This window comes from Aquibium oceanicum (assembly GCF_001889605.1).
Taxonomy (GTDB): domain Bacteria; phylum Pseudomonadota; class Alphaproteobacteria; order Rhizobiales; family Rhizobiaceae; genus Aquibium; species Aquibium oceanicum.
Genome location: NZ_CP018171.1, coordinates 2,589,756 through 2,644,770 on the forward strand (window position 1 = coordinate 2,589,756; position 55,015 = coordinate 2,644,770).

Annotated in this window: 56 protein-coding genes (2 of these 56 only partly in view); 38 read left to right on the forward strand and 18 right to left on the reverse strand. The window is 65.4% G+C overall.

The features are described 5' to 3' along the window. The 3 genes in view from folP to folK are tightly spaced (at most 12 nt apart) and all read left to right on the forward strand, a layout consistent with a single transcriptional unit that may run on beyond the window. On the forward strand, positions 1–570 hold the 3' portion of the coding sequence (folP, locus tag BSQ44_RS12730) for a dihydropteroate synthase (RefSeq protein WP_072604685.1). 285 nt of this gene lie to the left of the window's left edge; 570 of the gene's 855 nt are visible here — the last part of the coding sequence; its start codon lies off the left edge, out of view; its stop codon occupies positions 568–570. A 12-nt stretch (positions 571–582) separates the two neighbouring features. Then, positions 583–942, forward strand: coding sequence for a dihydroneopterin aldolase (folB, locus tag BSQ44_RS12735; protein ID WP_072604688.1), 360 nt, complete (start codon positions 583–585; stop codon positions 940–942). Then, positions 926–1,447 carry a 2-amino-4-hydroxy-6-hydroxymethyldihydropteridine diphosphokinase gene (folK, locus tag BSQ44_RS12740; protein WP_072604690.1) on the forward strand — a complete coding sequence of 174 codons (522 nt, stop codon included), beginning with the start codon at positions 926–928 and terminating at the stop codon, positions 1,445–1,447. Before folB ends, folK begins: the two co-directional genes overlap by 17 nt. A gap of 21 nt (positions 1,448–1,468) precedes the next feature. Here folK and BSQ44_RS12745 read toward each other — a convergent pair whose 3' ends face one another. From BSQ44_RS12745 to BSQ44_RS12760, 4 genes are all read right to left on the reverse strand, one after another. After that, entirely contained in the window at positions 1,469–2,014 is a 546-nt protein-coding gene (locus BSQ44_RS12745; RefSeq protein WP_072604692.1) for a hypothetical protein, read from the reverse strand. Between the two features lie 140 nt (positions 2,015–2,154). Continuing rightward, positions 2,155–3,210: a YcjF family protein gene (locus tag BSQ44_RS12750; protein WP_072604695.1), complete on the reverse strand. Its 1,056-nt coding sequence runs from the start codon at positions 3,208–3,210 to the stop codon at positions 2,155–2,157. Further along, positions 3,207–4,670: a YcjX family GTP-binding protein gene (locus BSQ44_RS12755; protein WP_072604697.1), complete on the reverse strand. Its 1,464-nt coding sequence runs from the start codon at positions 4,668–4,670 to the stop codon at positions 3,207–3,209. Before BSQ44_RS12755 ends, BSQ44_RS12750 begins: the two co-directional genes overlap by 4 nt. A gap of 71 nt (positions 4,671–4,741) precedes the next feature. Beyond that, positions 4,742–5,251: a SixA phosphatase family protein gene (locus BSQ44_RS12760; RefSeq protein ID WP_072604699.1), complete on the reverse strand. Its 510-nt coding sequence runs from the start codon at positions 5,249–5,251 to the stop codon at positions 4,742–4,744. Positions 5,252–5,522: 271 nt separating this feature from the next. Here BSQ44_RS12760 and dksA point away from each other — a divergent pair, with 271 nt between their 5' ends. After that, positions 5,523–5,936 (forward strand): RNA polymerase-binding protein DksA, encoded by a 414-nt coding sequence (gene dksA, locus BSQ44_RS12765; protein ID WP_072604702.1) that lies wholly within the window; start codon positions 5,523–5,525, stop codon positions 5,934–5,936. Between the two features lie 105 nt (positions 5,937–6,041). On the opposite strand, the gene BSQ44_RS26325 is transcribed toward dksA, so the two are convergent. Continuing rightward, positions 6,042–7,016, reverse strand: a complete 975-nt coding sequence (locus BSQ44_RS26325; RefSeq protein WP_083534723.1) for a flagellar biosynthetic protein FliO — start codon at positions 7,014–7,016, stop codon at positions 6,042–6,044. A 245-nt stretch (positions 7,017–7,261) separates the two neighbouring features. Between BSQ44_RS26325 and cckA the strand changes: the two genes are divergently transcribed. The 8 genes from cckA to BSQ44_RS12810 all read left to right on the forward strand — a co-directional run bounded on the left by cckA (position 7,262) and on the right by BSQ44_RS12810 (position 16,954). After that, on the forward strand, positions 7,262–9,844 hold the full coding sequence (gene cckA / locus BSQ44_RS12775; RefSeq protein WP_072604705.1) for a cell cycle histidine kinase CckA: 2,583 nt from the start codon (positions 7,262–7,264) through the stop codon (positions 9,842–9,844). Positions 9,845–9,917: 73 nt separating this feature from the next. Next, a complete protein-coding gene (deoD, locus tag BSQ44_RS12780; RefSeq protein WP_072604707.1) occupies positions 9,918–10,631 on the forward strand; it encodes a purine-nucleoside phosphorylase in 714 nt (237 codons plus the stop codon). Between the two features lie 294 nt (positions 10,632–10,925). Further along, positions 10,926–12,224, forward strand: coding sequence for an urea ABC transporter substrate-binding protein (gene urtA, locus BSQ44_RS12785; protein ID WP_072604710.1), 1,299 nt, complete (start codon positions 10,926–10,928; stop codon positions 12,222–12,224). Positions 12,225–12,347: 123 nt separating this feature from the next. Continuing rightward, positions 12,348–13,964, forward strand: coding sequence for an urea ABC transporter permease subunit UrtB (gene urtB, locus BSQ44_RS12790; RefSeq protein ID WP_072604712.1), 1,617 nt, complete (start codon positions 12,348–12,350; stop codon positions 13,962–13,964). Beyond that, positions 13,961–15,208: an urea ABC transporter permease subunit UrtC gene (gene urtC / locus BSQ44_RS12795; protein WP_072604714.1), complete on the forward strand. Its 1,248-nt coding sequence runs from the start codon at positions 13,961–13,963 to the stop codon at positions 15,206–15,208. Before urtB ends, urtC begins: the two co-directional genes overlap by 4 nt. A gap of 2 nt (positions 15,209–15,210) precedes the next feature. Further along, a complete protein-coding gene (urtD, locus tag BSQ44_RS12800; protein ID WP_072604717.1) occupies positions 15,211–15,957 on the forward strand; it encodes an urea ABC transporter ATP-binding protein UrtD in 747 nt (248 codons plus the stop codon). Positions 15,958–15,961: 4 nt separating this feature from the next. Next, positions 15,962–16,657, forward strand: coding sequence for an urea ABC transporter ATP-binding subunit UrtE (gene urtE / locus BSQ44_RS12805; protein WP_072604720.1), 696 nt, complete (start codon positions 15,962–15,964; stop codon positions 16,655–16,657). A gap of 78 nt (positions 16,658–16,735) precedes the next feature. After that, positions 16,736–16,954 carry a hypothetical protein gene (locus BSQ44_RS12810; RefSeq protein ID WP_072604722.1) on the forward strand — a complete coding sequence of 73 codons (219 nt, stop codon included), beginning with the start codon at positions 16,736–16,738 and terminating at the stop codon, positions 16,952–16,954. A gap of 21 nt (positions 16,955–16,975) precedes the next feature. On the opposite strand, the gene BSQ44_RS12815 is transcribed toward BSQ44_RS12810, so the two are convergent. The 5 genes from BSQ44_RS12815 to BSQ44_RS12835 form a co-directional block, all read right to left on the reverse strand. Further along, on the reverse strand, positions 16,976–17,218 hold the full coding sequence (locus tag BSQ44_RS12815) for a hypothetical protein (protein ID WP_157894592.1): 243 nt from the start codon (positions 17,216–17,218) through the stop codon (positions 16,976–16,978). A 127-nt stretch (positions 17,219–17,345) separates the two neighbouring features. Further along, complete coding sequence (locus BSQ44_RS12820) at positions 17,346–18,194, reverse strand: metal ABC transporter permease (protein WP_072604726.1); 849 nt, start codon at positions 18,192–18,194, stop codon at positions 17,346–17,348. Then, positions 18,194–19,051, reverse strand: a complete 858-nt coding sequence (locus tag BSQ44_RS12825; protein ID WP_072604728.1) for a metal ABC transporter permease — start codon at positions 19,049–19,051, stop codon at positions 18,194–18,196. Before BSQ44_RS12825 ends, BSQ44_RS12820 begins: the two co-directional genes overlap by 1 nt. Before the next feature lie 3 nt (positions 19,052–19,054). Continuing rightward, positions 19,055–20,005 (reverse strand): manganese/iron ABC transporter ATP-binding protein, encoded by a 951-nt coding sequence (locus BSQ44_RS12830; protein ID WP_083534724.1) that lies wholly within the window; start codon positions 20,003–20,005, stop codon positions 19,055–19,057. A 2-nt stretch (positions 20,006–20,007) separates the two neighbouring features. Beyond that, positions 20,008–20,865, reverse strand: a complete 858-nt coding sequence (locus BSQ44_RS12835) for a metal ABC transporter substrate-binding protein (RefSeq protein WP_235633426.1) — start codon at positions 20,863–20,865, stop codon at positions 20,008–20,010. A 182-nt stretch (positions 20,866–21,047) separates the two neighbouring features. Between BSQ44_RS12835 and BSQ44_RS12840 the strand changes: the two genes are divergently transcribed. From BSQ44_RS12840 to BSQ44_RS12865, 6 genes are all read left to right on the forward strand, one after another. Continuing rightward, entirely contained in the window at positions 21,048–21,479 is a 432-nt protein-coding gene (locus tag BSQ44_RS12840) for a Fur family transcriptional regulator (protein WP_072604733.1), read from the forward strand. A gap of 123 nt (positions 21,480–21,602) precedes the next feature. Continuing rightward, positions 21,603–22,253 (forward strand): YiaD family glycine zipper/OmpA-like lipoprotein, encoded by a 651-nt coding sequence (locus BSQ44_RS12845; protein ID WP_072604735.1) that lies wholly within the window; start codon positions 21,603–21,605, stop codon positions 22,251–22,253. Between the two features lie 683 nt (positions 22,254–22,936). Beyond that, positions 22,937–26,335: a S8 family serine peptidase gene (locus BSQ44_RS12850; RefSeq protein WP_072604737.1), complete on the forward strand. Its 3,399-nt coding sequence runs from the start codon at positions 22,937–22,939 to the stop codon at positions 26,333–26,335. Between the two features lie 215 nt (positions 26,336–26,550). Then, the gene (locus tag BSQ44_RS12855) at positions 26,551–26,919 is read left to right on the forward strand and encodes a hypothetical protein (RefSeq protein WP_072604739.1); all 369 of its coding nucleotides are present in this window, start codon (positions 26,551–26,553) and stop codon (positions 26,917–26,919) included. After that, positions 26,916–29,309 (forward strand): pyrroloquinoline quinone-dependent dehydrogenase, encoded by a 2,394-nt coding sequence (locus BSQ44_RS12860; protein ID WP_235633233.1) that lies wholly within the window; start codon positions 26,916–26,918, stop codon positions 29,307–29,309. The genes BSQ44_RS12855 and BSQ44_RS12860 overlap by 4 nt, the downstream gene beginning before the upstream one ends. A 113-nt stretch (positions 29,310–29,422) precedes the next feature. Then, positions 29,423–30,373, forward strand: a complete 951-nt coding sequence (locus BSQ44_RS12865; protein WP_072604741.1) for an AEC family transporter — start codon at positions 29,423–29,425, stop codon at positions 30,371–30,373. Positions 30,374–30,431: 58 nt separating this feature from the next. Here BSQ44_RS12865 and BSQ44_RS12870 read toward each other — a convergent pair whose 3' ends face one another. Then, positions 30,432–31,166 carry a GntR family transcriptional regulator gene (locus tag BSQ44_RS12870; RefSeq protein WP_072604743.1) on the reverse strand — a complete coding sequence of 245 codons (735 nt, stop codon included), beginning with the start codon at positions 31,164–31,166 and terminating at the stop codon, positions 30,432–30,434. Positions 31,167–31,275: 109 nt separating this feature from the next. On the opposite strand from BSQ44_RS12870, the gene BSQ44_RS12875 reads away from it, so the two are divergent. Both BSQ44_RS12875 and BSQ44_RS12880 read left to right on the forward strand, forming a co-directional pair. Further along, on the forward strand, positions 31,276–31,563 hold the full coding sequence (locus BSQ44_RS12875) for a UxaA family hydrolase (protein WP_072604746.1): 288 nt from the start codon (positions 31,276–31,278) through the stop codon (positions 31,561–31,563). A gap of 67 nt (positions 31,564–31,630) precedes the next feature. Beyond that, positions 31,631–32,812 carry a UxaA family hydrolase gene (locus tag BSQ44_RS12880; RefSeq protein ID WP_072604748.1) on the forward strand — a complete coding sequence of 394 codons (1,182 nt, stop codon included), beginning with the start codon at positions 31,631–31,633 and terminating at the stop codon, positions 32,810–32,812. A gap of 3 nt (positions 32,813–32,815) precedes the next feature. Here the strand turns inward: BSQ44_RS12880 and BSQ44_RS12885 are convergent, their stop codons facing one another. Then, positions 32,816–33,169, reverse strand: a complete 354-nt coding sequence (locus BSQ44_RS12885) for a HepT-like ribonuclease domain-containing protein (protein WP_072604750.1) — start codon at positions 33,167–33,169, stop codon at positions 32,816–32,818. Further along, positions 33,169–33,468 carry a nucleotidyltransferase family protein gene (locus BSQ44_RS12890; RefSeq protein WP_072604753.1) on the reverse strand — a complete coding sequence of 100 codons (300 nt, stop codon included), beginning with the start codon at positions 33,466–33,468 and terminating at the stop codon, positions 33,169–33,171. Before BSQ44_RS12890 ends, BSQ44_RS12885 begins: the two co-directional genes overlap by 1 nt. 135 nt (positions 33,469–33,603) lie before the next feature. Between BSQ44_RS12890 and BSQ44_RS12895 the strand changes: the two genes are divergently transcribed. From BSQ44_RS12895 to BSQ44_RS12910, 4 genes are all read left to right on the forward strand, one after another. Beyond that, complete coding sequence (locus BSQ44_RS12895; RefSeq protein WP_072604755.1) at positions 33,604–34,533, forward strand: hydroxyacid dehydrogenase; 930 nt, start codon at positions 33,604–33,606, stop codon at positions 34,531–34,533. Beyond that, positions 34,534–35,538, forward strand: a complete 1,005-nt coding sequence (locus BSQ44_RS12900; protein ID WP_072604758.1) for an Ldh family oxidoreductase — start codon at positions 34,534–34,536, stop codon at positions 35,536–35,538. A 23-nt stretch (positions 35,539–35,561) separates the two neighbouring features. Then, positions 35,562–37,019 carry an NAD-dependent succinate-semialdehyde dehydrogenase gene (locus BSQ44_RS12905; protein WP_072604760.1) on the forward strand — a complete coding sequence of 486 codons (1,458 nt, stop codon included), beginning with the start codon at positions 35,562–35,564 and terminating at the stop codon, positions 37,017–37,019. A gap of 64 nt (positions 37,020–37,083) precedes the next feature. Next, positions 37,084–38,103 (forward strand): aldose epimerase family protein, encoded by a 1,020-nt coding sequence (locus BSQ44_RS12910; protein ID WP_072604762.1) that lies wholly within the window; start codon positions 37,084–37,086, stop codon positions 38,101–38,103. On the opposite strand, the gene BSQ44_RS12915 is transcribed toward BSQ44_RS12910, so the two are convergent. Then, a complete protein-coding gene (locus tag BSQ44_RS12915) occupies positions 38,090–39,031 on the reverse strand; it encodes a sugar kinase (protein ID WP_072604764.1) in 942 nt (313 codons plus the stop codon). The genes BSQ44_RS12910 and BSQ44_RS12915 overlap by 14 nt on opposite strands. Positions 39,032–39,205: 174 nt before the next feature. On the opposite strand from BSQ44_RS12915, the gene BSQ44_RS12920 reads away from it, so the two are divergent. From BSQ44_RS12920 to BSQ44_RS12930, 3 genes are read left to right on the forward strand one after another with little or no spacing between them, the layout of a single operon-like run. Beyond that, positions 39,206–39,637, forward strand: coding sequence for a FixH family protein (locus BSQ44_RS12920; protein WP_083534726.1), 432 nt, complete (start codon positions 39,206–39,208; stop codon positions 39,635–39,637). Then, positions 39,609–40,907: a cytochrome-c peroxidase gene (locus BSQ44_RS12925; protein WP_072604768.1), complete on the forward strand. Its 1,299-nt coding sequence runs from the start codon at positions 39,609–39,611 to the stop codon at positions 40,905–40,907. The genes BSQ44_RS12920 and BSQ44_RS12925 overlap by 29 nt, the downstream gene beginning before the upstream one ends. A 43-nt stretch (positions 40,908–40,950) precedes the next feature. After that, positions 40,951–41,382, forward strand: coding sequence for a potassium channel family protein (locus tag BSQ44_RS12930; protein ID WP_072604771.1), 432 nt, complete (start codon positions 40,951–40,953; stop codon positions 41,380–41,382). A gap of 7 nt (positions 41,383–41,389) precedes the next feature. On the opposite strand, the gene BSQ44_RS12935 is transcribed toward BSQ44_RS12930, so the two are convergent. Further along, entirely contained in the window at positions 41,390–41,863 is a 474-nt protein-coding gene (locus BSQ44_RS12935) for an Lrp/AsnC family transcriptional regulator (RefSeq protein WP_072604773.1), read from the reverse strand. Between the two features lie 178 nt (positions 41,864–42,041). Between BSQ44_RS12935 and putA the strand changes: the two genes are divergently transcribed. Continuing rightward, positions 42,042–45,650 (forward strand): bifunctional proline dehydrogenase/L-glutamate gamma-semialdehyde dehydrogenase PutA, encoded by a 3,609-nt coding sequence (putA, locus tag BSQ44_RS12940; protein ID WP_072604775.1) that lies wholly within the window; start codon positions 42,042–42,044, stop codon positions 45,648–45,650. 164 nt (positions 45,651–45,814) lie between these two features. Next, complete coding sequence (locus BSQ44_RS12945; protein WP_235633234.1) at positions 45,815–46,021, forward strand: replication protein; 207 nt, start codon at positions 45,815–45,817, stop codon at positions 46,019–46,021. Here BSQ44_RS12945 and BSQ44_RS12950 read toward each other — a convergent pair. From BSQ44_RS12950 to rirA, 3 genes are all read right to left on the reverse strand, one after another. Further along, positions 46,018–46,473 (reverse strand): contact-dependent growth inhibition system immunity protein, encoded by a 456-nt coding sequence (locus tag BSQ44_RS12950; RefSeq protein ID WP_072604778.1) that lies wholly within the window; start codon positions 46,471–46,473, stop codon positions 46,018–46,020. The genes BSQ44_RS12945 and BSQ44_RS12950 overlap by 4 nt on opposite strands. Positions 46,474–46,578: 105 nt before the next feature. Next, entirely contained in the window at positions 46,579–46,893 is a 315-nt protein-coding gene (hmuQ, locus tag BSQ44_RS12955) for a heme-degrading protein HmuQ (RefSeq protein ID WP_072604780.1), read from the reverse strand. Positions 46,894–46,976: 83 nt separating this feature from the next. Then, positions 46,977–47,438, reverse strand: a complete 462-nt coding sequence (gene rirA / locus BSQ44_RS12960; RefSeq protein ID WP_072604782.1) for an iron-responsive transcriptional regulator RirA — start codon at positions 47,436–47,438, stop codon at positions 46,977–46,979. 202 nt (positions 47,439–47,640) lie between these two features. Between rirA and BSQ44_RS12965 the strand changes: the two genes are divergently transcribed. From BSQ44_RS12965 to BSQ44_RS13005, 9 genes are all read left to right on the forward strand, one after another. Then, positions 47,641–48,069, forward strand: a complete 429-nt coding sequence (locus tag BSQ44_RS12965; RefSeq protein WP_072604785.1) for an acyl-CoA thioesterase — start codon at positions 47,641–47,643, stop codon at positions 48,067–48,069. Next, the gene (locus BSQ44_RS12970; protein WP_072604787.1) at positions 48,066–48,959 is read left to right on the forward strand and encodes an alpha/beta hydrolase family protein; all 894 of its coding nucleotides are present in this window, start codon (positions 48,066–48,068) and stop codon (positions 48,957–48,959) included. The genes BSQ44_RS12965 and BSQ44_RS12970 overlap by 4 nt, the downstream gene beginning before the upstream one ends. 84 nt (positions 48,960–49,043) lie before the next feature. Beyond that, complete coding sequence (locus BSQ44_RS26330) at positions 49,044–49,376, forward strand: excalibur calcium-binding domain-containing protein (RefSeq protein WP_083534729.1); 333 nt, start codon at positions 49,044–49,046, stop codon at positions 49,374–49,376. A 121-nt stretch (positions 49,377–49,497) separates the two neighbouring features. Next, the gene (locus tag BSQ44_RS12980) at positions 49,498–50,181 is read left to right on the forward strand and encodes a TetR/AcrR family transcriptional regulator (RefSeq protein ID WP_072604789.1); all 684 of its coding nucleotides are present in this window, start codon (positions 49,498–49,500) and stop codon (positions 50,179–50,181) included. 23 nt (positions 50,182–50,204) lie between these two features. Continuing rightward, a complete protein-coding gene (locus BSQ44_RS12985; protein ID WP_072604791.1) occupies positions 50,205–51,137 on the forward strand; it encodes a TAXI family TRAP transporter solute-binding subunit in 933 nt (310 codons plus the stop codon). A gap of 21 nt (positions 51,138–51,158) precedes the next feature. Beyond that, positions 51,159–53,105: a TRAP transporter permease gene (locus tag BSQ44_RS12990; protein WP_083534730.1), complete on the forward strand. Its 1,947-nt coding sequence runs from the start codon at positions 51,159–51,161 to the stop codon at positions 53,103–53,105. After that, positions 53,102–53,980 (forward strand): amidohydrolase family protein, encoded by an 879-nt coding sequence (locus tag BSQ44_RS12995; RefSeq protein ID WP_083534731.1) that lies wholly within the window; start codon positions 53,102–53,104, stop codon positions 53,978–53,980. Before BSQ44_RS12990 ends, BSQ44_RS12995 begins: the two co-directional genes overlap by 4 nt. Beyond that, a complete protein-coding gene (locus tag BSQ44_RS13000) occupies positions 53,977–54,960 on the forward strand; it encodes a catechol 2,3-dioxygenase (protein ID WP_072604792.1) in 984 nt (327 codons plus the stop codon). Before BSQ44_RS12995 ends, BSQ44_RS13000 begins: the two co-directional genes overlap by 4 nt. Further along, positions 54,957–55,015: the start of a PIG-L deacetylase family protein gene (locus BSQ44_RS13005; RefSeq protein WP_072604794.1), read on the forward strand. The gene runs 679 nt beyond the window's last position; 59 of the gene's 738 nt are visible here — the first part of the coding sequence; the start codon lies at positions 54,957–54,959; its stop codon lies beyond the right edge, outside the window. Before BSQ44_RS13000 ends, BSQ44_RS13005 begins: the two co-directional genes overlap by 4 nt.

Genomic DNA, 55,015 nt, shown 5'->3' on the forward strand with positions numbered 1-55,015 from the left:
GCCCGCGAGGACGTGCTGATCTCGGTCGACACCTACCGCGCCGAAACGGCGCGCGCCGCGCTGGAGGCCGGAGCCCACATCGTCAACGACGTTTGGGGCCTCCAGCGAGACCCGGACCTGGCATCGGTGTGCCGGGCGGCGGGGGCAGGCGTCGTCCTCATGCACAACAGCCGCGAGCGGCGGGTTGATCCGGACCCGGTCGCCGACCAGCACGTCTTCCTCGATCGCTCGCTCGACCTTGCGAAAGATGCGGGCATCTCGTCCGAACACATCGTCCTCGATCCGGGTTTCGGCTTCGGCAAGGAAAAGCCGGAACTGAACTTCGCGCTGATGCGGCGGTTCGGGGAACTGCACGCCTTCGGCTTTCCGCTCCTGGCCGGGACCTCGCGCAAACGCTTCATCGGCCATGCGACTGGACGCGAGGCGGTCGACCGGGATGCCGGTACGGCGGCCACCAGTGCTATCCTGAGGCTAGAGGGAGCGGCGGTTTTCCGCGTTCACGATGTCGCAATGAACATCGATGCCCTGCGTATCGCCGATGCTATGCTCGCCACGTCCGAGGCAGCTTGAGGATTTTCGATCATGTACCTGATCCGCATGAAGAACTGCGCATTTTTCGCGCGCCACGGCGTCCTCGACGAAGAGGAGACGCTGGGTCAGCGGTTTTATGTCGACGCGGTTCTGACGGTCGATCCTGGTGACGGGCTGGAGACGGATTCGATCCAGGCGACCGTCGACTACGGGGTGGCGTTCAAGGTCATCGAGGAGATCGTCACCGGCAAGCGCCGCTTCCTCATCGAGGCGCTCGCGCTCGAGGTGGCGAAGGCGCTGTCCTTGCGCTTCCCGCAGATCGTGAAAGCCGAAATCACCGTGAGAAAACCGAATGCGCCGGTGGCCGGCGTGCTCGACCATGTGGAGGTGACAGTTGTCTGGCCCGAATGAACAGCAGGCCTTCCTGAGCCTCGGCGGCAATCTCGGCGAGCCGCGGCGCGCGATGGGTGCCGCGCTCAGGATCATCGACGCCGATCCGCAGACGCGGATCTCCGCCGTCTCGTCGGTCTACCGGACGCCGCCCTGGGGCGACATCAATCAACCGGACTTCCTCAATTCGGCGGCGGAGGTGCGCACGACGCTGTCGGCGCGGGGCTTGCTGAACCTGTGCCTGGGCGCGGAGAATGCTCTGAAACGCATCCGCACGGAGGCGGGCGGGCCGCGCTCCATCGATGTGGACGTGCTCTATTACAGCGGACGTTCCTACAAGGAGCCGGGGCTGGAGATTCCACATCCGCGCATGGTCCTGCGCGCATTCGTCCTCCTGCCCCTGACCGAGATCGCGCCCGAACTGGAACTGGAGGGAAAATCAGTAGCCGAGCATCTGGCCGGAGTCGATCAGGACGGTATCTCTATCGTGGAGCACGGCGGAGACTGGTGGCGGCAGCAGGATTAGGCGGTGCAGTGATACCGCGGATCAGTCCTGCGCGATCGCCCCGACGCTGGAACCGTCGACCCGCTTCAGGTTCATGCCGATCACCGGCACAAGTTCCTTGTTCACGCGGACCGAGACAGTCACGTTCATGGCGTCCCTGCTTTTCATGTTTGCCAGCATGGCGCCGTTGAGCTGCTTGCGGTTCAGCGTCATGACCACCTTCGAGCCGGAGACGTTTCCGGCCACGATGTCCAGCCCGTCGCCTTCCGCCCCGTCGAGAAACTTGCCGCGATAGGAACTTCCCTTGCGCTCGATCCGCGCCGACATGCGCTGCGAGAAGAGCCCGACGCGGCAGCTTCCCTCCAGTGCCATTCCGATCTTTCCATCGGGCATGGCGCCGGTCAACGAGCAGGTGAACTTCGTGCCCTTGTACTTTCCGGCCACAATCTCGCCCGGCCCGGTCCATTCGCCGCGCACGTTCTGGAAGAACTGGGCGTCACGGTCCGCAGCGGCCGCGGGAACGAGCTGAAACGCCAGCAACGACGCCGCCAATGGGAGAAATGCTGTGCGAGGCAATCGTGTCGTCATGAAGCACCAGCGATCAACTTGAACTCTACGGAACCCGTCGGAGCATGGCCAAGATTGGTTAATGCTTCGTCTAGCGGGACCGATTCTCCGCTACAATGCTAAACCAAGCACTGCATGGCAAGCCTGTTTCGGCGAGGCGGTTAATCCGACTGCTTGGTGCGGGTGAAGTTGGCGATGGCGGATACGAAGTCTGCCATGCCGGGACGGCGTACCGCCTCGAAGGGCAGGGGGCGTGCGGTCTCCATCGCGGCGATGCCGATCCGGACCGTCATCATGCCGTTGACGACGCCCTCGCCGAGCTTGGCCGAGAGGCGGGCGGCAAGTCCGTGTCCGACCAGTTGCTGGACGATGCTGTCCCCCGCCGCGATCGATCCGGTGACGGCGAGATGGGCAAGCACCTCGCGCGCCAGGCGGAAGAAGCCGAGCGTGCCGGGGCGGGTGCCGTAGAGTTCGGCGATACGGCGGATCAGGCGGGCCGATTCGAACAGCACGTAGAAGAGGTCGACCGCAGCGCGGGGGCTCACTGCCGTCACCATCGAGACGCGCTTTCCCGCATTCAGGATCATCGCTTGCGCCGCCCGGTCGAGCGGCACGAGGAGTTCCGTCTCTGCGAGCCGCACGAGGTCCGGCCCGTCGATCACGTCGTCGCGAAGTTCCGACAATGACCGCCGCCCCGCCGCCGTCTCCGGCCGTGCCGACAGGAAGCGCGCGAGATCGTCGACGAGCGTCCGGGCGTCCTTGGGATCATTTCGCACGAGCACGTCCGCTGCGCGGGCGCGCATGCGCTCGACCGAGGCGAGCCGCGTAAGCGAAATCGTCTCGCGCACCACGATCGCGACGAGCGCGACGACGGCAACCGCGGCGAGCGCCAGTGCGGTCCAGCCCAGCCAGTCCGCGCGCTCGAACAGATCACGGATGAGCCGGTCGGTCCACAAGCCGATGGCCATGGAAACGAGGACGCCGGTCGCCGCGAGGAACACCCTGCCGAGGTGCGAGCGGCGCTTTGGCGGCAGTGCCGGCGGCGGCTCGGCGGTCGCGATCTCCTCCATGTCGAACACGTCGATCTCGGCCGGCCGTATCTCGGCGAACTCCGCGCCCGTGAGCGCGCGCGGCTGTCGCCTGGGCGTCCGCTCCGTCTCGTCCGTTTCCTCAGCCGCCATGGGGAATGCCACCGGCGGTCTTCGCTCGTCGGTCATTCCAGCCGGTCTCCGATCAGGAACTGCAAGGCGCGGTCGAGGCGGATGTGGGGCAGCGACAGCGAAATTCCGTCGGCACTGCGCTCCAGCTTCGGAGGCCGGAAGCGCACGAACCGGATCGCCTCCGACTGGCCGGCCTCGGCATTCGGGTCGAACAGTGCGTCGAGGTTCTTCGGCAGATCTCCGGGAAACACCGCCGTCTCCGTCTCGCCGTCAAATGTGTCCTTTCCGATCGTCTCGCCGGCGAGCGGCGTGCCGATGATGACGGGCAGTTCCTCCTTGCGCTGCGTGACCGTGCCTTCGCGCGTGGCGCGCACCGCCGCGAGCGCCAGCACGTCGACCGAGGCACCCGACACGCCCGCCCGGGCGGCGGCGCGGTCCGACAAGCGCCGCACGATGGCTTGCAGGCGGTCGTGGCTGGTGTGATGGATATGGTCGGCCTTGGTCGCGGCGATCAGGATACGGTCTATGTGGCGTGCGAAGAGGCTGGTGAAGAGATTTCCCGAGCCGGGACGGAAACAGCCGAGAATTTCGGTGAGCGCCCGCTCCAGATCGGAAAGCGCGGCCGGCCCGGCATTCAGCGCCTGCATGACATCGACCAGCACGATCTGCCGGTCGAGCCGCGTGATGTGTTCGCGGAAGAAGGGCTTGATGACGTGGGTCTTGTAGGACTCGTAGCGTCGTTCGAGCATGGCGCGCAGCGAGCCGGGGCGGGCGCGTCCTTGCCCGAGGTTTGGCAGCGGGGCGAAGGTGAGGGCAGGCGAGCCTTCGAGATCGCCCGGCATCAGGAAGCGGCCCGGCGGCAGGGTCGACAGCGCCCGGCTGTCCTGGCGGCATGCCCTGAGATACGCAGTGAAGCTCTCGGCGAGCCTGCGCGCGGTCATCTCGTCGGCTTCGGTCTCGCCGTCCACCGATCCGGCCAACGCGATCCATTCCTCGGCCAGGTCGGCCCGTACCGGAAGGGCCGCCAGCTGGAAGGAATCCTGCGAGAATTCGGCGAAAGACTTGCCCAGCAGCGGCAGGTCGAGCAGCCATTCGCCCGGATAGTCGACGATGTCGACCGACAGCCGTCCACGCGAGAACATGCGGCCCCAGGCGGAGGCGGATTCGTAGTCGATGGTCAGGCGCAGTTCCGACACGGCACGGGTCGAATCGGGCCAGCTCCGTCCGCTCACCAGTGCGTCGACATGGTCCTCGTACTGGAAGCGCGGCACGGCATCGTCGGGCTGTTGCTCCAGATAGGCGCGGGCGATGCGCCCCGACTTCTGCGCCTCGAACATCGGCAACCGGCCGCCATGGATGAGATTGTGCACGAAGGCGGAGATGAAGACGGTCTTGCCGGCGCGCGACAGGCCGGTCACGCCGAGCCGGATCGACGGGTTGACGAGGCCCGTGGCACGTTCGGCGAGCGTGTCGAGAGCGATCCGCGTCTCGTCGGTGAAGCTTGTCAGAGCCGCCAAACCTTTTCCCCGGCCGTCTTGTTCGCGACCGATATAGGCAGTGCGACCTTCATTTGAAATGGAGTCTGCCGCTACGCCGGCGTCGAATTGAGGAAATCGTCGAGTTGCGCCGCTCCGGGCGCAGCAGCCGAAAGCGGTGTCGCGAAACTCAGGACGGCGAGGCCGGCCGTGGGAAAGCCGCCAGCCAGCACCGGCGGCGGCTCCGCGTCCCGTCCGCAGCAGAGCGCGATCGTCAGATCCTCGATCATGGGATTGTGGCCGATGATCAGGATGGAGCCGGCATCACCCTTTTCGCGGACGATCGAGAGATAGCCGGTCGCGTCGGTGGAATAGAGCTGTTGCGACAGGATGGCCTCGTTTTGCCTGCGCCCGAGCCGGCCTGCGAGGCCCTGCCAGGTTTCGATGGCACGCTGCGCGGACGAACAGACGACGATTTCGGGCTGGTAGTCGCGCGATGCCATGAAGGCTCCCACGGCTTCGCTTTCGAGGCGCCCGGCCTCCGTCAGCGGGCGGTCGAAATCGCGTGTACCGGGTTCGGCCCATGCCGCTCTTGCGTGGCGAAGCAGGTAGAGCCGTCCCATTCCGCCTCCCTTGGCCCGATGACGCTTGCGATGGAACGAGCATTAGCCGCCGGTCGCGGGCCGCGCAACTCGACTGTCGCGCAGGGACGGTCGAAGTGCCCTGGAACGCCGCCGAATGGAAGGAAAAACGGCCCGGATCCGGCATGTTCGCGGCACGAATTGCGGGCGTGCCCGGGGACTAACAAAGGCGTGACATTGCTGACCTTTTAGCTTGTGCCACCACAACCGCCCGAATATATAGGCGCCGGTTCATTGCTGCGGGGTGACTCGAATGAACGAAATCATGGAAGACTACGTTCCGAGTGAAAGCGAGCCTTTCATGAACGAACGGCAGAAGGCCTACTTCCGGGCGAAGCTCCTCTCCTGGAAAAGCGACATCTTGCGCGAGGCGCGCGAGACGCTGGAAATCCTGCAACAGGAAAACGCCAATCATCCCGACCTCGCCGACCGGGCGTCGTCGGAAACCGACCGAGCCATCGAGCTGCGCGCCAGGGACCGCCAGCGCAAGCTCATCTCGAAGATCGATGCCGCCCTGCAGCGGATCGACGAAGGGACGTACGGCTACTGTGAGGAGACCGGCGAACAGATTTCGCTGAAGCGTCTGGACGCTCGCCCGATAGCAACCCTGTCCATCGAGGCTCAGGAACGGCACGAACGCCGCGAAAAGGTCTATCGGGACGATTGATGCGCCGACGTATCGTACGCAGTAACTGAGGCGGCCGAGAGGTCGCCTTTTTCTTTTCGGATGGCCGGCTTCAAATAGCCCGCGAGGATTGAAATCTTCGGGGGTTTACTTCCTGTCGCGCGAAAGTTCGCCCAGAAGCTTCGACATCTCGTCCTCGAGCCCCCTGTCCGACGAGGAGCTTCCTCCGCGATCCGTCAGTTCCAGCGAATCCTCCAGCTCCTGGAGCAATGTGTCGTCGAGGCTTTCCCTCGCCGGGGACGCCGTCGGGGCTGCGACCGCGGCGGCGGCAGGCCTGGCCGAAGGGGCGGGGGACGCGCCTTGAGTGGGAGGCGTTCGCGTCATGGGCGGGTTCGGTTGCGAGGGTCGGTTCTGGAAGGACGAGAAGTAACCGCTTTTCGCCGGCTCCGGTCGCGGGGCGGGTGGTTGCACGGCTGCTGCGGGACGCGGTGTCGCTTCCTGTCTCGGAGGCGTTGCCGGGGCGGCCGACGGGGGCGGGACAGTCGGTGCGCTTCGCGCCACGGGCTGCTGCGGAGCAGCCGCAGGCTGAGGCGCGGCAGGCTGCGAGGCCGGTTGTGAAGCCGAGACCGGGCGTGCAGCCGGGGGCGCGGCCCTCTCGGTGGCCGGACGCGATGCGATCGGCCGTTCCGGCAGGCGGCCTTCCCGCTGCGGCGGCCGCACCGGTGCCGTGACCGGCGGACGAGGCGCCGGTGCGGGCTCTGCAGAAAACTCGGTCGGTTCGGCCGTCGAAGCCTGTTCGCCGGGCAGGGTTCGCGTCGATTTCGCGATCATGCGGATATCCTGCTCGACCACGACGTCAGTGGGGCCGCCGATGAGGATCAGATGCTCTACGTCGTCGCGCCGCACCAGCACCAGCCGCCGCTTGTCGTCGACCGCCGCGGCATCCATCACTGCGAGCCGGGTCCTGCGATTGCGGCCGCCCGCGATGAAGGTGCCGGATGTCAACATCCGCACGACGCGATAGGCGAGGTAGATCAAGAGCAGCGCGATCGCCGCGATGATGATCCACGAAACCACCGGCACATATTGCGGGTCGAGAAAGCCTTCGAGCAGACCGGTCATCTTTGTTCTACGTGCTCCCTTTGCCCCCAAGGTCGTGCGGCACAGTAGACACGACCCTGTGGCAGTCGCAAGGCGGGCAGGGGCATCGTTGCGCCATCGTTGTGGGAAAGCCCCCCCGAACCGCGCAATTCAGGCGCGGAGGCATGAAATGAGGGACAACGGGAACGCTACTCTTCCCCGCACAGGCATAATGTGATTCAACCGATCGACGCGGCGGCTTTGGGAATCGGTAGGACTGGCACGGAATGGCGAGGGACAGCCAAGGAGAATTCTATCCGGCGCCAGTCGTCGATCAGAATTCGCGGCCGGGAACGATCACGCGGCTGATCATCTTCATCGTCATCCTCGTCGCCGCCGCATTCGTGTTCGCGCTGATGCGCGACAGCCTCGGCGATCCGTTCCTGCTCGGCATGCTCGGCATCCTGGCCATGATCGGCGTCGGCTATCTCTTCGCCTCCGCGATCGGGCTCGTGCAGGTGGCGCCGCGCTCGTCGGGCGACGAATTGGCGAAGGCCTGTGTCGACACCATGGACCAGGGGCTCGTACTGGCCGACATGAAGGGACAGGTGCTCTACGCCAACCGCGCCTATGCCGAACTGACCGGCGCGACTTCTGCTGCCGACGTCCGCACGCCCGACGTTCTGCTCTCGGACAACGCCGAGGCGGCGCCGACGGTGGACGGTCTTGCAGACGGCCTGCGTGACGGGCGGCCCGGCGACGGGGAGTTCCGGGTATCCCAGGCGATCCGCCCGGGCTCCGAAGGCGGCTCGCGGTGGTATCGCATCCGCGCGCGCAGCTTCTCCGTTCCGGGCCGGCGTCAGCCGCTCGCCGCATGGTACCTGGAGGACATTTCGAAGGAACGGGCGGAACAGGAGCGCTTCTTCCTCGACCTGCAGCAGGCGATCGATCATCTCGATCACGCACCAGCCGGCTTCTTCTCCGCCGACCCGTCAGGCCGCGTGACCTACATCAACGCCACGCTCGCCGAGTGGCTCGGTATCGACCTGGCGAGTTTCACCCCCGGTGACATCACCCTGTCGGAGATCGTGGCCGGCGACGGCATGGCGCTGATCCGCTCGGTCAAGGCCGATCCCGGATCGACGCGAAACGCGGTGGTAGACCTCGATCTGTCGACGGTCGCCGGCGAAGTGCTTCCGGTCCGCTTCATGCACCGCGCGACCGCGACGCGGGAAGGCACGCAAGGCCCTACGCGCACCATCGTCCTGAACCGGGCCAAGGGCGAGGACGCCTCGGCCGACCTGCGGGCGTCCGAGGTCCGTTTCACCCGGTTCTTCAATTCCACGCCGATGGCCATCGCCGGCATCGACGGCCGCGGGCAGATCCTGCGCACCAATGCGCCCTTCCTGTCGCTGTTTTCGACCGTGGTGGATCGTGACGCGGTCGACCGTCACGTCCTTCTCGACACGGTGATCCATCCCCGGGACCGGGCCGCCTTCGCCTCCGCGCTCGAACGGGCGAAGCTGCACCAGGCCGACATCCTGCCGATCGACACCGTCCTTCCGGACGACGAGGAGCGCCACATGCGCTTCTACGTCAACGCGGTCGCGGATGCGAAGGAGGGCGACGCTACCGAGGAGGCGGCAATCGTCTATGCCGTGGAGACGACCGAGCAGAAGGCGCTCGAGGCGCAGATGGCGCAGGGCCAGAAAATGCAGGCCGTCGGGCAGCTCGCAGGCGGCATCGCGCACGATTTCAACAACGTGCTCACCGCCATCATCATGGCCTCGGACCTGCTGCTGACCAACCACCGGCCGTCGGATCCGTCCTTCCCCGACATCATGAACATCAAGCAGAACGCCAACCGCGCCGCTTCGCTGGTACGGCAACTGCTCGCTTTCTCGCGTCGCCAGACCCTGCGCCCCGAGGTGCTGAACCTCACCGATGTGCTGGCCGACCTCCGCATGCTCCTGACGCGGCTTGCCGGCAACGAAATCAAGCTCAAGATCGACCACGGGCGGGACCTGTGGCCGGTAAAGGCCGACCTCGGCCAGTTCGAGCAGGTCATCGTCAACCTCACCGTCAACGCGCGCGACGCCATGCCCAAGGGCGGCGACCTGACGGTGCGGACCAAGAATGTCGCCGCTGCCGACAGCGACGGCTACCACTACCGCGAACTGGCACCGGCAGACTACGTTCTCGTCGAGGTCGAGGACAGCGGCACGGGCATTGCGCCCGACGTGCTGAAGAAGATCTTCGAGCCGTTCTTCACCACCAAGGAGGTCGGCAAGGGCACGGGCCTCGGCCTGTCCATGGTCTACGGTATCATCAAGCAGACGGGCGGCTTCATCTTCTGCGAATCGCAGGTCGGGTCCGGCACCACTTTCCGGATTTTCCTGCCGCGGCACATCGTAGAGGAAAAGCCGGTCGTGGAAGGCGAGGAGAAGGCGGCCGCCGCCGTTCCGCGCGCTCCGGAGGTCCAGAAGGATCTCTCGGGCTCGGCCACCGTGCTTCTCGTGGAAGACGAGGACGCGGTGCGCATGGGCGGGGTTCGGGCGCTGAAATCGCGCGGCTATACCGTCCACGAAGCGACGTCCGGCGTGGAGGCGCTGGAAATCTACGACGAACTCGAAGGCAAGATCGACATCGTCGTATCCGACGTCGTGATGCCGGAGATGGATGGGCCGACGCTGCTGGGCGAACTGCGCAAGCGCCGTCCGGACATCAAGTTCGTCTTCGTTTCGGGCTACGCGGAGGACGCGTTCGCCAGGAACCTTCCCGCCGACGCCAAGTTCGGTTTCCTGCCCAAGCCCTTCTCGCTCAAGCAACTGGCGACGATCGTCAAGGAAATGCTTGAAGGCGAGGAATAAGGACGAGGTACTCGGGTTCGCATGGAATCCCGCCGGTGCGCGGTTCTGGTTCGATGATCGGTGGTGTGGACTGATGACGCCGCACAATGAGGCAGCAGCCGGAGACTACGCGCCCACCGTTCTTCTGTCGGGCGATCCCCTCCGTTCGGAATGGATCGCCGAGACGTTCCTCGAAGACGCGCGTTGCGTGAACCGGATTCGCGGGGCGCTGGGCTATACCGGCAGCTACCAGGGCATGCCCGTCAGCGTCCAGACCACGGGGATCGGGATTCCCTCGCTGTCGATCTATGTCCATGAACTCCTCGAAACTTACGGCGCACGGGTGCTCTTCAGGGTCGGGACCTGCGGCGGATTGCAGGACCATGTCCGCATCCGCGACCTCGTGATCTCGCAGGCCGCAGCGACCGACAGCGGCGCCGAAGGCGAGTCGTTCGGCGCCTACCGGTTCGCTCCGGCACCGGATCTCGGGCTCCTGAGCGCGGCCGCCGAGGAGGCGCGAAAGTCTGGCGTGCGGCACCACATCGGTTCGACCGCCTCGAGCGACGTCTTCTATCACTCGGCGGGAGACGAACGGTACCGGCCGCTGCGCGCGCATGGGCTCCTTGCCGTCGACATGGAGACGAGCGGCCTCTACACGCTCGCGTCGCGCTTCGGCGCGAGGGCGTTGTCCATCTGTATGGGCGTCGACAACGTCTTTACCGGTGAATCGATCGCCGAGGCGGAGCGGCAGGCCGTCTTCCGCCCGATGATCGAACTGGCGCTAGCCACGGCTTGTGGCGTTTCCTGACGGGAGCAGTAGGGCCCTATGGCACGCCGTACGCACTTGTCGATTATGCCCGCGATTTATGCAGGAATTTGCATTGATTAGAAATTAGGCAGTCGTCACCTTCGACTGCGCAATCATTCGTCAACGATTCGTTAATGCCCTTTCGGGCCATGGGTCCCGGACTCTCGCCAGTTCCTTCAAACGCCTGCTCCGCCACCGAAAAACGAGCTCTGGCATCGTCGCTCCGCCCGGTTGGCACGGCCGTTGCATCATCTGGTGCGGTGCAACAACCAACTCATACCGGAGGTTTACAATATGAGGGGAACGATAACATCGATTGCCAGGCAGGTGACGGGCGCAGCGCTCGCGGGTCTGCTGGCCGTCGGGGCGGCGACCGCGCAGGAAGACACGATCAAGGTCGGTGTCCTGCATTCGCTGTCCGGCACGATGGCGATCTCGGAGACGACGTTGAAGGACGTTATGCTGATGCTCGTCGAGCAGCAGAACGAAAAGGGCGGCCTGCTCGGCAAGAAGCTCGAGGCCGTGGTCGTCGATCCGGCGTCCGACTGGCCGCTGTTCGCCGAGAAGGCACGCGAGCTGATATCGGTGAACGACGTCGCCGCCGTGTTCGGCTGCTGGACGTCGGTGTCGCGCAAGTCGGTGCTGCCGGTGTTCGAGGAACTGAACTCGCTGCTCTTCTACCCCGTGCAGTACGAGGGTGAGGAAAGCCAGCGCAACGTGTTCTACACCGGCGCCGCGCCGAACCAGCAGGCAATCCCGGCCGTCGACTACCTGATGGAGAACGAAGGCGTGGAGCGCTGGGTGCTCGCCGGTACCGACTACGTCTACCCGCGCACGACCAACAAGATCCTGGAGGCCTATCTCCAGGCGAAGGGCGTGGCGCCCGAGGACATCATGATCAATTACACGCCGTTCGGTCATTCCGACTGGCAGACGATCGTGTCCGACATCAAGACCTTCGGCTCGGCCGGCAAGAAGACCGCGGTGGTCTCGACCATCAACGGCGACGCCAACGTGCCGTTCTACAAGGAACTCGGCAACCAGGGCATCAAGGCCGAGGACATCCCGGTCGTGGCCTTCTCCGTCGGTGAAGAGGAACTCGCCGGTCTCGACACCGCTCCGCTGGTCGGCCATCTGACGGCGTGGAACTACTTCCAGTCGGTGGACACCCCCGAGAACGAGGAGTTCATCGCGGCTTGGAAGGAATTCACCAGCCCAGAGCGCGTGACCAACGATCCCATGGAAGCGCACGTCATCGGCTTCAACATGTGGGTCAAGGCGGTCGAGAAGGCCGGCACGACCGACGCGGACGCCGTCATCGACGCCATCATCGGCGTATCGGTGCCGAACCTGACCGGCGGCTATTCGACCATGATGCCGAACCACCACATCACCAAGCCCGTCCTGATCGGCGAGATCCAGGAAGACGGCCAGATGGAGACCGTGTGGGAGACCACTGGCCTCGTGGTGGGCGACGAGTGGTCCGACTACCTGCCGGACTCCAAGGACCTCATCGCCGACTGGCGCGCTCCGATGTCCTGCGGCAACTTCAACGTCGCCACGGGCAAGTGCGGCGGCAAGGGTGTCAACTGATCGGCGCCTGATCGACTGCGGTTCGACCGCGAAGCTTCCGGGCGGGTTTTCTCCTCCCGCCCGCCCGGGAGCCTGGTCGATGACACGAGCCGGATGACATAAGCCGAAGGTCCTGCCATTCCGATGATCCTGATCCGAGCCCTCGCGACCCTGGTATTGCTGGCCCTGGCCGCCGTGCAGCCAGCCCATGCCGACGAGGCCGCGCTGCGTGAGACCATCGCGAAATTCGCCTCGTCCAGGAACTTCAACGCCACGGCCGAGATCGTGCGCGAACTTGGGGCGACCGGCGATGCGACGGTCGAGCGCGTGCTGACGGCGCTGTCGGACGGCAACCTCTATTTCCGCAAGTCCGACAAGCAGGTCTTCATCACCACGGAGACCGGCAAGGTCGCCAAACTCTTCGACCCGCTGACCGGCGACGCCGTCGGCGAGGAGCCGAAGGGCGGTTTCACCAAGATCAAGGTCAACAATTCTCTCAGGCGGACGATCCGCGACACGATTTCGGCGCTGACGCTGGCTTCGCCGGATGCGGCGACGCGGGTGGCCGCGGCCCGCACGATGTTCCTGTCGCCCGACGCGGGCAATCTCGAGGCGCTGAATGCTGCGATCGAGAAGGAGACCGTGGACTACGTCCGCTCGGCGCTCGAAGCGGCGCGCGCCTCGACGATCCTCGTCTCCGAAGCTTCGGAAGAGGAAAAGCGCGCCGCGGTCGAAATGCTCGGCAAGCGCGGCGACCGGGACACGCTGTCGCTGCTGACCGGCTTTTCCGCCGGCGCCGACGGCACGCTGCGCGACGCCGCCAACGACGCCATCGCCAACATCGAAGATTCTCTCGCCTTGTGGGGAGCGGGCCAGAACATCTGGTACGGTATTTCGCTGGGATCCGTCCTGCTGCTGGCCGCGATCGGCCTTGCGATCACCTTCGGCGTCATGGGCGTCATCAACATGGCGCATGGCGAGATGGTGATGATCGGCGCCTACACCACCTTCGTCACCCAGGAAGTGATCCGCAATTCCGCTCCGTGGCTGTTCGACTGGTCCCTCGTTATCGCGCTACCGCTCGCCTTCCTCACCGCCGGCGCGGTCGGGCTGGCGCTTGAGCGCGGCGTCATCCGCTTTCTCTATGGTCGCCCGCTGGAGACCCTGCTCGCGACCTGGGGCGTATCGCTGATCCTCCAGCAGGCGGTACGCACCATTTTCGGCCCGACCAACCGCGAGGTCGGCAATCCGTCCTGGATGTCGGGCGGATTCGAACTCGGCCAGCTCGCGATCACGTGGAACCGGCTCTGGATCGTCGTCTTCTCGCTCTGCGTGTTCGCGCTGCTGCTCTACATCTTCAACCGCACGGCCTGGGGCCTGCAGATGCGCGCCGTCACCGCCAATCGCCGGATGGCGTCGTCGATGGGCATCCGCACGCCCTGGATCGACGCGTTCACCTTCGCGCTCGGCTCCGGCATCGCAGGCATCGCCGGCGTGGCGCTCAGCCAGGTCGACAACGTCTCGCCCAACCTCGGGCAGGGCTACATCATCGACAGCTTCATGGTCGTGGTCTTCGGCGGCGTCGGCAATCTGTGGGGAACCCTGGTCGGGGCCTTCTCGCTCGGCATCGTCAACAAGTTCCTCGAACCCTATGCCGGCGCGGTGCTCGGCAAGATCCTGGTGCTGGTGCTCATCATTCTCTTCATCCAGAAGCGGCCGCGCGGTCTCTTCGCCCTCAAGGGAAGATCGGTGGAGGCATGATCACCCAGCGTCTGCTTGCCGGCGGAATCGACCGGCGTATCCTCATCACCGTCGCCATCCTCTGCGGCTTCGCCGTGCTGGTGCCGGTGCTTCACCTGGCCTTTCCGCCCTCCAGCGCCTTCCACGTGCCGAACTATCTCGTCACGCTGGTCGGCAAATATCTCACCTATGCCCTATTGGCGCTGGCGCTCGACCTCGTCTGGGGCTTCTGCGGTATTCTCTCACTCGGCCATGGCGCCTTCTTCGCGCTCGGCGGCTATGCGATGGGCATGTACCTGATGCGGCAGATCGGCGACCGGGGCGTCTACGGCAACCCGATCCTTCCGGATTTCATGGTGTTCCTCAACTACAAGGAACTGTCCTGGTTCTGGTACGGCTTCGACCAGTTCTGGTTCGCCGCGATCATGATCGTCCTGGTGCCCGGCGCGCTCGCCTTCGTCTTCGGCTGGTTCGCCTTCCGCAGCCGCGTCACCGGCGTCTACCTATCGATCATCACGCAGGCGCTGACCTATGCACTGCTGCTCGCCTTCTTCCGCAACGACATGGGTTTTGGCGGAAACAACGGCCTGACCGATTTCAAGGACATCCTCGGCTTCAACGTGCAGGCACCGGCAACGCGCGCGGCGCTCTTTGCCGCCAGCGCCATCGCCCTGTCGGTGGGGCTGCTGGTCACCGCTGCGGTGACGAAGTCGAAGTACGGCAAGCTGATGATCGCGGTGCGCGACGCCGAAAGCCGCACGCGCTTCATCGGCTGGCGGCCCGAGAACATCAAGCTCTTCGCCTTCACGGTGTCGGCCGTCATGGCCGGCATCGCCGGCGCTCTCTACGTGCCGCAGGTCGGCATCATCAATCCGGGAGAGTTCGCGCCGGCGAATTCGATCGAGGTGGTGGTCTGGACGGCTGTGGGCGGTCGCGGCACGCTCGTCGGCCCCGTGGTCGGCGCGCTGCTCGTCAACGGCGGCAAGAGCTGGTTCACGGGGGTCCTGCCGGAGTTCTGGCTGTTCGCGCTCGGCGGCCTCTTCGTGGGCGTGACGCTGTTCCTGCCGAAAGGAATCGTCGGGACATGGGATGCCTGGCAGACGGCGCGGCGCGACGCTGCCGAAAGGCGGCGCACCGAGGCGCTTGCGCAGGACGAGGAACCGCCGACGACACCGACTCCCGGCTCGAAGCCTTCAAGCGCCCGCTCTGCCTCGCGGCCCGACGACGGTCTTGCGGGCGGCGCCGAACCACAGCCGGCGGAGTAACCATGTCAAAGGTCGACACCATCCTCTATCTCGACGGCGTGTCCGTTTCCTTCGACGGGTTCAGGGCGATCAACAATCTGTCGCTGGTGCTCGCCAAGGGCGAGATGCGGGCGATCATCGGGCCGAACGGTGCCGGCAAGACCACGATGATGGACATCATCACCGGCAAGACGCGCCCCGATGCCGGCGAGGTCTTCTTCAACGGGACCATCGACCTGACCCAGCACGACGAAGCCGACATCGCCATGATGGGGATCGGACGCAAGTTCCAGAAGCCGACAGTGTTCGAAAGCCACACGGTGGAGGACAACCTCGTCCTGGCACTGGCCGGCCCGCGCTCGATCTTTCCGGCGCTGTTCCACAAGAAGACCAAGCCGGAAGCCGAGCGCATCGACGAGATCCTGGCGACGATCCGCCTGGAAAAGCGGCGCTACGACCATGCGGCCAACCTGTCCCACGGCCAGAAGCAATGGCTGGAAATCGGCATGCTGCTGGCGCAGGACCCGAAGCTCCTGCTCGTGGACGAGCCGGTTGCCGGCATGACGGACGCCGAGACCGAGGAGACGGCGCGCCTGCTCAGGGACATATCGAAGACGCATTCGGTCGTCGTCGTGGAACACGACATGCACTTCGTACGCGAGCTCGACGTCAGGGTCACCTGCCTGCACGAGGGATCGGTGCTGTCGGAAGGTACGCTCGACCACGTGTCCGCCGACCAGCGCGTTATCGAAGTGTATCTGGGGAGGTGAGGCCATGCTGAACGTCACCAACGCGACACTTCACTACGGTGCCGCCCAGGCGCTGCGCGGCGTGTCCCTTTCGGCCGACAAGGCGAAGATCACCTGCGTGCTCGGCCGTAACGGGGTCGGCAAGACCAGTCTCATGAGAGCGATCGTCGGCCATCACCGACTGACGAGCGGAGAGATAGCCTTCGAGGGGAAGGCGCTCGACCGGAGCGCGGCGTACGATCGCGCCCGGTCGGGCATCGCATTCGTGCCGCAGGGGCGGGAGATATTCCCGCTTCTGACGGTGAAGGAGAACCTGGAAACGGGCTACGCGCCGCTGAAGCGCGCGGATCGCAACATCCCGGAACATGTGTTCGAACTGTTTCCGGTGCTGAAGTCGATGCTGTCGCGACGGGGAGGGGACCTGTCGGGTGGCCAGCAGCAGCAACTCGCCATCGGACGCGCGCTGGTCATGCGCCCGAAGCTGCTGGTGTTGGACGAGCCGACCGAAGGCATCCAGCCGTCGATCATCAAGGATATCGGCCGGGCGATCCGCTTCCTGCGCGATTCCGCGGGCATCGCCATCCTGCTCGTCGAACAGTACCTCGATTTCTGCCGCGAACTGGCCGACGAGGTGAACATCATGGACCGCGGCCTGATCGTCCATTCCGGGCCCGCCGCCGATCTTGATGACCCCGAGGTGAGAAAATTCCTCACTGTCTGAGGAGTTCACGCGTGGAACCCGGCGCGGCGCGGCGGTGTTAACCTCGACGAACTCTCATCTCATCGAGGAAAGAAGATCATGTCCGGCAAGCCGCAAGCAACCCCGACCCCGCCCCACAATTCCGAAGCCGCCGAGGCATTCCGGAAGGAGCGTGCGAAGAAGGGTAGCGCCCGGGAGAACACCGAGGAAGAGCTGCAGGAGGGACTGGAAGACACTTTTCCCGCAAGCGATCCCGTGTCTCACGAGACGACCGGCGTACCCGGCAAACCGCCGGTCGACCGTGATCAAAACAAATAGAACTTTCCCAAATTCGTACCGTCAGCGGCAGCCGGCAGAAACGCTGCTGCCGTAGACGGAACTCGAACACGATGGGCGGATGACCGGCACCTCGAGCCGTTCCGGCCGATAGCGCATGTCGTTCCGATCCTGCTGCCGATTGAGCTGTTGCAACTGCTGGAACTGCTCGCGTTGCCGAACGGCACGTTCCGCCTGAAGCTCCTCGACAGTCACCGCTTCGCTCGGAGACTTCTGCTGCAGCGTAGGAACCTGCGCGAGCGACACGCTGCTCGCGCCGGAGAATGTGCAGGCGGCGATAAGCAGCAGCGCGGTCGTTCGTATGGCCGGCGAGATCTGCAGGCGCGGGTGCAGGATTGGTATCATACCGATCAATGTAGGTCGCGGCCCGGTTTTATTCCACCAGCACCGTCTCGCTGGCCGTCTGTGCGCGCGCCGTAGCGTACCGCGACCAGACGAAGGCGCCGATGAAGGCGGCGGTCAGCAGGAGCACGATGGTGGGTGCCGGCGCGCTGTCGATGAAGAACGAGAGATAGACCCCGAGGAAGGACGCGGCGAGCGCCACCATCAGCGAGAGTGCCATCATCGTCTCGAAACGTCGTGCGAGCAGGAAGGCCGTGGCACCCGGCGTGATCAGCATGGCGATCGCCAGGATGATCCCGACAGCCTTGAGAGCACCCACGATCGTCAGCGACAGTATCGCCAGCAGCCCGTAGTGTAGCAGCCGCACCGGCAGGCCGATCGCGCGGGCATGTTGCGGATCGAAGGCGAGCAGAAGCAGGTCGCGCTGCTTGACGAGCAGCAGGGCCGACACGATCGCCGCGATGACGCCGCTTTCGGCAACGTCCGCCCAGGTTACGCCCAGCATGTCACCGAACAGGATGTGGTCCAGGTGAACCTCGGTCTGGACACCGACATAAAGCACGATGCCGAGCCCGAACATGCCGGAAAAGACGACGCCCATCACGGTGTCCTCCTTTACTCGGCTGTTTTCTTTCAGGAATCCCGTCCCGATGGCGCAGACCATGCCGGCCACGAAGGCGCCGATGGCGAACGGGATGCCGATGATGTAGGCGATCACGACGCCCGGCAGGACAGCGTGGCTCACCGCGTCGCCCATCAGCGACCAGCCCTTGAGGACGAGGAAGGTGGAAAGCAGAGCCATCGGCGTAGCGACGAGCAGCGAGATCGCGAAGGCCTGCTGCATGAAGGGGAATTGGAAAGGCAGGAGGAGCGTTTCCATCACGCGGTCTCCGAGAGTGCGGCGCGCGCCTTGCGGCGGGCGGCGAGCATCCCGTGCTTGGGCGCGAAGACGAAGACCGTCAGGAACACCAGCGTCTGGAGTACGACGATGATGCCGCCCGTTGCCCCGTCGAGGAAGTAGGACAGGTAGGCGCCCGACAGGCTGGACAGCGAGCCGATGGCGACCGACACGGCGATGAGGCGCGGGAAGCGGTCCGTCAGCAGATAGGCCGTCGCGCCCGGCGTCACCACCATCGCGATGACGAGGAAGGCGCCCACGGTCTGCAAAGCCGCTACGGTGCAGGCCGAGAGGAGCGTAAAGAAGATGCCCTTCAGCAGCCCGGGATTGATGCCGATCGACCGCGCGTGGTTCTCGTCGAAGAAGACCACCATCAGGTCCTTCCACTTCGCCAGCAGCACGGCCAGCGAGACGCCCGAGATGATGACGAGCTGGAGCGTGTCCTCCGGCGTGATCGCCAGGATGTTGCCCAGAACGATCGTCTGGATATTCACCGAGGTGGGCGAGAGCGATATCATGAACAGGCCGAGCCCGAAGAAGGACGTGAAGATCAGGCCGATGACGGCGTCCTCGCGCAGCTTGGTGCGCTGGTTGAGAAACAGCATGGCGCCGGCCGCCAGCCCGCCGGACAGGAAGGCGCCCAGCGAGAAGGGCAAGCCGAGCATGTAGGCGCCGGCGACGCCGGGCACGATCGAGTGCGAGAGCGCGTCGCCGATCAGCGACCAGCCTTTCAGCATCAGATAGGCGGACAGGAACGCACACACGCCGCCCACCAGCGCGCTGACCCAGATTGCGTTGACCATGTAGCCGTAGGTGAAGGGCTCGAGCAGCGTTTCCATGCTTCAGCTTCCGGAAACGCCGCTGCCGGCGTCCTCGTCCTGGCGGGTGGCGGGCGCGTCCGGCGAGGGGGAGGGGCGGCTGGCGGCGCCGTCCACCCCCTCCTCGCCATAAAAGACGAAGGGGCGTTCGTCGTCGGTGATGACCGTCAGCTGCCTTGTATCGGCATCGTCGTGCAGATCGGTTCCGCCGAGCACGAAATGCCTCAGCACCCCGCCGAAGGCGCGTTCCAGGTTGGCGCGGGTGAATACCTCCTCGGTCGGACCCGCCGCCAGCAGGGTTCGGTTGACGAGGATGGCGCGGTCGCAGAACTCCGGCACGCTGCCGAGATTATGGGTCGAGACCAGCATGACCCGGCCTTCCTCGCGAAGGTCGCGCAGGAGCTGGACGATCGCTTCCTCCGTCGTCACGTCGACGCCGGTGAATGGTTCGTCGAGCAGGATCACCTTGCCTTCCTGTGCCAGAGCGCGGGCGAGGAAGACCCGCTTCTTCTGGCCGCCGGACAGCTCGCCGATCTGGCGCTTGCGGAAATCCGTCATTCCGACGCGGTCCAGCGCCGTCGCGACGAGTTCCCGGTCCTTGCGCGAGGCGATACGGAACATGTTCATGTGGCCGTAGCGGCCCATCATCACCACGTCCTCGACGAGCACCGGAAAGTTCCAGTCGACCTCCTCGGCCTGCGGGACGTAGGCGACGGCATTGCGGTTGCGGGCTCGGCCGGATGGCTCGCCGAGGATGGAGACGGAACCCCTGGCCAGCGGCACGAAACCCATGATCGCCTTGAAGAGCGTCGACTTCCCGCTGCCGTTAACGCCCACCAGCGCCGTGATCGTGCCGGTGGGGATCTCGAAACTGACGTCGGTGAGGGCAGTGTGGCCGTTGCGGTAGGTGACGGTCAGGTCCTTGGCAGCGATGCCCGACCGTGGCTGTGGTTTCGCATCCGGTCTGGCGGACATGTTCACTCGGCCAGTCCCTTCGCGATCGTCTCGGTCGTGACGCGCATCAGGTCGAGGTAGGTCGGCACCGGCCCGTCCGCCTCGCTCAGCGAATCCACGTAGAGCACGCCGCCGTATTTTGCTCCGGTCTCGCGCGCGACCTGCCGTGCAGGCTTGTCGGAAACGGTATTCTCGCTGAAGATCGCCGGCACTTCGTTGTCGCGCATGGCGTCGATGACCTTGCGGATCTGCTGCGGGGTGCCCTGGCTGTCGGCGTTGATCGGCCACAGATAAAGTTCCTTAAGCCCGAAATCGCGCGCCAGGTAGCTGAAGGCACCCTCGCTGGTCGCCAGCCAACGCCGCTCCTGCGGGATCCGGCCGAGGAGTTCGCGTCTCGGGGCGATCTCGGACGTGATCTTCTCGGCATAGGCCTTGGCGTTGGCGGCATAGACGTCCGAGTTCTCCGGGTCGTACTGCGAGAGCGCCTTGCGGATGTTGTCGATGTAGATCAGCGCGTCCGACGGGGACATCCAGGCGTGCGGGTTGGGCTTACCGGTGTACGGCCCCTCGGAGATGCTCATCGGCTCCACGCCGTCGGACACGACGACGGAGGGCACGTCGCGCAGATTGGTGAAGAAGCGCTCGAACCAGAGTTCGAGATTGAGGCCGTTCCACAAGATCAGGTTGGCGTCCTGGGCCTTGAGTATGTCGCCCGGCGTCGGCTGGTAGTTGTGTATCTCCGCCCCCGGTTTGGTGATCGAATCCACGTCCGCGGCATCGCCGGCCACGTTGCGGGCCATGTCGGCGATGACGGTGAATGTCGTGATCACCTTGAGCCTGTCGTCCGCCGCGAAGGCGCCGGCAGAGGTCCCGACAATCATCGCGATCGCAGCGATCAAACGTTTGAGATGCATTCCATGCTCCGGATCGGGCAAAATATCGCCTCCCGCCGGAATGTAGCGGGTGGATCGGCATTGTCAACGCAAATGCAAATCATTTGCAAAAAGGATTTCTCCCGCCGGTCCATTTGCAACTGGTTGTCATCTGGATCATAGTCCCGGCCATGACGACAGAGGCCAAGCAACCCCTCGATTTCGAACGCGAACTGCGGCGCGCCGGCATCCGGATCACGCGTCCGCGCCGGATTATCCTGGGCATCTTGCAGGAAACCGGCGACCATCCCGACGCCTACGAGATCCTGCGACGTGCTTCCGCGCTCGACGCCAGCATCTCGCTGTCGACCGTCTATCGCACCATGAAACTCCTGGAGGAGCACGGCGCTATCCAGCGGCACGCCTTCGCCGGTGGTCCTTCCCGTTTCGAACACACGGGGGAGGAGCATCACGACCACCTGATCGACGTCGAGACCGGCGACGTCATCGAGTTTCGCTCGGCCCGGATCGAGAAGCTGCAGGACGAGATCGCCCGCGAACTGGGCTACGATATCCTGCACCACCGGCTCGAACTCTATGGCCGCAAGCGGCGCAAGAACTGAAGCGGGATAGCCTGCGACGAAAGTGTTGGGCGACATCCGTTTTTCGCCTTAATTCATGTTAAAGACTGCGCCGAAGGCGACTCGGCCGGCGCGCCAATGCCGGCCACATGGAGAGGGAGTTCGATGAAGGTGAAGATGCTCGCCGCGGCAACGGTCGCGGCCTTTACGCTGGGTGCGTGCACGACGGACCCCTATACGGGCCAGCAGAAGCTGTCGAATACCGCCGGCGGGGCCGCACTCGGTGCGCTGGCTGGAGCAGGCCTCGGCACGCTGGCCGGCGGTGACGACCGCCGCAACGCGCTGATCGGCGCCGGAATCGGAGCGCTGGCGGGCGGCGCGATCGGCGGCTACATGGATCAGCAGGAAGCCCAGTTGCGGGCGCAACTGCAGGGCTCCGGAGTCAGCGTCACGCGCCAGGGCGACTACATCATCCTCAACATGCCTTCCAACATCACCTTCGCGACGGATCAGGATTCGATCCAGCCGGGCTTCTACGGCACGCTGAATTCGGTCGCGATCGTGCTCCAGAAGTTCAACCGCACGATCGTCGATGTCTATGGCCACACCGATTCCAGCGGCGACGACAGCTACAACCTGAACCTGTCGCAGCGCCGCGCGATGTCGGTGGCGAACTATCTCGGCGCGCAGGGCGTCGATCCGCGCCGCTTCTCGATCCTCGGCCTCGGCGAAAGCCAGCCGATCGCATCGAATGCCACACCCGAGGGCCGCGCGCAGAACCGCCGCGTCGAGATCCGGCTCGCCCCTATCACCTGATCGACCGCGCCGGCGCGCGCAAAGTCCGCCTCTGCTGAACTGCCGCCGAAAGTTGGACCCAACCTTCGGCGGGCGGCCCGGCGGGGGCGGTTTTTCTTTGGGCTTCGTCGGGGGAGGGATGCTTCGGTCCCGGCAGACTCAGAGACGATGGCCGGATTGGCGGCCGAGAATCGCAGCCGGAAGCACGCCTAGCGCGATGTGGCCGGCGCAGCGGCTGAGCGCCCGCGCCGGCCCGCTTTGGTCAGGAGGTGGGGCAAATGACCATTGCCGCAATATATTATTCTGCCTCGGGCTAGACGGCAAGTCCTCTTCTATTTATTCATTTTCCCTGTATTACCGCTTAAGAAGCACACGATATTTTTTGGCAGAGGGTGAAAATCGCCCGAATAGTTCATGAAATCGGCAAAAACCCAACTATATATAAAATGAACGCGGGCGCGATGGTTTCGAGCACACCATGTATTTTAAAGCGAAATTTAAATGCGGTATGGATTCTTTGAGCGATTCAAGATTAGTAAAATGAAATAAACGATGGATGCTGCGAGGATGTCGATGGAAGTTTTTTACTTGAACCGGCGCGATAAAAGCTGCTAGCTTCCCTTGGGGCACCTAATGATCGGGAGAATAAGATGCTATCCGCAGTAGTATCGAAAATCCTGCGACGAGCGGTGGTTGCGTCATTGTTGACGACGACGGCAATCGGCTACTCGTTCGCGGGCGACGGCGGACTTTCGAAGGCTGCAATGGAGAAGCTGGTCGCTTCAGACCAGATCCTCGCGAACATGGCAGATGGTAGCGCACCGGTAATCGTGGAATTCGCGATGCCCCAAGCCGCCGGTGCGGCAGCAGACGCGGCAGCGGCGGACGAGGCCCAGATATCCGCCGTGCACCAGAAGCAGGACGAGATTCTGAGCCGCGTTTTCGCGGCCGAAGGCGGGCTTTCCGGGGCCCTTGCGTCTGACGATCTCGGCATCAAGAGAATGGACTTCTCGCCGATGTTCGCGGCGACGGTAGACCAGGAGACGCTGGAGAAGCTGGCCGCCGACCCGGCAGTGGTGCGCATTCACGAGGACGGTCTCAACGAGCCGTATCTCATTCAATCGCTTCCGCTGATCGGCATGCCGACCGCCTATGCGGCAGGCGCTACCGGCAGCGGCTGGACGGTAGCGGTGCTCGACACGGGCTCGCGCCGGACGCACGAGTTTCTGAGTTCTAGTGTAATCTCGGCGGCGTGCTACAGTACCAGCAACGGTACCGCCACGAGCATCTGCCCGGGCGGCGTCAGCGCGTCTACCGACATCAATTCGGCAATGGATTGCGACATCGCGACGATTTACGGCTGCGGCCACGGCACGCATACGGCCGGCACCGCGGCGGGGTTCAACACCAGCCTGAGTTCCGGCGAGCCGGCGAATGGCGTGGCGCGCAGTTCCAAGCTGATAACGATCAACGTGTTCTCGCGCTTCCCGCCTTCGCAGTGCAGCAATTCCCGCAGCAACGGCTGCGTGCTGGCCTACAACTCCGACATGATCAAGGGGTTCGAGCGGGTCTATGCCCTGCGCAACACCTACAAGATCGCCTCGGTCAACGTGAGCATCGGCGGCGGGTCGTATTCCTCGTACTGCGACAGCGATTCGCGCAAGCCGATCATCGATCTGCTGCGCAACGCGGGCATCGCCTCGGCGATTTCAGCGGGCAACAACAGCTACAACACCAACGTCGGCGCCCCCGGCTGTATCTCGAGCGCGATAACGGTCGCGTCCTCGACCAAGTCGGACGTGCGTTCCTCGTTCTCGAACTGGGGCTCCCTGATCGACGTGGTGGCTCCTGGTTCCTCGATCCTTGCGTCCTATGTAAGCGGATCGAGCAACAACTTTTATGACTATCTGAGTGGCACCTCAATGGCGGCCCCGCATGTCGCCGGCGCCTTCGCGGCGCTGCGGTCGGCCAAGCCGACTGCGACGGTGTCCCAGATCGAGGCCGCACTGAAGGCCACCGGCGTCAACATCTCCTCGGCGGGGACCACAAAGCCGCGCATCAGGGTCGACAGCGCTCTGACCTATCTGGGCGGCGGTGCCACGGCCAAAGCGGTGATGACCTCGCCGACGCCGGGTTCGACGCTCGGTTCCACGGCGACGTTCGTATGGAGCGCCGGCACCGGCGTGACGCAGTACTGGCTCTATGTCGGGTCCACCGGCGCGGGCTCGTCGAACATCTACCAGGCCAGCCAGGGCACCAGCAAGACCAGGACCGTGTCGGGTCTGCCCTCCACGGGCACAATCTACGTGCGCCTGTGGTCGCTGATCAGCGGCACCTGGCAGTACAACGACTACACCTACAAGACAGGCGGCGGCGTGAAGGCCGTCATGACGTCCCCGACGCCGGGCTCGACGCTTGGTTCCTCGGCGACGTTCGTGTGGAGCGCCGGCACCAATGTGACGCAGTACTGGCTCTACGTCGGCTCGACCGGCGCGGGCTCGACCAACATCTACCAGGCTAGCCAGGGGACCAGCAAGACCAGGACCGTGACGGGTCTGCCGTCCACGGGCACGATCTACGTGCGCCTGTGGTCGCTGATTTCCGGCACCTGGCAGTACAACGACTACACCTACAAGACCGGTGGCGGCGTGAAGGCCGTCATGACGTCCCCGACGCCGGGCTCCACCCTCGGGTCGTCTGCGACGTTCGTGTGGAGCGCCGGCACCAATGTGACGCAGTACTGGCTCTACGTGGGCTCGACGGGTGCTGGTTCGACCAACATCTACCAGGCCAGCCAGGGGACCAGCAAAACTAGGACCGTGTCGGGGCTTCCCTCCACGGGCACGATCTACGTGCGCCTGTGGTCGCTGTTTAGTGGCACGGGCTGGCAGTACAACGACTACACCTACAAGGCTGGCGGCACCGCCAAGGCCGTCATGACGTCTCCGACGCCGGGCTCGACGCTCGGTTCTTCGGCGACGTTCGTGTGGACCGCCGGTACCGGCGTGACGCAGTACTGGCTCTACGTCGGCTCGACCGGCGCAGGCTCGTCGAACATCTACCAGGCCAGCCAAGGCACGAGTAAGTCGAAGACCGTGACGGGACTTCCCTCCACGGGCACGATCTATGTGCGCCTGTGGTCGCTGTTTAGTGGCACGGGCTGGCAGTACAACGACTACACCTACAAAGCCGGCGGCACTTCGAAGGCCGTCATGACGTCTCCGACGCCGGGCTCGACGCTCGGTTCTTCGGCGACGTTCGTGTGGACCGCCGGTACCGGCGTTTCGCAGTACTGGCTCTACGTCGGTTCGACCGGCGCAGGTTCGACCAACATCTACCAGGCGAGCCAGGGGACCAACACGTCGAAGACGGTGACGGGGCTTCCCTCCACGGGCACGATCTATGTGCGCCTGTGGTCGCTGTTTAGTGGCACCGGCTGGCAGTACAATGACTACACCTACAAGGCCGGCGGCACCGCCAAGGCCGTCATGACGTCTCCGACGCCGGGCTCGACGCTCGGTTCTTCGGCGACGTTCGTGTGGACCGACGGTACCGGCGTTTCGCAGTACTGGCTCTACGTCGGTTCGACCGGCGCAGGTTCGACCAACATCTACCAGGCGAGCCAGGGGACCAACACGTCGAAGACGGTGACGGGGCTTCCCTCCACGGGCACGATCTACGTGCGCCTGTGGTCGCTGTTTAGTGGCACCGGCTGGCAGTACAACGACTACACCTATAAGGCCGGGGGCGGGACATCCACGAAATCCGTCCTTCTCTCCCCGGCGAATGGCAGCAAGCTTGCTTCTTCCACCAAGTTTACCTGGTCGTCGGTGAGCGGCGCGTCGCAATACTGGATCTACTTCGGGTCGACCGTCGGTGGTTCCAACTACTACAACGCCACTCAGGGCACCAACACGACCAACACGTTCAACTTCAACGGGTTCAGCGGCCAGGCCATCTACATGCGGCTCTGGACTCTGTACAACGGGACGTGGGTGTACAATGACTACAACTTCATCACGCCTGGCGGAACGACCGGTGCGGGGGGAGCCTCGGGCATACCCTCCGTCACGGGGGTGACGCAGCAAAGCGCTCTCGAGTAATCCGTCGATAGCAATCGGGGGCGGCTGCCGAAAGGCTGGCCGCCCCTTTTCCGTGGATCGAAAAGGGCTGACTCTCCGGAGGGTCAACGAGCCCGATCGCCCCGGTTCCTTAGTGAAACAGCCACCATCGCCGGAACATACCTCGCCTGAAACGGTTCGGTGAGATATGGCCCGCGTCGTCCGGCGCCGGTCTGCGATCATCCGCCGGAGGCTGTATGTCCCGCTATCACTTCAGGCCCAACGGGGGCGCGGCGCTGATGCTGGTTGCCGCACTCGTCGGCGCTGGGATCGCTCTCTGGAGCTATCTCGACCGGTCGAGCGGCATCGGGGGCACCGCGGGAGCAATGCTCGTCGTAGTGGCGAGCCTGCTGCTCGCGCTCGATGCTCTGATCTTCTTCTTTCTCCCGTCCGGAGCGCTTCGCGCGACCATTGCGACCCTCGGTTTCCTCGGCGCGATCGGGACACTGGTGGCGGCCTGGTTTCTCCACGCGTGGTGGCTGATGGCGGCTATGGTGCTGGTGGCGCTCGCTCTCATCCTCGCGCTTGCGGTCCGGTCCAGAGAAAGAGCAGTGAGAACCGCATGATGTCCGTATCCAGCAAGAAACTCCGCGTGACTTCGACGGCGCTCCTCGCACTTGCTGTCGCGCTGGGCGCCGGCGCAAATGCCGGCAAAGCGCAGGAAAGCGCGCAGCCGGAAGACAGTCCGGTACAAACCTCGCCGGTTCAGCCCGAGACGCCAGCCGCGTCGGAACCTGTCCCGCAGGCCGAACCGGCCAAGGAGCCCGAGCCGGCGGGAGAAGCTGCCGGAGAACCGGCAGTTCCCGAAACGGGAGCAGAAGAACCGGCGATCGCGCAAAACCCGGCGGCCGCCGAAGAACCTGCCCCGCCGGACGCGGCATCCGGACAGGCTGGAGCCCCCGCCGAGCCGGCGCCAGGATCGGTGACACAAGAAGAACAGCCGGCGACGGTTCCTGCGCAAACACGAGACGAGACGGATGAGGTCGAGCAGGAAAATGCCGCCGAAGGCCAATCGACGCCGGAGGGCGAGGCCGGAGTGGCGCGGGAACAGGAGCGGCGGATCGCCAATCCCGACGCGCCGCTCGTGCCCGAGGCGCCGACCTGGGACAGTTTTCACGGCCAGCTGAACGCACAGAAGTATTCGCCGCTGGACCAGATCGACGCCCGGAACGTCGGTGACCTCGAGAAGGTGTGGGAGTACCATACGGGCGATGTCTCGGACGGTTCGGGCGATCTGCCGCAGACGGTGTGGTCGGCAACGCCGGTCCATGCCAACGACACGCTCTACATCGGAACGCCGTTTTACCGCGTGATCGCGCTCGATCCGGCGACAGGCGAGGAGCGGTGGGTGTTCGATTCGAAGTCGAGGCTCGAAGCGCTCACCCAGCCGGCACTGAAGAACCGCGGAGTTGCCTATTGGGAGGCGGACGATCCTGTCGAAGGCGAGCTTTGCCAGAAGATCGTCTATCTCGGCACGATGGATGCGCAATTGATCGCGCTGGACGCCGATACAGGGAGGCTTTGCCCTGATTTCGCCGACGGAGGCGTGCTCAACGTCAACCAGTGGAACCAGACCAACGCGGTGTTTCCGTTCTCACTGCTGCAGCCGCCCACCGTGGTCGGAAACCATTTGATCCTCGGCTGGGCCGGTTCCGACTGGGAGTACGCCGAAGCACCTCCCGGCAACGTCTTTGCGATCGACCCGCAGACGGGCAAACTGCAGTGGTCTTTCGACACGATCCCGCCCGAGGTTCGCGCGCAGACCGGCACCGCCAACGTCTGGACTCACATGTCGGCCGACGAGGCGCTCGGCCTCGTCTACCTGCCGGTCGCGAGCCCGTCGCCCAACTACTGGGGCGGCAACCGCACCGACCCGATCCCCTACGCTACCTCCACCACAGCGCTCGACATCGAGACCGGCGAGCCGGTGTGGTCGCGGCAGTGGGTGCATCACGACATCTGGGACTACGACATCAACTCCGCGCCGACGCTGGTCGACATCACGGTGGACGGAGAGCAGATCCCGGCGCTGATTCAGGCGACCAAGATGGGCTACCTTTTCGTCGTCGACAGGCGGACCGGCGAGGACGTGTGGCCGATTGAGGAACGGCCGGTGCCGGGCGGCGACGGCACGGTCGAGGGCGAGGTCTATGCGCCGACCCAGCCGTTCCCGACGAAGCCGGCACCTCTGCTGGACCAGGCCGAGAAGACCGGCATCTGGTGGATCGCCGATGCAGTCGGCTTCGGGGAGTGCTCCGCACTGTGGGACGATCTCTGGTACGAGGGCATGTACACACCGCCCACCACGCGCGGCCGCGGCATGTACAACTTCCCCAATTCGGCGGGCGGCGTGCAATGGGGCGGCGTCGCCTTTGATCCTGAGAGCCAGACGGCGATCGTCAACTTTTCCCACGTTGTGCAGTACCTGCAGCTCTATCCGCGCGAGGAGTACGACCGGCTGACCGGCGAAGGCGCCTCCGGATCGAGCTTCGTCGCCGAGCGCGGCTTCCACCCGCAGAAGGGATCGCCCTACGGCATGTCGCTCAACAATGCGCTCAACTGGCTGGGCATGCCCTGCTGGGAGCCGCCCTACGGCGAGATCGCGGCCGTGGACATGACGACGGGTGACATCAAGTGGCGCCGGCCCATGGGCGCGTCGCAGAAATACGGCTTCTACATGCCCGGATCGATGGGGTCGCCCACGATCGGCGGGCCGGCCGTCACCGCGGGCGGGCTGATCTTCATCGGTGCGTCGATGGACGCCAAGGTGCGGGCCTATTCGCTGGAGACTGGCGCCGAACTCTGGAAGGCGCAGGTCGACGCTCCCGCGGTCGCCAATCCGGCCGTCTACGAACACCAGGGGCGCCAATACGTCGCCTTCATTGCCGGCGGCAATCCGATCCTGAAGAACCAGGTCGGAGACCAGGTCGCGGTCTACGCGCTTCCTGTCGAGTGACCGCAGCGCCCGGCTTGCCCGGGCGGCGGCGATATCCGTCGGCCTAATCTGGCGGGCGGCCCGGCCGAATTGGTCGATTGCCCGCCTTGCGTGCTTCGCCTATCACGCGTCGCATGTCCCCGCAGCTCGAAGCCGCATTCTTCATCTTTGGTCTGGTCGCGATCGGCTATCTGGCCGGTCTCACCGGCTTCATGCGCGCCGAGGCCGGTGAAGCCCTGGGCGAATTCGCCGTCGGCGTGGCGTTGCCGCTGCTTCTCTTTCGCACCATGCTGTCGGCGGATTTCCATGGAACCGCGCCGTGGGCGCTCTGGGCGAGCTACTTCTCTGCCGTGGCGCTCGCGTGGACCATCGGGCATCTAGTCACCACCCGCGTCCTTGGACGCGATGCGCGCACGGGCGTCGTCGGCGGCGTATCGTCGTCGTTCTCCAACACCGTCCTGCTCGGCCTGCCGCTTGTGTTGGGCGTCTACGGCCAGGCCGGATTCGAGGTGCTGGCGCTGATCGTGTCGGTGCACCTCGGCATCATGATGGCCGCGACGATCATCATCTTCGCGATCCTGGAACGGGGCGGCGAGAAGGGGCTTCGGCCGGCGGCGCTGCTGAAGGATTTCGTGCGGAAGCTCGCGACGAACCCCCTGATCATCGGCATCGTGTGCGGTCTGTTGTGGCGGCTGATGGGCCTGCCGTTGCCGTCGCTCGCCGCGCGTTTCGTCGACGGGCTGGGCAGCATTGCGGGGCCGCTCGCACTGTTCTCCATGGGGCTGGGGCTGCGCCGCTATGGCATCTCGGGGAACCTTCGGGCGGGCTTCACGCTCGCGGCGCTGAAGCTTTTCGTCATGCCGGCGATCGCGCTGGGCATGGTGCTGCTTTTCGGTCTGCCGCCTCTCGCGGCCTCGGTGGTCGTGCTGACGGCAGCCTTGCCCGCTGGCGTCAACTGCTATCTCATCGCGGTGCAGTTCGGAACCGGCCAGGCGCTGGCCTCGAACATGATCACGATCGCCACGGGGCTCGGCGTCGCCACCACAGCCTTCTGGATTACCGTCCTCCATGCGATCTTCGGCTGAAGGGCGTTCGAAGATCCCGCCTCTCAATTGCGTCAGCGCAAGAGGAAGGTGAGGCGGCTCAGCCGAGTTCCGAGCGGTAGTGGAGCGCGCCGGTGAGGCAGCGGGAGACGCGCAGTTCCACCGGCTTGCCTTCGAGATCGAGTGCCATACGGGTGATCTCGAGAAGCGGCGTGCCGATGTCGCAGCGCAGGTGCGGCGCTTCCGCCCCGGTGGCCGCGACCGCCTTCAGCTTCTCGCTCGCGCGCGCGATGGTGATGCCCCAGCGTTCCGAATAGAGGCCGTAGACATTGTTCGGGATCTCCGCGAGATCGCCGAGGCCCGGAAAGCGCGCCGCCGGCAGCCAGATCGTCTCCACCAGCGACGGCGTCTCGGCGAGTGTACGGACGCGGTCGATCCGCCAGATCTCGTCGCCCTCGGCGATCCCCAACGCAGCGGCTTCGAGGCTGCCGCTTGCTTCCGACCGGCTGGCAAGAATGCGCGAACTCGGAAAGGTGACGTCGCCGCCATCGGGGACGAGCCTGAAGAACTGGAACAGGATACGGCTTTCCTCGGGTCTCGCGACGAAGGTGCCGCGGCCCTGCTGCCGGATCAGCAGGTTCTCGGCCGTCATGGCGTCCAGCGCTTTGCGGATCGTGCCCTGGCTCACCCCGACCTCGCGCGCCAGCTCCATTTCGGAGGGGATCACCTGGCCCGGTTGCCACAGGCCTTCGATCAGGCGGCGCACCAACTGGTCCCTGACCTGCACGTAGAGGGGTTTGTAGGGAAATGGCGCGACGGCGCCGCTCTGGTCCATGCTCGTCTTCCGGTCTCGCAACGGCTTCTTGTTAGCGCGTCGCGATTGACTCCGCCATCATTTCGTATCTTATGTCTTATATAAGACTCTTATCCGCCGGGCCGTCACCATGAGCATTCCCCACCTCCTCGTCCACGAGCACAAGGACAATGTCGGCGTGGTCGTCGTGGAAGGCCTGAAGGCGGGCACGACCATGCTGGCGGTGGTAACGGCGGACAACTCCTCGTTCGAGGTGGAAGCGAAGGCCGACATCCCGATCGGCCACAAGGTAGCGCTGAAGGAACTCGCCAGCGGCGATACGGCCATCAAGTATGGCGAGGACATCGGCCGCTTCGTCGCCGATGTGGCGCGCGGCGAGCACGTTCACGTCCACAATCTCAAAACGAAGCGCTGGTGATGCTCCTGGCGGCGCGCGGCGGCACCCGCGCGCGCCGGAGTGGTTCGACACAAGGGAAGGGCGGCCGATGGCGTCGAGATATTCCAACATGACGGTTAGAGCATACCGGCGCGAAAACGGCCGCGTCGGCGTGCGCAACCACGTGGTGATCCTGCCGGTGGACGACATCTCCAATGCTGCCTGCGAGGCGGTCGCCAACAACATCAAGGGTACGATCGCGCTGCCCCACGCCTACGGCCGGCTGCAGTTCGGCGAGGACCTCGACCTCTTCTTCCGCACGATGATCGGCACCGGGGCTAACCCCAACGTGGCGGCGGTCGTCGTCATCGGCATCGAGCCGGGCTGGACCAAGCGGATCGTCGACGGCATCGCGGCGACCGGAAAGCCTGTGGCAGGCTTCTCGATCGAGCAGAACGGCGACCTGAAGACGATAATGGACGCCAGCCGCAAGGCTAAGGACTTTGTGCACTACGCCACCGAGCTTCAGCGCGAGGAATGCTCTATCTCGGAGCTCTGGGTCTCGACCAAGTGCGGCGAGAGCGACACCACCACCGGTCTCGGCTCCTGCCCGACCGTCGGCAACATGTACGACAAGCTCCTGCCGGAAGGCATTTACGGCTGCTTCGGCGAGACCTCGGAGATCACCGGCGCCGAACACATCGCCAAGGCGCGCGCCATCAATCCGGAAGTCGGGGAGCGCTGGTACGCCATGTGGAAGGCTTACCAGGAGGACGTGATCGAGGCGCACAAGACCGACGACCTGTCGGAGAGCCAGCCGACCAAGGGCAACATCGAAGGCGGCCTGACCACCATCGAGGAAAAGGCGCTGGGCAACCTGGAGAAGATCGGCCGGACGTCGAGATACATCGACATCCTCGAGCCAGCCGAAGCGCCGAAATCGGGCGAGGGGCTCTACTTCATGGATTCCTCGTCCGCCGCGGCCGAGTGCGTGACGCTGATGGCAGCGGGCGGCTACGTCATCCACACCTTCCCGACCGGACAGGGCAACGTGATCGGCAATCCGATCGTGCCGGTGATCAAGATCACGGCCAACCCGCGCACCGTGCGAACGATGGGCGAGCATGTCGATGTCGACGTGTCGGGCATTCTGCGCCGCGAGATGACGATCGACGAGGCCGGCGATGCGCTGATCGACATGATCGTACGGACCGCCAACGGCCGCAACACAGCCGCCGAGGCGCTGGGGCACCGCGAGTTCGTGATGACGAAGCTCTATCGGAGCGCGTGAGGATCAGTCGCGTTCGATGCCGGCGTTAGCGAGCAATTGGAGAATCGTGTGTCGGAGCGCGGGCAATTCGAGTTCGTAGATCTTCCAGAGGACGTCGTTGCGAATCTCGTAGTAGCCGTGTCTGATGCGGTTGCCGATCCCGGCGATCTCGCCCCATTCTATGAGCGGAAACGCCTGCTTGTAGGCATCGGGCACGTTTCGCGACGCTTCGCTGATGACCATCACGAAATGGCTTACAGCGGCCTGCCGCATCCGGTCGTTCTCGAACGTGGATCTGCTGATCCCCGACAGGGTAGAATTGATGTCATCGATGGCCTCGACGATGTCCTGAAGCCAGTCGGTGTCGAGGCGCTTCATCAGAAGACCTGCAAAAGGTCGTCGGCAATCCTCTCCCTGAAGCGGGGTTTCATGGCCTCCGAGACCTCGGTCACCTGCGTCTGGATCCCGAGTTCCTCGCTGAGGTCCGGCCCGATCCCGAAGAAATCGAAGCTCGAGACGTGCGGCGGCGGATCGTATTCGATCAGGAGATCGAGATCGCTGTCCGGCCGCTCATCTCCTCGTGCACGCGAGCCGAATATCTGCAGGCGCGTGATGCCGCGCGCGCGCAGCTGCGGCTCCATCTCCTTCAGCCTGGCTATGATTTCCTCGCGTGTCATGACCGGCGCCGTGTCCTACGGTTCGACGGTTCGAATATAGTGCAAAAAGCGGATCGCGGGGAGGCGGGTGCCAGGCGCTCTGTTGCGCCGCATGCTGGCACGAGGAACGGCTGATATCCGGAGGGGAAGGCAAGGATGCCCGACATCGTCATCACCGAGTTCATGGACGAAGCCGCGGTCGAGCGGCTGAAGGAGCGGCACGAGACGCTCTACGATCCGGGCCTGGTCGACCGGCCGGAGGACCTTGCGCGTGCGGTCGCGAATGCGCGGGCGGTGATCGTGCGCAACCGCACGCAGGTCCGTGGCGCACTGCTCGACGTGGCGCACAAACTCTCCTGTGTCGGACGGCTGGGCGTCGGGCTCGACAACATCGACGTTGACGCCTGCAAGGCACGTGGCATCGCGGTCTACCCGGCGACCGGTGCCAACGACCTGTCGGTTGCCGAATACGTGGTCTCGGCCGCCATGACCCTGCTGCGCGGCGCCTATTCGGCGAGCGCCGACGTCGCGGCCGGCAAGTGGCCGCGGCAGACCCTTATCGGGCGCGAGCTGGCCGGCAAGACCATGGGGCTCGTCGGGCTGGGATCGATCGCGCGCGAGGTGGCGTGGCGGGCGCAGGCCTTCGGCATGCAGGTCGCCGCCTACGATCCCATGCTGCTCGCCAGCGATCCGGCCTGGCAACTGGCGCGCAACGTCTCGCTGGATGGACTTCTGGCGATATCCGACGTGGTCAGCCTGCACGTGCCGCTGACGGAGGCGACGCGCCGGATGATCGGAGCCGAACAGATCGCTGCCATGAAGCCGGGCGCGATCCTCATCAACGCCGCACGCGGCGGCGTGGTGGATGAGGAGGCATTGGCGGCGGCTCTGCGGGCTAACAGGATCGGCGGCGCGGCGCTCGACGTCTTCGAGACGGAGCCGCTGACGGCCGAGGCGGGCGCGAAGTTCTCGGGTCTGGACAATCTCATCCTTACGCCGCACATCGCGGGCGTCACGGTCGAGTCCAACCTTCGCGTCTCGGACCTGATCGCGCGGACCGTGCTGGCGCATCTGGAGAAGGCCTGAATGTCGGAAAGACTGCTGAGTGTCGCCGAGGCGCATGCGCTGGTCGTGGCCGCCCTGATGGCATCGCGGACCTCGCCGGACAACGCGGCGCAAGTCGCGGATGCGCTTATCGGCGCGGAACTGGCGGGGCAGGGCGGTCACGGCCTGCGCCGCGTGCCGGCCTACGCCGCGCAGGCCAGAGCCGGCAAGGTCGACGGCTTCGCCACGCCGAGCGCAAAGCGTACCCGGCCGGGCGCCGTGCATGTCGATGCAGCACTCGGGTTCGCCTATCCCGCGCTCGGCCTGGCCGCGCGGGAACTGCTCGCGATCACGCCGGAGCAGGGCATCGCGACCGCGGGCATTTATCGCTCGCATCATGCCGGCGTCGCCGGGCTTGCGGTCGAAGCTCTGGCCGAGCAAGGCCTCGTGGCCTTGATGTTTGCCAACGCGCCGGCCTCGATCGCGCCCTGGGGCGGGCGGCGTCCGCTCTACGGAACCGACCCGATCGCCTTTGCCTGCCCGACGGAGGGCGGCTTGCCGGTGGTGGTCGACGTGTCGATGTCCAAGGTGGCGCGCGGCAAGATCATGGCGGCAAACCAGAAGAAGGAGCCGATCCCCGAGGGCTGGGCGCTGGATGTCGACGGCAACCCCACCACGGATGCCAAGGCGGCCCTTGCCGGAACCATGGTGCCTCTCGGCGATGCGAAAGGCACGGCGCTAGCCCTCATGGTCGAGCTCTTATGCGCCGGTCTGACCGGCGCCAACTATGCCTACGAACAATCCTCCTTCTTCGACGCCGAGGGTGCGCCGCCGGCCACCGGACAACTCCTGATCGCGATCGACCCTCAGGCCTTCGGCACCGGGTCTCTGTCACGCTTCGCGGAGATGGCGGGGCTCGTCGCGGGCATGGATGGCGCGCGGTTGCCAGGGTCGAGGAGGCAGGCTATTCGTGAACGCCTTCGGCGCGACGGCATCCCTGCCGACGCCGCGCTCGTCATTGAAATCGAACAGATAGCCGCCGGTTGAAGGCGGGCCAAGGAGGCGTCCCGATGTTGCAGAAAACCAGCCACTACATGCGCCAGGCGAACCTTATCGGCGGCGAATGGGTGCAAGCGGATTCGGGCGCCACCATCGACGTCACCAACCCGGCCAACGGCCTCAAGATCGGCACAGTGCCGAAATCCGGCAAGGCCGAGACCAAGCGCGCCATCGAAGCCGCGGCCGAAGCCTTCAAGACCTTCCGCAAGACCTCGGCGCTCGATCGGTCCAAGATGCTGCGCCGGCTGCACGACGCCATCATGGACAACCAGGACGCGCTGGGCGAACTCCTGACCATGGAACAGGGCAAGTCGCTGACCGAGGCCAAGGGCGAGGTCGGCGCTTCTGCCGCCTACATCATGTGGTTCGCGGAGGAAGCGCGCCGCACCTATGGCGACGTCGTGCCGTCGCCCTGGGCCGACCGTCGAATCCTGGTGACGCGCGAGCCGGTGGGCGTGATCGCCGCCATCACGCCGTGGAACTTCCCATCCTCCATGCTAGCCCGCAAGATCGGCCCGGCCATCGCCGCCGGCTGCACGACGGTGGTCAAGCCCGCCTCGCAGACTCCGTACTCCGGTCTTGCCTGGGGACTTCTGTGCGAGGAAGCCGGCATTCCGGCCGGCGTGGTCAACATCGTCACCGGCTCCGCCGCCGAGATCGGCGACGAGATCTGCGCCAATCCGCTGGTCAAGAAGATCACCTTCACCGGCTCGACCGAGGTCGGCAAGATTCTGATCGAGAAGTCGGCCGCGACCGTCAAGAAGGTGTCCATGGAACTCGGCGGCAACGCGCCGTTCCTGGTCTTCGACGACGCCGACATCGACCGCGCGGTCGAAGGCGCGATGGTCGCCAAGTATCGCAATTCCGGCCAGACGTGCGTTTGCACCAACCGCTTCTTCGTGCAGGCGGGCATTCACGACAGGTTCGTGGAGAAGCTGGCCGAGGCTTCGGACAAGCTCAAGGTCGGATCGGGACTGGACCAGGGCGTGCAGCAGGGCCCGCTGATCGACGACAAGGCGGTCGAGAAGGTCGAGGAACTGATCGGCGACGCAACCGCCAAGGGCGGCAAGGTCGTCACCGGTGGCAAGCGCCACGACCTCGGCGGCTCCTTCTTCCAGCCGACCGTGATTTCCGGCGCCACGCCCGACATGCGCTTCATGAAGGAAGAGATTTTTGGGCCCGTCGCCCCGGTCTTCAAGTTCGAGACCGAGGAAGAGGCCGTAGCGCTGGCCAACGACACCGAATACGGCCTTGCCTGCTATTTCTACACCTCTGACCTCGGCCGCGCCTTCCGGGTCATGGAAGGTCTGAAATACGGCATGGTCGGCGTCAATGAGGGACTGATCACCACGCCCGAGGCGCCCTTCGGCGGGGTCAAGGAGAGCGGTCTCGGCCGCGAGGGCGGGCACCAGGGCATCGAGGACTACCTCGACACAAAGTACGTCTGCATCGGCGGCCTCGGCCTCTAGCCGGCAGCGAAACTGATCCAGGGCGACGCGCCGCAAGGCCGTGCCGGTTTGACGGGAGCGCCATATGGCGGATGCCGAGGAATTCGGGACGACGGCGGAAGGCGAAGCGGTCCATCGCCTCGAGATCAAGGGCGGCGGCCTGACGGCGCGCATCCTCACCTGGGGCGCCGTCGTGCAGGACCTGCGGCTGGCCGAGCACGACGCGCCACTGGTGCTCGGCTTCGAGAGCTTCGAGGACTATCCCGCCTATTCGTCTTACTTCGGTGCGATCGCCGGCCGCTACGCCAATCGCATCTCGGGCGGCCGCTTCACCATCGAGGGGCAGCGCTTCCAGACCGATACCAACTTTCTCGGCAAGCACACGCTGCACGGCGGATCCAAGAGCACGGGCAAGCGTGTCTGGAGGCTGGACAATCGCGGCTCCGACTTCGTTACCATGGCTTTGCGCGATCCCGATGGCTTCATGGGGTTTCCCGGAACGCTCGACATCCAGTGCACCTACCGCCTGAAACTGCCCGGCACGCTGTCGGTCGAACTCAGCGCGATCACTGACCAGGCGACGCTCTGCAATCTCGCCCACCATTCCTATTTCAACTTGAACGACGGCGGGATGAACGACGTCCTGGGTCACCGCATGATGATCCCCGCGCAGGCGTACCTGCCGGTGGACGGCGAACTGATCCCGACCGGCGTCGTGCAACCGGTCGAGGGAACGGCGTTCGACTTCCTGATGCCGCGGCCGATCGGTCTGCCCTTCGGCGGCAAGCACGTCGACTACGACCACAATTTCTGCCTATCGGCGTCGCGTGGCCCGCTCAAGCAGATGGCCTGGGCGCAAGGCACCAATTCGGGCGTGGAGATGGAAGTCTGGTCGACAGAGCCGGGCCTTCAGTTTTATGACGGCCACAAGGTGGCGCGCGAGAAGCCCGGCCTCGGAGGCCGCATCTACAAGGCCAATGCCGGCTTTGCCGTGGAGCCGCAGATCTGGCCGGATTCGCCGAACCGGTCCTATTTCCCGCAGGCGCTGCTGTGGCCGGGCGACCGCTACCGGCAGGTGACGGAGTATCGATTCAGACTGCCGTGAGGGCGGCGCCAAACGCCTCGCGAAGGACAGCAACCGGCGCCAGCGCCCCGCGCACCTGCACGACAGCAGCCGCGACCCTGTGGGCGCGGCGCACCGCTTCCGCGGGCGCATCGCCGGCGAGGCGTGCTGCGAGGTATGCGCCGTTGAAGCTGTCGCCGGCGCCGGTGGTGTCGACCGGGTTCGGTACGTGGACCGCGTCGATGGTGTCCACCGCACCGGCCCAGACCGACAGGACGGGCTCGGATCCGTTCTTGACGACGATCTCGGCCACGCCGGCCTTGCGGATTCGTTCGGCGGATTCCTCCAACGTGACGTCGCCGTAGAGCGCCTGCTCGTCGGGAAAGGTCGGAAGCGCGATGTCGCAGTGAGTCAACGCCTCTGCCACCGCTTGCCGGGCCGCATCGACCGAACCCCAGAGACGGGGGCGGTAGTTCGGATCGAAGGCGATCTTCGCCCCGTCCCGGCGGGCAGCGGCGACTGCGGCGAGCAGCCGCCCGCGGTCATCCTCCTGGAGGATCGCCAGGGTGATGCCTGAAAAGTAGATCAGCGCGCGTTCCTCCAGGCTGGCCGCGAGCGCGTCGGGATCGTCGGCGAGGCGCCGCGCCGCCGCGTCAGAGCGCCAGTACGTGAACGAGCGCTCCGCACCGTCGAGCGTGATGGCGTAGAGGCCCGGCCGCGCGCCGGGGATCACCGGGCTGGAAGCAATCCCGATGCCGTGATCGCGCAGGAAGGCGATCTGCCGGTCGGAAAACGGGTCGTCGCCGAAGGCCGAGACGTAGTCCGTCGGTTGCGCTTCTTCGCTGAGAGCGCGGATCGCCCAGAGCGTGTTGAACGTGTCTCCGGCAAAGCCCATGCGCCAGGTCTCTTCGCCCGCGCCCGAAAGTTCGAGCATGCATTCGCCGATCGATGCGACACCAGTTCCAGACATGTGATCTCCTCTCCGGTAAGGTCGATCTATACCGGAAGCGCGCTCGGCGCGAGGGGATCGTGGTCACCGGAAATTCCGCTTGACCTTGCCGGGACTGGAAGGTCTAGCGGTTGGGTGGCGTGGTCGTTCGAACGGTGCCGCCACTCCATGACGGGCCAATCGGGAATGTCGGGAATGCGGAAAACGATCTTCGTCGTGCTGGCACTCGTGGCGATGGCCGCCGCCATCGGCGTCTACATGATGATACACATGTCGCCACCCGACGACCTTGACCTTTCCCGCTCCAAGGCGACTGCGAACGGCCTCTTCCAGGTGACGATCGCGCCAGAATCCGAACCCCTCCGGCAGGGCCCGCTGCACGCGTGGATTCTCACCGTCGAGACCCCGGACGGTGTGCCGGTCGAAGCGGCGGAGATCGCCATCGACGGCGGCATGCCGCAGCATGGACATGGCCTGCCGACCAGCCCCGCCGTCACCGGCTCACTCGGCGACGGCCGGTATAGAATCGAGGGGGTGCGCTTCAACATGGGCGGATGGTGGGAACTGAAGTTCGCCATCGCCGCCGATGGGAGGATGGATGAGGTCGACTTCAACATCGTCCTCTAGAAAAGGGAAGACGCGGCGGGCGACGCTCCTTTCGGCGGCTGTCGTCCTTGCGCTCCTGCCGCTGGCCGGCTGCGAGCCGACCGCCTTTTCCGATGCCGAGAAGAAGCAGATCGCGTCCCTGTCGCTCGCCGCACTCCCGCCGCTTCCGCCCGATCCGTCTAACCGGGTCGCACAGGACCCGCGCGCGGCGGCGTTCGGGGAGGCGCTGTTCTTCGACACCGGCTTCAGCCCCAACGACGGCGTCGCCTGTGCCACCTGCCACGTCCCTGAGCGGCACTTCCAGGACGACCTGCCGCTCGCGCGGGGCATCGGCCGCACCAACCGGCGTACCATGCCGCTTTCCGGTGTCGCGTGGAGCCCCTGGCAGTTCTGGGACGGGCGCGCCGACAGTCTCTGGGCACAGGCGCTCGGACCGATGGAGAACCCGGTCGAGCATGGCGGCAACCGCACGGCCTTCGTGCGCGCGGTAGCTCAAGAACACCGGGACGCCTACGAGGCGCTCTTTGGCCCGCTGCCCGACGTTGAAGGACTTCCGGAGAATGCGGGTCCTTTCGGCGGTCCGGAAGAGAAGCAGGCGTGGGATGCGCTGACGCCGGAGCGGCGGGACGCGGTGAACCGCGTCTTCTCCAATCTGGGCAAGGCGATCGCCGCCTTCGAGCGCACGCTCGCGCCCGAGCCGACGCGCTTCGACCGTTTCGCCGCGGCGGTTTCAGCCGGCGAGGAACCGGCGGGGGAGGCGGCTTTCGACGACCTCGAGCTGGAAGGGCTGAAGCTCTTCATTGGCAAGGCGAACTGCATCGACTGCCACAACGGTCCGCGGCTGACCGACGACCATTTCCACAACACCGGCGTGCCGGCGGCGGACGGCCTGCCCGAGGATCGCGGCCGGGCGGGCGCCATCGCCACGCTGCTCGCCGATCCGTTCAACTGCCTCGGCTCCTACAGCGACGCGCAGCCGGATGAGTGCGGCGAGATCCGCTTCATGCTGCGCGAGGGCCACGAACTGGAGCGTGCCTTCAAGACGCCGTCGCTGCGTGGCGTCGCTGGGCGGCCGCCCTACATGCACTCAGGACAAATCGCGACGCTGGAAGAGGTGATCGACCACTACAGCCGCGCGCCCGCGGCGCCGGTCGGCCATACCGAACTCGACCCCGTCGTGCTCACCGAGCGCGGCCGGCAGGCGCTGATCGCTTTCCTGAAGACACTGGATCCGGTGTCTGGGGAGGGGTCGGTAGAGGCTGGGACGAACGGGAGCGCCGGTCCGTCTTGATTCTCCGCAAGGGCGGTGTCGTGCAATCCTGATAGGAGCGGGCATGCTGGTGAACCTCGCGCTCGGCGCCTTCGTCATCTCCCTCACCGTGGTGATCCACACCTGGGGGCTCATCGCCATCACGCACGTGATGGCGCAGCTGACCGCCCGCTTTCGTACCAGGGGCAGGCGAAGCCGCATCCTGGCGATGGTGTCGACCGTGATCGGCATCTTCTGCGTCATGACCGTCGAGGTGTGGCTCTGGGCCGCGTTCCACTACGGGCTGGGCGTGGTCGGCGACTTCGAGACGGCGCTCTACTTTTCGACCGTCTCCTTCTCGACGCTCGGCTACGGCGACGTTATCCCGGCGCAGGAGTGGCGGCTCTTCGCGGCACTTGAGGGCGTCGACGGATTCCTGCTCATCGGCTGGTCGACGGCTTACCTGATCGCGGCCGGCATCCGCGTCGGGCCGTTCCGGACCGGCGAGCATTTTTGACGCGGTGTCAGCGGCTCGCGCGCGGCCAACTGTCCTTCACCGTCTCCATGGCGACGTAGGTGGAGGTCTGGGAGACGTGCGGCAGCGCCGAGATCTTTTCGCCGAGCACCCAGCGGTAGCTCGCAATGTCGGTCGTGCGCACCTTCAACAGATAGTCGAAGCTCGACGCGATCATATGGCACTGCTCGACCTCGGGCACCGCAAGCACAGCCCGGTTGAAGGCATCGAGCGCGGCCGATCGCGTGTCCGACAGCTTCACCTGCACGAAGGCGACATGGCCTTCGCCCATCCTCTCACGATCGACCATGGCGGCATAGCCGCGGATATAGCCCTCCGCCTCCAGCCGTTTCACCCGCGCCTGCACCGGCGTCTTGGACAACCCGACCTTCGAAGCCACCTCGGACATCGACAAGCGCCCTTCGCGCGAGAGCGCGGCGAGGATGTTCCGGTCGATGCGGTCCAGACGATCTACCAATGCCATGATCCTAATCCATATGACCCAACACTCATTGCAGTTTTGGCACGTCCGGCGCGTCACTGGCAACCATGCGGTCCGAGCGCACGGCCCGGACTGTGATAATCAGGAATGCGAGGCGCCACGGCTTGACCCCATCGGCCACGCCGCGCCTAATCGGTGTCGTTCCTGCAAGGATTTCGCCATGCCGTCACTTGCCAGCCTCCGCGATGCGATCCGGGCCAACTACCTGCCCGATGAAGACGAAACGCTTCGTCGCCTCGTCGCCGAGGCGAACCTCTCCGGCGACGAACGGGCGCAGATCTCCGCGCGCGCAGAAGGCCTGGTGCGGACCGTGCGCAAGTCGACCGACCCGCACCTGATGGAGGTGTTCCTGTCGGAATACGGGCTGTCGACACAGGAAGGCGTGGCGCTGATGTGCCTGGCGGAGGCGCTTCTGCGGGTGCCGGACGCGGAGACCATGGACGACCTGATCCGCGACAAGATCTCGCCGCACGACTGGTCGGCGCATTCGGGCGAATCCACCTCGATCTTCGTCAACGCCTCGACATGGGCGCTGATGCTCACGGGACGGGTGCTGGAGGAGGGGCAGGGCGGAATCGAGGGCACGCTCAGGGGTATGGTGCGGCGTCTCGGCGAGCCGGTGATCCGAACCGCAGTGTCGGCCGCCATGCGCGAAATGGGTGAGCAGTTCGTGCTCGGGCGCACCATTCCCGAGGCGGTGAAGCGCGGGCGGCCCTATACCCAGAAGGGCTATCTCTATTCCTACGACATGCTCGGCGAGGCGGCTCGCACCGAGGCCGACGCCCGGCGCTACCACCGCGCCTACGCCGACGCCATCTCGTCGCTGGATGCCGGTGCGACCAGCACGAACATACGCCGCAACTCCGGCATTTCGGTCAAGCTCTCGGCGCTGCATCCGCGCTACGAGTTCACGCAGAAGGAGCGCATGATGCCGGTCATGGTCGACCGGCTGCTGTCGCTGGCGATCGCCGCCCGTCACGCCCGCATGGGGCTCAACATCGACGCCGAGGAGGCCGACCGGCTGGACGTCTCACTCGACGTGATCGAGCGCGCGCTGGCCGAGCCGGAACTGCGGGACTGGGACGGCTTCGGCGTGGTGGTGCAGGCCTACGGGCCGCGCGCGCCCTTCGTGATAGACTGGCTACACGAACTGGCGCGGCGGCTCGACCGCAACATCATGGTGCGGCTGGTCAAGGGCGCCTACTGGGATTCCGAGATCAAGCGCGCACAGGCGATGGGGCTGTCGGGCTATCCGGTCTTTACCCGCAAGCCCAATACCGACGTCTCCTACCTCGCCTGCGCGAAGAAGCTGCTCGGCATGACCGACCGCATCTATCCGCAGTTCGCCACTCACAATGCCCACACCGTCTCGGCGATCCTGGAGATGGCGGCGGACCGCGACAGCTTCGAGTTCCAGCGCCTGCACGGGATGGGGGAGGCGCTGCACGAGGCGGTGCGCAAGGCCGAAGGGACGCGCTGCCGCATCTATGCCCCCGTCGGCGCGCATTCCGACCTGCTAGCCTATCTCGTACGGCGGCTGCTGGAAAACGGCGCCAACTCCTCCTTCGTGCACCAGATCGTCGACGAGGACGTCGGCGCCGACGAGATCGCGCGCGATCCGTTCGAGGTCGTCGAAAAACAGGGCAAGGCGCACAACCCGGCGATTCCCTTGCCGTCGCAGATCTTCGGCCGCGACCGCAAGGCGGCGAAGGGCTGGGATATCACCGATCCGGTGACGATCGCGCGGCTGGAGAAGGAGCGCTCCCCGTTTGAGGCCGGGCAGCCGTGGAAATCAGGTCCGACAACGGGAGCGGTCTCCGGCGAGGAGCGCCCGGTTCTCAACCCGGCACGCCCGGGCGAGACGGTCGGCACCGTCGTGGAAGCGAACGCGGAGACTGCGACGGCGGCGGTGGCTATCGGCAAGGCGGCGCAGCCGGACTGGGCCGCAGTTCCGGTCGCCGAACGCGCGGACATCCTGCTCCGCGCCGCCGACCTCTACGAGGAGAACGCGGCGGAGTTCTTCGCGCTTTGCACCCGCGAGGCGGGCAAGACGCTGGCCGACGGCATCGCCGAGGTGCGCGAGGCGGTGGACTTCCTGCGATACTACGCGGCCGAAGCCGAGAAGGTCGAGACCGGAACGCAGGCGCGCGGCGTGATCGTGTGCATTTCGCCCTGGAATTTTCCGCTCGCCATCTTTACCGGCCAGATCGCGGCGGCGTTGGTCACCGGCAATGCCGTGATCGCCAAGCCGGCAGAGCAGACGCCGCTGATCGCCGCGCGCGCCGTCGCGCTAATGCATGAAGCCGGTATCCCGGTCGAGGTGCTGCAGCTTCTGCCCGGTGACGGGCCGTCTGTCGGCGCGCCGCTGGTCGCTCACCCAGACATCGCCGGCGTGTGCTTTACCGGTTCGACTGCCGTGGCAAAGGGAATCGAGCGGCAAATGGCGCAGTCAGCCGCACCGGATGCGATGCTGATCGCCGAGACCGGCGGGCTCAACGCCATGGTGGTTGATTCCACCGCGCTGCCCGAGCAGGCGGTGCGCGACATCCTTGCCTCCGCGTTCCAGAGCGCCGGCCAGCGCTGCTCGGCGCTCAGAATCCTCTACGTGCAAAAGGACGTCGAGCGGAAGGTAGTCGAGATGCTGCGCGGCGCCATGGAGGCGCTGGTCGTCGGCGATCCGCGCACGCTTTCGACCGATGTTGGCCCGGTGATCGACGAGGAGGCGCAGGCTTCGATCCGCGCCTACTGCGAGGAGATGGAAGCCAAGGGCAAGCTGATCGCGAAGCTCGATGCGCCGGCTGACGGCCGCTTCGTCGCGCCGCACATCTTCCGCGTGTCGGGCATCGGCGAACTGGAGCGCGAGGTGTTCGGCCCGGTGCTGCACGTCGCCACCTTCGAGGCCGACGAGATCGACCGCGTGATCGCCGCCATCAACATGAAGGGCTACGGCCTGACCTTCGGGCTGCACACGCGCATCGAGGCGCGGGTGCAGCACTTCGTCGACGGCGTGCATGCCGGCAATCTCTACGTCAACCGCAACCAGATCGGCGCTGTCGTCGGCTCGCAGCCCTTCGGCGGCGAAGGCCTGTCGGGCACGGGCCCTAAGGCCGGCGGACCGCACTATCTGCGCCGTTTCCGCCGGTCCGCGCAGCGCCGGTCGTCGGCGGGCGAAGGCGAAACGGTGACTGCGGCGATGATCGCCGAGCATTTTCCCGACAACCAGCGCGGCGGCTGGGCGACGCGGGCCGATCGGGTCGGTGCGCTGCGCAAGCTGTTGCGGGGGAAGGCCGCGGATGCCGTCTCGGCAGCTGCGGGGCTGGACGCCGGACCCTACGACCTGCCGGGGCCGACCGGTGAGGCCAACACCTTGATGCTCGTCCCGCGCGGCCGCGTGCTCTGCCTCGGGCCGGATCCGGACCTTATCTTGATGCAGGCGGTGCAGGCGCTGGCCATCGGCAACGCGGTGCTGGCCGTAGCGCCCGGCGCGTCGGCCGCGTTGCAACCGCTCATGTCGAAAGGCCTACCGGTCGCCGCGCTGGACGGCATCGTGGAGCCCGGGAAACTCACGGATATCGACGTGGACGCCGTCGCCTGCGCGGCGGAAGAGGAGCACCAGCGCACCCTGCGCGCAGCACTCGCCGCGCGAGAAGGTCCCATCGTGCCGCTGATCTCCGAAACGCTGTCACCAGCCGCCTACGCGCACGAGCGGGCCGTCTGCGTCGACACGACGGCGGCGGGCGGGAATGCGAGCCTGCTGGCTGCGGCGTAATGCGCGGGTCGACATGCCGAACCAGTGGACGACCGATATGAGCGGGATGGCGAACGTCTGGTGTCATTTTCAGCCATGAAACCTGCCTCTGGCAAATCCGTAGCCGTGTGCTCCGCGCGCCTCTGGCCGATCCTTCCAGGCTCGATCAATTCGTCGAGGACTGCTTGCGCGACGGCGTCCGTCTGATCGCCATCGCGGGGGCGGGTGCTGCCGATATCGAGGAGACCATAGATGACATCATCGTCGGTGACGGCTTCGAAACCGACCGCTTCATCGCCACCACGAGCCACGAAGATCAATCGATTGAGGAGGTCATGGAGTTCGCCTCCTCCTGGGACGGAGGGTCATCCGTTCGAGAGGAGAGGTTCTAGCTTCGGCAAGGCTCTGCCGAAGAAGCGTTGAGAGCGACGAATGCCTCTCGTGCTTCCCTGGTCATCGAAGGCAATCGGACATCCGAAAGGGCCGCCGCCACGACCTCGGTCGCAAGAATCGACTTCTCCGCGGGATGCCCGGTCCAGTAGCTTGACGGAACGCGCGCAAGGCTCGCCAGGAGAGCCCCCTCAAAGAAATCGCCAGCGCGAAACGGGTCTTGTGCCAGGCGTTTCAGCATGAGCGGGACCAGCCATTCCAATCCCATGCCTTGGCCAACGGCCAGACGCAGTTCCTCATCGGTCAGTGTCTTCAGCGGTTTGCGCCGGAGGGCATGACAGGTGCGGACGACGTAGGAATCGAATAAAGGCTCGCCCCATCGCTCGCCGTCGAGTTCCTCCAGCGTGCGCTCCTCGATCGACTTTGATCGGCGGTGCTTGGAAGATCGCGCCATCGGAATCATCCGTCTTGATGGACCATTCGCGTCGGTTCCTGTGAACCGCCAAGACCCTTGTCGCTAGCCGCGGGTCAGACGAGAGATGGAGCGGACGCCCCTCTCTCAGGCCCCCTCGACCGGCGTGAACCCCTCGAACTGCGGATGGCCGATATAGAGCGGCTTGTTGCCGCCGGCATTTTTGTGGGCGGCGCGGAACTGCTCGGATTTGGTCCAGGCGGAAAAATCCTCGTAGCTTTCCCAGACAGTATGCGAGGCGAAGAGCGTGTAGCCTTCCTCCTCGTTCACCGGCCCGCGCAGCAGGTGGAACTGTTTGAAACCCTTCATCTCGGAGAGGCTGGAATCGCGGCCTTTCCAGACGTTCTCGAAATCGGTTTCGGAGCCGGTCTTCACCTTGAAGCGGTTCATGGCAATGTACATCGCATCGTCCCTCTTTACGCGAGTTGCTGGGTGGAGGGTCGTTATGCGGCCCGCTCCTCAGCGGTCCGCGACCGTTCTAGGCGTCAGTTGGCGATGGCGTGGCCGGTGGTGGCATCGATCTTCAGGAGATCGCGCATCATCGGCCGATCCTTGATCAGGTCGGCGATCGTGTGGCTCTCAAGGACATCAAAGAAGGCGCCGAGCGCCTGGCGCAGCGCGGCGTTGAGCGCGCAGCTGTCGATCAGCGGGCAGTCGGCGGCGTCGTTCTCGAAGCACTCCGCCATGGCGAAGCTCTCCTCGGTTACGCGCACGACGTCGAACAGCGTGATCTCGGCGGCCGGCCGGCCGAGCTTCACGCCGCCGTTGCGGCCGCGCACGGTGGTCACGAGTTCGTGTTCGACCAGCGGCTGGAGGATCTTGAACAGGAAGAGCTCCGAAACCGTATAGGCCTGCGCGATCTCGGGGATGCGGCTCAGGCGCCCGTCATTGGCCGCGCAGTACATCAGGATGCGGATCGCGTAGTTGGTCTGGCGGGTCAGCCGCATGGGACTTCCTCTTGCTGCCGTATGGCTCGGCGTCCTCTTTAGAAGGATTCCAGACAATGTGGTAGAGGGTAAGGCGAAAAAACATGAGACTCGTTTTCATGTTTTAGTGATCGGATTGCGCCCGCTTCGGCAGCCCGGTCTTTGCGTCAGGACGCGAACAGGCTACGAAGCGCCCGCGGCAACGGGGCCAGGAGCGGACGAGGTGAGCGAAATCCTGCAGACCTGCACGATCAAGGTGAGCTTCGGCGACTGCGACCCGGCCGGTATTGTCTACTATCCCAACCACTTCCGCTGGTTCGACGCGACGTTCCACGCGCTGCTCCAGCGCTTCGGCGGCCATGCCGCCGTGTCGCGGAAACTGGGTTCCATCGGCATTGGCCTCATCGAGGTCGGCGGCGCGTTTCGTGCGCCGGCCGAGGACGGCGACGCGCTGGTCCTGACGGCCCGCCTGGTGGAGTGGCGGGAAAAGACCCTGCGGATCGCCTACGAAGGCCGGATCGACGACCGGCTGACGGTGGAAGGCTTCGAGGTGCGCGGTCTGTTCATTCGCGAAGACGGCCAGCTGCGGGCCGGTCGGATGGCACCACTCAGGGAGATGCTCGAAGCGGGGGCAGGGACGGCGGACGCATGACGCCCGCCGCGCTTCGGCAGTTGCTTCGTGTTCCCGAACGGCCAGTTGTGACGGAACGGGTCATCGTGCGCGCCGTCGAGGACGCCGACGGGATCGCGACCGAAACCCTGACCCTTGACCTCGGCGACGGCCGCCGCGCCCGCGCCTTCGTGACGCGTCCGTCCGAGCCGGCGGGGCGCCGGCCGGCGGTACTCTACTGCCATGCACATGGCGCCCGGTATGAAATCGGTGCGTCGGAGCTTACCGATGGTAGGCCGAGCCTTCTCGGGCCTTACGGGCCGTTGCTCGCACGGCGCGGTTTCGTCACGCTCTGCCTGGACATGCCGGCGTTCGGCGAGCGCGCGGACGAGAAGGAAGACGCGCTTTCGAAGGCGCTACTCTGGCAGGGCAGGACCCTCATGGGCGAGATGCTCGCCGATCTTCTCGCGGGTTTCGACTATCTGTCGTCGCGCGCCGACGTCGATCCGGACCGCATCGCGGCCTTCGGGCTGTCGATGGGCGCCACGCATGCCTATTTCCTCGGCGCAATCGAGCCGCGCATCGCCCGCGTTGCGCATCTTTGCTGCTTCGCCGACCTCGCGACGCTGATCGAAACCGGCGCCCACGACCTGCATGGGCATTACATGACAATTCCGGGCCTTCTGGCGCAGACCTCGTTCGGCCGCATCGCCGGCATGATCGCCCCGCGGCCGCAACTGATCTGCACCGGAGCGAAGGACCCGCTGACCCCGCCCGCGGCGGTCGAGAAAGCCTTGGCAGAGTGCCAGCCCGCGTACCGGGCGGCTGGCGCGGAAGCAGGTCTGCGGCATGTTTCTGAGCCCGACACCGGGCATGTGGAAACCCCCGCCATGCGTGAGGCGGTGCTGGCATTCCTGGACGGCATGCGCTGACACGCAATCTCGCAGAGCGGTTTGATTAAGATTCGAACCTCGGTGCCAAGCTGCCCTTAGGACATCGCGTGTAAGTTGTCGCGCATGAGCAAGACACGTCCTTACCGAGCAGCTGCGCGCCGGGCCCGTCCGGATCGCTCAAGCACGCTGGATCCACACAAGTCGCTCTCCATCCTGCGCAAGGTCGGCTTCGCGGGAGTTTTCGCGGCGATTGGGCTCACGAGCTTTGTGGGGCCAGGTCTCGGATCGCTGCTGACGAGTTTTTCGGGACCCGCTTATTCCGGCCCGCCGCCCCGAAACTGCGCGGAAGCGCGGGCGCGCGGGATCGCGCCCATGACGCGCTGGCACCCGGCCTATTCGGCACATCTCGACCGCGACGGCGACGGCATTGCATGCGAGCCCTACTACGGGCGGTAGCCCCGCCACGGCCAACCCGCTGAACACGCGCGCTTTTTTCTTGTACGACTGTACAAATGTCGTGGACATGTGGCCATCAAGCCGCTAGAAACCCCTCCGTGAGGGAGGGCGCGAAACCAGCATGCCGAGAGCCGCACGGGAAACCGATTCCAGGACCGCGATCCTCGACGCGGCGGAAGAGCTGTTTTCGGAGCGCGGGTTCGGCGCGGTGGCGCTACGCGAGATCGCCCGCGCCGCCGGGCTGAACGTCGGCAGCCTGACCTACCATTTCGGCGACAAGGCCGGCATTCTGGAAGCCATTTACAAGCGCCACACCAGTCCGATGAACGCGCGCCGGCTGGAACTGATCGGCGAGGCCAAGCGCATCGAGGATCGCGACCAGCGCCTTATGGCGATCCTGCGCGCCTATGTGCTGCCAGCCTTTTCATCGTCGGACGATCTCGTTGGCGGCGGCACGCGCTTCACGCGCATGCGCGCCATCCTGTCGGCGGAGGGCAACGCCCAGGCGCGCAAGATCATCGCCGACGCGTTCGACGACACTACCCGGGCCTTCATCGACGCGATCGCCGACTGCGTCAGCGGGGCTTCGCGCGAAGACATCGTCTGGCGGAGCCAGTTCCTGCTCGGCTCGCTCTACTACACGCTGATCAACCCGGAGCGCATTTCGCGCCTGTCCGACAGCAAGACCGACGGCGCCGACCACGACGAGGCGATCCGCCAGATCGTGCTGTCGAGCCACGCGAGTTTCCGGGCGCTCGCCCGGACATCCGCCACGCCTGCGGGCGAACTTGAGCATTCCGCATGACCAACTCAAAGGGAGGTAAAATCATGAGAATTTCCATCGGATTGAAGGCGACCGCGGTCGCACTTTCGCTGGCGGCGACGCCGGCGCTTGCGCAGGAGCGCGTCGCGATCGGCACCGGCGGCACCGGCGGCCTGTTCTACGTGATCGGCGCCGGCATGGCCGACATTTTGAACAAGCACATGGAAAACACCACCGCGCGGGCCGAGGTCACCGGCGCGTCGGTGGAAAACATCCGCCGCGTGGCGGCGGACCAGATGACGTTCGGCTTCTCCTCGTCCTCGACGCTCTACGAGGCGAAGAACGGCATGGGCCCGTTCGACGGCGACGCGCAGCCGGTGGCGGCCATGGCCTATCTCTATCCCGCCGTCCTGCAGATCGCGACTGTCGCCGACACCGGCATCGCCTCGCTCGAGGATCTCGCCGGCAAGAAGGTCAATCTCGGACCTCCCGGCAGCAACGCCGCCGTGCTGGCGCAGCGTCTGCTCGAAGCCTACGGCGTGTTCGATGCCGGCAACGCGCAGTTCCTGTCCTACACGGAAGGCACCAACGCGCTGATGAACGGCACGGTCGACGCCACCGTGGTGCTCGCCGGCGCTCCGACCGCCGCGCTGATCGATCTCGACGCCCAGCGCGACATGGTGCTCCTGCCGCTCGATGAGCAGAAGGTGGCGGGCCTGTTCGAGGAGTACCCGTTCTATCAGCCCTACGAAATCCCGGCCGGCACCTATCCGGACCAGAAGGAGGGCGTGATGGTCATCAACGACCCGGCGACGCTCTTCACCAGTGAAGGTGCCGACGAGGGGCTGGTCAACACGATCACCAAGACGATCTTCGAGCACCTGGACGAACTTGGCGAGGTCCATCCGCAGGCCAAGGCCATCGCGCTCGACACGGCGACCAAGACGCCGATCGACCTGCATGCTGGCGCCAAGGCCTATTTCGACACGGCCAAGTAGGCTCGGCGGAACAGGGATCGCATGACCTCGATCACCGACAGGATCCGGCTCGACCGTGCGGCGGACCGAGGCGAAGGGGAGGCGGCCATCGTGTCGCTCCTCTTCGCAGTCCTCGCCGTGGCGGTCACGGCGCTCGTCATCTACGGCGCCTATTTCGGGCTGATCACAGCGCTGATCCTGCGCTCCTTGTTCTATTCGCTCGTTTCGGCGGGCGGGCTTCTGCTCGTCGGCCTCAATGCCCGCGCCGGCTGGACGCGCATGCTGTGCTACGCGCTGGTACCGGTCGCGCTGGTACCGGGCTTCCACCTCTGGCAGTCCTACGTCGACATCATTATGCGCGGCGCGATGGCCACCCCGCCCGATCTCTGGATCTTCGTCGGGGTCATGGCCGTGCTCCTGGTGCTGGTGCGCATGGCGCTCGGCTGGGCTCTCGTGATCCTGGTCGGCGTAGCACTCGCCTACGCCTGGTTCGGCTACCTGATCCCCGGCCAGTACGGCCATGGCGGCTATGATCTGAGGCGGCTCGCCTCCACGCTGATGCTCTCCACCGAGGGCATCTACGGCCTGCCGATGGGGGTGGCCGTCGAATACATCTTCCTTTTTGCCCTGCTTGGGACGCTGCTGATGAAGATCGGCACCGGCGAGGTCTTCGTCGACATCGCGCGCGGGCTGACCGGTCGCATGCAGGGTGGGCCGGGCCTCTCGGCCGCGCTGTCGAGCGCCATGCTCGGCACCATCAACGGCAGCGCTGTCGCCAATGTCGTCACCACCGGCACCTTCACCATCCCCTTGATGAAGCGGGTCGGCTATTCGCCGACGCTCGCTGGCGCCATCGAGGCGGCGGCATCCTCGGCCGGGCAGATCCTGCCGCCGGTGATGGGCGCGGCCGCTTTCCTGATGGCCGAGATCATCGGGGTTCCTTATTCGCAAATCGCGCTCGCTGCCCTGGTGCCGGGGCTTCTTTACGTCGTCGCCCTGATGGTGGCGGTGCGGCTGGAGGCCGGGCGTCTGGGGCTCGAGCGTGATACCGACGCCGGACTGGCGCTGCTGCGCGAGACGCTCGTGAAACGCGGCTATCTGTTGCTGCCGCTCGCCGGTCTCATCGTCTTCCTGATCATGGGTTACACGCCGACGCGCGCCGCCGTCATCTGCATTGTGCTCGGTCTCCTTATCTCGCCCTTCAACAGGCTGACCCGCGTTGGCCCCGTCGATCTCGTGGTCGTGTGCCGCGACACGCTGGTGGCGACGATGCCCATCGTGGCGGCGGTGGCGGCGGCAGGCGCGGTGATCGGCGTGCTCAACCTGTCCGGCCTCGGGCTCATGCTGTCGGGCCTCATCGTGGATCTCGGCGGCCAGAACGTCTGGGCGATCCTAGTCCTGACGGCGCTCGCCTCCTTCGTGCTCGGCATGGGACTACCGACCTCGGCGGCCTACCTGCTGCTCGCCGTGCTCGTCGCGCCCGCGCTGACCCGGCTCGGCCTGCCGCCGATCGTCGCGCACATGTTCATCTTCTACTACGGCCTCGTCTCGGCGATCACGCCGCCGGTGGCGCTCGCGGCCTACGCGGCGGCAAGCATCTCGGGCGGAGATGCCAACAAGACGGCCTTCGAGTCCGTACGGCTCGGCTTCGTGAAGCTTCTCGTGCCGTTCCTCTTCGTCACAATGCCGGGACTTCTGATGATAGGCTCGCCGCCCGAGATCGTCCTGTCAGGGGTGCTCGCCACGATCGGCGTCGTCGGCCTGACGATCGCCTTCGCCGGCTGGCTCGGGCGCCCGCTCGCCGCCGGGGAACGGCTCATGATGGCTGCCGCCGCGCTCCTGGTCATCTGGCCGACCGCCGTGACGGCGGCCGATCCTGCAACACTCCTGGCGCGAGTCATCGGCTGTGCCGCCCTTGGGGTCCTCGCTTGGCGTGCCATGACTTCGGGCGGCGCGGTCGCCGCCGTCAACCGACCGAGAGTTTCATGATGTCTGACGCCTTGCCCTATCACCCGTCGCCGAAGAAGCCGGACGTCGTGCTGCCCGCCGGCGCCTGCGACGCGCATTGCCATATCTTCGGGCCGGCGGCCGAGTTCCCGTTCGCTCCCGAGCGTAACTACACGCCCGTCGATGCGCCGAAGGCCAAGCTCTTCGCGCTGCACTGCCTGCTCGGCATCGAACGCGCCGTCATCGTCCAGGCGAGCTGCCACGGTACCGACAACACGGCAATGATCGACGCGATCGCGGCAGCGGCCGGGCGCTACCGCGGTATCGCGATGGTAAAACAGGATGTGACTGATGCCGAACTCGCCGCGCTGCACGAAGGCGGCGTGCGCGGCGTGCGCTTCAATTTTGTTACGCACCTCGGACAGGATGCCGACCTCGACGCGGTACGTACGGTGATCGGCAAGGTAAAGCCCCTCGGCTGGCACGCGGTGATCCATTTCGAGGCCGACCGTCTGGAGAAGCTTGCGCCGATCCTGAAGGAACTGCCGATCACCATGGTGATCGACCACATGGGCCGGGTCGATGCCAGCCTCGGCGTGGACCAGCCGGCGTTCCGCATGCTGGTCGACCTCATGGAGGACGAACGCTTCTGGGTGAAGGTCTGCGGCTCCGAGCGCGTGTCGCGCGCCGGCCCTCCCTTCCACGATGCCGTGCCGTTTGCCCGGATGCTGGTGGATCTTTTCCCCGATAGGGTGCTGTGGGGCACGGACTGGCCGCATCCCAACATCAAGAAGCACATGCCGGACGACGGCGCGCTGGTGGACCTGCTTGCGCTCATCGCGCCGGAGGAGGACAAACTGCGCCGCCTGCTGGTCGACAACCCGACACGGCTCTACTGGCCCGAGGAGAGGACATGAACCAAGCCGAACCCTGTTTCGACGTCGCCCATCTCGGGCACGTGGAACTCCTCACCGACAAGCCCGAGGAGAGTCTGGACTTCTTCGTCAACGTCTATGGCCTGACCGAGAGCGGGCGCGACGGCGATTCGGTCTATCTGCGCGCCTGGGACGATTACGAGTTCCATTCGCTCAAGCTAACTGCCTCGAACACCACGGGCATGGCCCACTGCGGCTACCGTACAGCTTCCGAAGCGGCTTTGCAGCGCCGTGTGGCCGTCATCGAGAAGATGGGGCTGGGTATCGGCTGGACCGACGGCGACCTCGGCCACGGCCGCAGCTACCGCTTCAACAGCCCGGACGGCCACGTGTTCGAACTCTACTGGGACACCAACAAGTACGAGGCGCCCGCGGGCGAGAAGCCGGCGCTGAAGAACACCGCACAGCGCTACCACGGCCGCGGCGCGGCGCCGCGCCGCATCGACCATTTTAACCTGCTCGCCTCCGACGTTTCGAAGATCCGCGACTTCATGGTGGAGGCGATGGGCAGCCGCGTCACCGAGATGATCCAGCTCGACAATGGCCGCATCGGCGGCTGCTGGTTCACGGTCAACAACAAGGGCTACGACATGGCCTGTACGGAGGACCATTCGGGCTCGAAGGGCCGTTTTCACCACCTGACCTACGCCGCCGACCATCGCGACGACATCCTGCGCGCTGCGGACGTCTTCCTGGAGAACGGCGTCTTTATCGAGACAGGGCCACACAAGCACGCCATCCAGGGCACCTTCTTCCTCTACGTCTATGAGCCCGCCGGCAACCGCGTCGAGATTGCCAATGCCGGCGCACGGCTGATCCTCGATCCCGACTGGAAGCCGGTCTTGTGGACCGAGCAGGAGCGGAAGAAGGGCCAGGCCTGGGGCCTGAAGACCATCGAGAGCTTTCACACGCACGGCACGCCGCCCGTAGCGGCCGCCTCGAACCATGGAGACCGCAAATGACTGCAGGAACCGCGCTGGTCGTCAGCGCGCATTCGGCCGATTTCGTCTGGCGCGC

What these genes read in the sequence shown, in the direction of transcription:
- folB (WP_072604688.1), top strand. Translation starts at nt 583, where the DNA reads ATGTACCTGATCCGCATGAAGAACTGCGCATTTTTCGCGCGCCACGGC.
- BSQ44_RS12745 (WP_072604692.1), bottom strand. Translation starts at nt 2,014, where the DNA reads ATGACGACACGATTGCCTCGCACAGCATTTCTCCCATTGGCGGCGTCG.
- BSQ44_RS12750 (WP_072604695.1), bottom strand. Translation starts at nt 3,210, where the DNA reads ATGACCGACGAGCGAAGACCGCCGGTGGCATTCCCCATGGCGGCTGAG.
- BSQ44_RS12760 (WP_072604699.1), bottom strand. Translation starts at nt 5,251, where the DNA reads ATGGGACGGCTCTACCTGCTTCGCCACGCAAGAGCGGCATGGGCCGAA.
- dksA (WP_072604702.1), top strand. Translation starts at nt 5,523, where the DNA reads ATGAACGAAATCATGGAAGACTACGTTCCGAGTGAAAGCGAGCCTTTC.
- BSQ44_RS26325 (WP_083534723.1), bottom strand. Translation starts at nt 7,016, where the DNA reads ATGACCGGTCTGCTCGAAGGCTTTCTCGACCCGCAATATGTGCCGGTG.
- cckA (WP_072604705.1), top strand. Translation starts at nt 7,262, where the DNA reads ATGGCGAGGGACAGCCAAGGAGAATTCTATCCGGCGCCAGTCGTCGAT.
- deoD (WP_072604707.1), top strand. Translation starts at nt 9,918, where the DNA reads ATGACGCCGCACAATGAGGCAGCAGCCGGAGACTACGCGCCCACCGTT.
- urtA (WP_072604710.1), top strand. Translation starts at nt 10,926, where the DNA reads ATGAGGGGAACGATAACATCGATTGCCAGGCAGGTGACGGGCGCAGCG.
- urtB (WP_072604712.1), top strand. Translation starts at nt 12,348, where the DNA reads ATGATCCTGATCCGAGCCCTCGCGACCCTGGTATTGCTGGCCCTGGCC.
- urtC (WP_072604714.1), top strand. Translation starts at nt 13,961, where the DNA reads ATGATCACCCAGCGTCTGCTTGCCGGCGGAATCGACCGGCGTATCCTC.
- urtD (WP_072604717.1), top strand. Translation starts at nt 15,211, where the DNA reads ATGTCAAAGGTCGACACCATCCTCTATCTCGACGGCGTGTCCGTTTCC.
- urtE (WP_072604720.1), top strand. Translation starts at nt 15,962, where the DNA reads ATGCTGAACGTCACCAACGCGACACTTCACTACGGTGCCGCCCAGGCG.
- BSQ44_RS12810 (WP_072604722.1), top strand. Translation starts at nt 16,736, where the DNA reads ATGTCCGGCAAGCCGCAAGCAACCCCGACCCCGCCCCACAATTCCGAA.
- BSQ44_RS12820 (WP_072604726.1), bottom strand. Translation starts at nt 18,194, where the DNA reads ATGGAAACGCTCCTCCTGCCTTTCCAATTCCCCTTCATGCAGCAGGCC.
- BSQ44_RS12825 (WP_072604728.1), bottom strand. Translation starts at nt 19,051, where the DNA reads ATGGAAACGCTGCTCGAGCCCTTCACCTACGGCTACATGGTCAACGCA.
- BSQ44_RS12830 (WP_083534724.1), bottom strand. Translation starts at nt 20,005, where the DNA reads ATGTCCGCCAGACCGGATGCGAAACCACAGCCACGGTCGGGCATCGCT.
- BSQ44_RS12835 (WP_235633426.1), bottom strand. Translation starts at nt 20,865, where the DNA reads ATGATTGTCGGGACCTCTGCCGGCGCCTTCGCGGCGGACGACAGGCTC.
- BSQ44_RS12840 (WP_072604733.1), top strand. Translation starts at nt 21,048, where the DNA reads ATGACGACAGAGGCCAAGCAACCCCTCGATTTCGAACGCGAACTGCGG.
- BSQ44_RS12845 (WP_072604735.1), top strand. Translation starts at nt 21,603, where the DNA reads ATGAAGGTGAAGATGCTCGCCGCGGCAACGGTCGCGGCCTTTACGCTG.
- BSQ44_RS12855 (WP_072604739.1), top strand. Translation starts at nt 26,551, where the DNA reads ATGTCCCGCTATCACTTCAGGCCCAACGGGGGCGCGGCGCTGATGCTG.
- BSQ44_RS12860 (WP_235633233.1), top strand. Translation starts at nt 26,916, where the DNA reads ATGATGTCCGTATCCAGCAAGAAACTCCGCGTGACTTCGACGGCGCTC.
- BSQ44_RS12865 (WP_072604741.1), top strand. Translation starts at nt 29,423, where the DNA reads ATGTCCCCGCAGCTCGAAGCCGCATTCTTCATCTTTGGTCTGGTCGCG.
- BSQ44_RS12870 (WP_072604743.1), bottom strand. Translation starts at nt 31,166, where the DNA reads ATGGACCAGAGCGGCGCCGTCGCGCCATTTCCCTACAAACCCCTCTAC.
- BSQ44_RS12875 (WP_072604746.1), top strand. Translation starts at nt 31,276, where the DNA reads ATGAGCATTCCCCACCTCCTCGTCCACGAGCACAAGGACAATGTCGGC.
- BSQ44_RS12880 (WP_072604748.1), top strand. Translation starts at nt 31,631, where the DNA reads ATGGCGTCGAGATATTCCAACATGACGGTTAGAGCATACCGGCGCGAA.
- BSQ44_RS12885 (WP_072604750.1), bottom strand. Translation starts at nt 33,169, where the DNA reads ATGAAGCGCCTCGACACCGACTGGCTTCAGGACATCGTCGAGGCCATC.
- BSQ44_RS12890 (WP_072604753.1), bottom strand. Translation starts at nt 33,468, where the DNA reads ATGACACGCGAGGAAATCATAGCCAGGCTGAAGGAGATGGAGCCGCAG.
- BSQ44_RS12895 (WP_072604755.1), top strand. Translation starts at nt 33,604, where the DNA reads ATGCCCGACATCGTCATCACCGAGTTCATGGACGAAGCCGCGGTCGAG.
- BSQ44_RS12900 (WP_072604758.1), top strand. Translation starts at nt 34,534, where the DNA reads ATGTCGGAAAGACTGCTGAGTGTCGCCGAGGCGCATGCGCTGGTCGTG.
- BSQ44_RS12905 (WP_072604760.1), top strand. Translation starts at nt 35,562, where the DNA reads ATGTTGCAGAAAACCAGCCACTACATGCGCCAGGCGAACCTTATCGGC.
- BSQ44_RS12910 (WP_072604762.1), top strand. Translation starts at nt 37,084, where the DNA reads ATGGCGGATGCCGAGGAATTCGGGACGACGGCGGAAGGCGAAGCGGTC.
- BSQ44_RS12915 (WP_072604764.1), bottom strand. Translation starts at nt 39,031, where the DNA reads ATGTCTGGAACTGGTGTCGCATCGATCGGCGAATGCATGCTCGAACTT.
- BSQ44_RS12920 (WP_083534726.1), top strand. Translation starts at nt 39,206, where the DNA reads ATGCGGAAAACGATCTTCGTCGTGCTGGCACTCGTGGCGATGGCCGCC.
- BSQ44_RS12925 (WP_072604768.1), top strand. Translation starts at nt 39,609, where the DNA reads ATGAGGTCGACTTCAACATCGTCCTCTAGAAAAGGGAAGACGCGGCGG.
- BSQ44_RS12930 (WP_072604771.1), top strand. Translation starts at nt 40,951, where the DNA reads ATGCTGGTGAACCTCGCGCTCGGCGCCTTCGTCATCTCCCTCACCGTG.
- BSQ44_RS12935 (WP_072604773.1), bottom strand. Translation starts at nt 41,863, where the DNA reads ATGGCATTGGTAGATCGTCTGGACCGCATCGACCGGAACATCCTCGCC.
- putA (WP_072604775.1), top strand. Translation starts at nt 42,042, where the DNA reads ATGCCGTCACTTGCCAGCCTCCGCGATGCGATCCGGGCCAACTACCTG.
- BSQ44_RS12950 (WP_072604778.1), bottom strand. Translation starts at nt 46,473, where the DNA reads ATGGCGCGATCTTCCAAGCACCGCCGATCAAAGTCGATCGAGGAGCGC.
- hmuQ (WP_072604780.1), bottom strand. Translation starts at nt 46,893, where the DNA reads ATGTACATTGCCATGAACCGCTTCAAGGTGAAGACCGGCTCCGAAACC.
- rirA (WP_072604782.1), bottom strand. Translation starts at nt 47,438, where the DNA reads ATGCGGCTGACCCGCCAGACCAACTACGCGATCCGCATCCTGATGTAC.
- BSQ44_RS12970 (WP_072604787.1), top strand. Translation starts at nt 48,066, where the DNA reads ATGACGCCCGCCGCGCTTCGGCAGTTGCTTCGTGTTCCCGAACGGCCA.
- BSQ44_RS26330 (WP_083534729.1), top strand. Translation starts at nt 49,044, where the DNA reads ATGAGCAAGACACGTCCTTACCGAGCAGCTGCGCGCCGGGCCCGTCCG.
- BSQ44_RS12980 (WP_072604789.1), top strand. Translation starts at nt 49,498, where the DNA reads ATGCCGAGAGCCGCACGGGAAACCGATTCCAGGACCGCGATCCTCGAC.
- BSQ44_RS12985 (WP_072604791.1), top strand. Translation starts at nt 50,205, where the DNA reads ATGAGAATTTCCATCGGATTGAAGGCGACCGCGGTCGCACTTTCGCTG.
- BSQ44_RS12990 (WP_083534730.1), top strand. Translation starts at nt 51,159, where the DNA reads ATGACCTCGATCACCGACAGGATCCGGCTCGACCGTGCGGCGGACCGA.
- BSQ44_RS12995 (WP_083534731.1), top strand. Translation starts at nt 53,102, where the DNA reads ATGATGTCTGACGCCTTGCCCTATCACCCGTCGCCGAAGAAGCCGGAC.
- BSQ44_RS13000 (WP_072604792.1), top strand. Translation starts at nt 53,977, where the DNA reads ATGAACCAAGCCGAACCCTGTTTCGACGTCGCCCATCTCGGGCACGTG.